This window comes from Huaxiibacter chinensis (genome assembly GCF_022171985.1).
GTDB classification, from domain to species: domain Bacteria; phylum Pseudomonadota; class Gammaproteobacteria; order Enterobacterales; family Enterobacteriaceae; genus Enterobacter; species Enterobacter chinensis_A.
In genome coordinates this window covers 461,373-519,043 of record NZ_JAJVHF010000002.1, presented here as the reverse complement: position 1 = coordinate 519,043, position 57,671 = coordinate 461,373, and the positions used below count along the sequence as shown (strand labels likewise).

General features: G+C 54.9%; 53 protein-coding genes and 1 riboswitch (2 of these 54 cut by a window edge). Of the genes, 22 read left to right on the top strand and 31 right to left on the bottom strand.

What is annotated here, in order from left to right; all coding sequences use genetic code 11:
• Both LZP96_RS08270 and LZP96_RS08265 read left to right on the top strand, forming a co-directional pair.
• Positions 1–384 carry the end of a glycoside-pentoside-hexuronide (GPH):cation symporter gene (locus tag LZP96_RS08270; protein ID WP_064324850.1) on the top strand. 1,014 nt of this gene lie to the left of the window's left edge, so the window shows 384 of its 1,398 coding nt (coding positions 1,015–1,398); the start codon falls outside the window, past its left edge; the stop codon is at positions 382–384.
• A 10-nt stretch (positions 385–394) separates the two neighbouring features.
• Entirely contained in the window at positions 395–1,345 is a 951-nt protein-coding gene (locus tag LZP96_RS08265; protein ID WP_064324849.1) for a glycoside hydrolase family 43 protein, read from the top strand.
• Between the two features lie 18 nt (positions 1,346–1,363).
• Here the strand turns inward: LZP96_RS08265 and ampE are convergent, their stop codons facing one another.
• Positions 1,364–2,218 (bottom strand): beta-lactamase regulator AmpE, encoded by an 855-nt coding sequence (gene ampE, locus LZP96_RS08260; RefSeq protein ID WP_064324848.1) that lies wholly within the window; start codon positions 2,216–2,218, stop codon positions 1,364–1,366.
• Positions 2,215–2,778: a 1,6-anhydro-N-acetylmuramyl-L-alanine amidase AmpD gene (ampD, locus tag LZP96_RS08255; RefSeq protein ID WP_064324847.1), complete on the bottom strand. Its 564-nt coding sequence runs from the start codon at positions 2,776–2,778 to the stop codon at positions 2,215–2,217. The genes ampE and ampD overlap by 4 nt, the downstream gene beginning before the upstream one ends.
• A gap of 87 nt (positions 2,779–2,865) precedes the next feature.
• Between ampD and nadC the strand changes: the two genes are divergently transcribed.
• The 4 genes from nadC to hofC all read left to right on the top strand — a co-directional run bounded on the left by nadC (position 2,866) and on the right by hofC (position 6,942).
• Positions 2,866–3,759, top strand: coding sequence for a carboxylating nicotinate-nucleotide diphosphorylase (gene nadC, locus LZP96_RS08250; RefSeq protein WP_064324846.1), 894 nt, complete (start codon positions 2,866–2,868; stop codon positions 3,757–3,759).
• A 162-nt stretch (positions 3,760–3,921) separates the two neighbouring features.
• Positions 3,922–4,374: a prepilin peptidase-dependent pilin gene (gene ppdD, locus LZP96_RS08245; protein ID WP_064324845.1), complete on the top strand. Its 453-nt coding sequence runs from the start codon at positions 3,922–3,924 to the stop codon at positions 4,372–4,374.
• Positions 4,371–5,756 carry a type II secretion system protein GspE gene (gene gspE / locus LZP96_RS08240; RefSeq protein WP_064324844.1) on the top strand — a complete coding sequence of 462 codons (1,386 nt, stop codon included), beginning with the start codon at positions 4,371–4,373 and terminating at the stop codon, positions 5,754–5,756. The genes ppdD and gspE overlap by 4 nt, the downstream gene beginning before the upstream one ends.
• The gene (gene hofC, locus LZP96_RS08235; protein WP_064324843.1) at positions 5,746–6,942 is read left to right on the top strand and encodes a protein transport protein HofC; all 1,197 of its coding nucleotides are present in this window, start codon (positions 5,746–5,748) and stop codon (positions 6,940–6,942) included. The genes gspE and hofC overlap by 11 nt, the downstream gene beginning before the upstream one ends.
• A gap of 34 nt (positions 6,943–6,976) precedes the next feature.
• On the opposite strand, the gene LZP96_RS08230 is transcribed toward hofC, so the two are convergent.
• Positions 6,977–8,020, bottom strand: coding sequence for a GMP reductase (locus tag LZP96_RS08230; protein ID WP_064324842.1), 1,044 nt, complete (start codon positions 8,018–8,020; stop codon positions 6,977–6,979).
• 228 nt (positions 8,021–8,248) lie between these two features.
• Here LZP96_RS08230 and coaE point away from each other — a divergent pair, with 228 nt between their 5' ends.
• From coaE to yacG, 3 genes are read left to right on the top strand one after another with little or no spacing between them, the layout of a single operon-like run.
• A complete protein-coding gene (gene coaE / locus LZP96_RS08225; RefSeq protein WP_064324841.1) occupies positions 8,249–8,869 on the top strand; it encodes a dephospho-CoA kinase in 621 nt (206 codons plus the stop codon).
• Complete coding sequence (zapD, locus tag LZP96_RS08220) at positions 8,869–9,612, top strand: cell division protein ZapD (protein ID WP_064324840.1); 744 nt, start codon at positions 8,869–8,871, stop codon at positions 9,610–9,612. Before coaE ends, zapD begins: the two co-directional genes overlap by 1 nt.
• A gap of 9 nt (positions 9,613–9,621) precedes the next feature.
• On the top strand, positions 9,622–9,816 hold the full coding sequence (yacG, locus tag LZP96_RS08215; protein ID WP_064324839.1) for a DNA gyrase inhibitor YacG: 195 nt from the start codon (positions 9,622–9,624) through the stop codon (positions 9,814–9,816).
• 27 nt (positions 9,817–9,843) lie between these two features.
• On the opposite strand, the gene mutT is transcribed toward yacG, so the two are convergent.
• The 23 genes from mutT to leuO form a co-directional block, all read right to left on the bottom strand.
• Positions 9,844–10,239: an 8-oxo-dGTP diphosphatase MutT gene (gene mutT, locus LZP96_RS08210; RefSeq protein WP_064328065.1), complete on the bottom strand. Its 396-nt coding sequence runs from the start codon at positions 10,237–10,239 to the stop codon at positions 9,844–9,846.
• Positions 10,240–10,299: 60 nt separating this feature from the next.
• On the bottom strand, positions 10,300–13,005 hold the full coding sequence (gene secA / locus LZP96_RS08205; protein ID WP_064324838.1) for a preprotein translocase subunit SecA: 2,706 nt from the start codon (positions 13,003–13,005) through the stop codon (positions 10,300–10,302).
• A gap of 61 nt (positions 13,006–13,066) precedes the next feature.
• Positions 13,067–13,570, bottom strand: a complete 504-nt coding sequence (gene secM, locus LZP96_RS08200) for a secA translation cis-regulator SecM (protein ID WP_064324837.1) — start codon at positions 13,568–13,570, stop codon at positions 13,067–13,069.
• A 278-nt stretch (positions 13,571–13,848) separates the two neighbouring features.
• Entirely contained in the window at positions 13,849–14,766 is a 918-nt protein-coding gene (gene lpxC / locus LZP96_RS08195) for a UDP-3-O-acyl-N-acetylglucosamine deacetylase (protein ID WP_064324836.1), read from the bottom strand.
• A 101-nt stretch (positions 14,767–14,867) separates the two neighbouring features.
• The gene (gene ftsZ, locus LZP96_RS08190; protein WP_064324835.1) at positions 14,868–16,019 is read right to left on the bottom strand and encodes a cell division protein FtsZ; all 1,152 of its coding nucleotides are present in this window, start codon (positions 16,017–16,019) and stop codon (positions 14,868–14,870) included.
• A gap of 60 nt (positions 16,020–16,079) precedes the next feature.
• Entirely contained in the window at positions 16,080–17,336 is a 1,257-nt protein-coding gene (ftsA, locus tag LZP96_RS08185; protein ID WP_064324834.1) for a cell division protein FtsA, read from the bottom strand.
• 2 nt (positions 17,337–17,338) lie between these two features.
• A complete protein-coding gene (gene ftsQ / locus LZP96_RS08180) occupies positions 17,339–18,175 on the bottom strand; it encodes a cell division protein FtsQ (RefSeq protein WP_064324833.1) in 837 nt (278 codons plus the stop codon).
• 1 nt (position 18,176) lies between these two features.
• Positions 18,177–19,097, bottom strand: a complete 921-nt coding sequence (locus LZP96_RS08175; protein WP_064324832.1) for a D-alanine--D-alanine ligase — start codon at positions 19,095–19,097, stop codon at positions 18,177–18,179.
• Entirely contained in the window at positions 19,090–20,565 is a 1,476-nt protein-coding gene (gene murC, locus LZP96_RS08170; RefSeq protein ID WP_064324831.1) for a UDP-N-acetylmuramate--L-alanine ligase, read from the bottom strand. The genes LZP96_RS08175 and murC overlap by 8 nt, the downstream gene beginning before the upstream one ends.
• A 58-nt stretch (positions 20,566–20,623) precedes the next feature.
• Complete coding sequence (murG, locus tag LZP96_RS08165) at positions 20,624–21,688, bottom strand: undecaprenyldiphospho-muramoylpentapeptide beta-N-acetylglucosaminyltransferase (RefSeq protein WP_064324830.1); 1,065 nt, start codon at positions 21,686–21,688, stop codon at positions 20,624–20,626.
• Entirely contained in the window at positions 21,685–22,929 is a 1,245-nt protein-coding gene (gene ftsW, locus LZP96_RS08160; RefSeq protein ID WP_064324829.1) for a cell division protein FtsW, read from the bottom strand. The genes murG and ftsW overlap by 4 nt, the downstream gene beginning before the upstream one ends.
• Entirely contained in the window at positions 22,929–24,245 is a 1,317-nt protein-coding gene (murD, locus tag LZP96_RS08155) for a UDP-N-acetylmuramoyl-L-alanine--D-glutamate ligase (protein ID WP_064324828.1), read from the bottom strand. Before murD ends, ftsW begins: the two co-directional genes overlap by 1 nt.
• 2 nt (positions 24,246–24,247) lie before the next feature.
• Positions 24,248–25,330, bottom strand: coding sequence for a phospho-N-acetylmuramoyl-pentapeptide-transferase (mraY, locus tag LZP96_RS08150; RefSeq protein ID WP_003856353.1), 1,083 nt, complete (start codon positions 25,328–25,330; stop codon positions 24,248–24,250).
• A complete protein-coding gene (murF, locus tag LZP96_RS08145; protein ID WP_064324827.1) occupies positions 25,324–26,682 on the bottom strand; it encodes a UDP-N-acetylmuramoyl-tripeptide--D-alanyl-D-alanine ligase in 1,359 nt (452 codons plus the stop codon). Before murF ends, mraY begins: the two co-directional genes overlap by 7 nt.
• A complete protein-coding gene (gene murE, locus LZP96_RS08140; protein ID WP_064324826.1) occupies positions 26,679–28,166 on the bottom strand; it encodes a UDP-N-acetylmuramoyl-L-alanyl-D-glutamate--2,6-diaminopimelate ligase in 1,488 nt (495 codons plus the stop codon). Before murE ends, murF begins: the two co-directional genes overlap by 4 nt.
• A complete protein-coding gene (gene ftsI, locus LZP96_RS08135; RefSeq protein ID WP_064324825.1) occupies positions 28,153–29,919 on the bottom strand; it encodes a peptidoglycan DD-transpeptidase PBP3 in 1,767 nt (588 codons plus the stop codon). Before ftsI ends, murE begins: the two co-directional genes overlap by 14 nt.
• A gap of 16 nt (positions 29,920–29,935) precedes the next feature.
• Positions 29,936–30,301, bottom strand: coding sequence for a cell division protein FtsL (gene ftsL, locus LZP96_RS08130; RefSeq protein ID WP_064324824.1), 366 nt, complete (start codon positions 30,299–30,301; stop codon positions 29,936–29,938).
• Complete coding sequence (rsmH, locus tag LZP96_RS08125; RefSeq protein WP_064324823.1) at positions 30,298–31,239, bottom strand: 16S rRNA (cytosine(1402)-N(4))-methyltransferase RsmH; 942 nt, start codon at positions 31,237–31,239, stop codon at positions 30,298–30,300. The genes ftsL and rsmH overlap by 4 nt, the downstream gene beginning before the upstream one ends.
• A gap of 2 nt (positions 31,240–31,241) precedes the next feature.
• Entirely contained in the window at positions 31,242–31,700 is a 459-nt protein-coding gene (mraZ, locus tag LZP96_RS08120; RefSeq protein ID WP_064324822.1) for a division/cell wall cluster transcriptional repressor MraZ, read from the bottom strand.
• Positions 31,701–32,300: 600 nt separating this feature from the next.
• Positions 32,301–33,305 (bottom strand): catabolite repressor/activator, encoded by a 1,005-nt coding sequence (cra, locus tag LZP96_RS08115; RefSeq protein ID WP_064324821.1) that lies wholly within the window; start codon positions 33,303–33,305, stop codon positions 32,301–32,303.
• Positions 33,306–33,482: 177 nt separating this feature from the next.
• On the bottom strand, positions 33,483–33,974 hold the full coding sequence (gene ilvN, locus LZP96_RS08110; RefSeq protein WP_064324820.1) for an acetolactate synthase small subunit: 492 nt from the start codon (positions 33,972–33,974) through the stop codon (positions 33,483–33,485).
• Between the two features lies 1 nt (position 33,975).
• Complete coding sequence (gene ilvI / locus LZP96_RS08105; protein ID WP_064324819.1) at positions 33,976–35,700, bottom strand: acetolactate synthase 3 large subunit; 1,725 nt, start codon at positions 35,698–35,700, stop codon at positions 33,976–33,978.
• A gap of 312 nt (positions 35,701–36,012) precedes the next feature.
• Positions 36,013–36,957 (bottom strand): transcriptional regulator LeuO, encoded by a 945-nt coding sequence (gene leuO, locus LZP96_RS08100; RefSeq protein ID WP_064324818.1) that lies wholly within the window; start codon positions 36,955–36,957, stop codon positions 36,013–36,015.
• Between the two features lie 618 nt (positions 36,958–37,575).
• Between leuO and leuL the strand changes: the two genes are divergently transcribed.
• The 5 genes from leuL (at position 37,576) to leuD (ending at position 42,435) form a co-directional block, all read left to right on the top strand.
• Positions 37,576–37,662, top strand: coding sequence for a leu operon leader peptide (leuL, locus tag LZP96_RS24200; protein ID WP_157685370.1), 87 nt, complete (start codon positions 37,576–37,578; stop codon positions 37,660–37,662).
• Between the two features lie 91 nt (positions 37,663–37,753).
• A complete protein-coding gene (gene leuA / locus LZP96_RS08095; RefSeq protein WP_064324817.1) occupies positions 37,754–39,325 on the top strand; it encodes a 2-isopropylmalate synthase in 1,572 nt (523 codons plus the stop codon).
• The gene (gene leuB, locus LZP96_RS08090) at positions 39,325–40,416 is read left to right on the top strand and encodes a 3-isopropylmalate dehydrogenase (protein ID WP_064324816.1); all 1,092 of its coding nucleotides are present in this window, start codon (positions 39,325–39,327) and stop codon (positions 40,414–40,416) included. Before leuA ends, leuB begins: the two co-directional genes overlap by 1 nt.
• 2 nt (positions 40,417–40,418) lie before the next feature.
• Positions 40,419–41,819 carry a 3-isopropylmalate dehydratase large subunit gene (gene leuC / locus LZP96_RS08085; protein WP_064324815.1) on the top strand — a complete coding sequence of 467 codons (1,401 nt, stop codon included), beginning with the start codon at positions 40,419–40,421 and terminating at the stop codon, positions 41,817–41,819.
• 10 nt (positions 41,820–41,829) lie between these two features.
• Positions 41,830–42,435, top strand: a complete 606-nt coding sequence (leuD, locus tag LZP96_RS08080; protein ID WP_064324814.1) for a 3-isopropylmalate dehydratase small subunit — start codon at positions 41,830–41,832, stop codon at positions 42,433–42,435.
• An 88-nt stretch (positions 42,436–42,523) separates the two neighbouring features.
• Here the strand turns inward: leuD and LZP96_RS08075 are convergent, their stop codons facing one another.
• From LZP96_RS08075 to sgrT, 3 genes are all read right to left on the bottom strand, one after another.
• A complete protein-coding gene (locus LZP96_RS08075; protein ID WP_064324813.1) occupies positions 42,524–42,676 on the bottom strand; it encodes a Hok/Gef family protein in 153 nt (50 codons plus the stop codon).
• A gap of 221 nt (positions 42,677–42,897) precedes the next feature.
• Positions 42,898–44,076: a sugar efflux transporter gene (locus tag LZP96_RS08070; protein ID WP_064324812.1), complete on the bottom strand. Its 1,179-nt coding sequence runs from the start codon at positions 44,074–44,076 to the stop codon at positions 42,898–42,900.
• Positions 44,077–44,194: 118 nt separating this feature from the next.
• A complete protein-coding gene (gene sgrT, locus LZP96_RS08065; RefSeq protein WP_064324811.1) occupies positions 44,195–44,347 on the bottom strand; it encodes a glucose uptake inhibitor SgrT in 153 nt (50 codons plus the stop codon).
• A gap of 88 nt (positions 44,348–44,435) precedes the next feature.
• On the opposite strand from sgrT, the gene sgrR reads away from it, so the two are divergent.
• The 4 genes from sgrR to thiQ all read left to right on the top strand — a co-directional run bounded on the left by sgrR (position 44,436) and on the right by thiQ (position 49,506).
• Positions 44,436–46,091 (top strand): HTH-type transcriptional regulator SgrR, encoded by a 1,656-nt coding sequence (sgrR, locus tag LZP96_RS08060; RefSeq protein WP_064324810.1) that lies wholly within the window; start codon positions 44,436–44,438, stop codon positions 46,089–46,091.
• Between the two features lie 35 nt (positions 46,092–46,126).
• Positions 46,127–46,226: riboswitch (TPP riboswitch) on the top strand.
• 31 nt (positions 46,227–46,257) lie between these two features.
• Positions 46,258–47,241 (top strand): thiamine ABC transporter substrate binding subunit, encoded by a 984-nt coding sequence (gene thiB / locus LZP96_RS08055; RefSeq protein WP_064328064.1) that lies wholly within the window; start codon positions 46,258–46,260, stop codon positions 47,239–47,241.
• Entirely contained in the window at positions 47,217–48,827 is a 1,611-nt protein-coding gene (gene thiP / locus LZP96_RS08050) for a thiamine/thiamine pyrophosphate ABC transporter permease ThiP (protein ID WP_064324809.1), read from the top strand. The genes thiB and thiP overlap by 25 nt, the downstream gene beginning before the upstream one ends.
• Entirely contained in the window at positions 48,811–49,506 is a 696-nt protein-coding gene (gene thiQ / locus LZP96_RS08045; RefSeq protein WP_064324808.1) for a thiamine ABC transporter ATP-binding protein ThiQ, read from the top strand. The genes thiP and thiQ overlap by 17 nt, the downstream gene beginning before the upstream one ends.
• On the opposite strand, the gene LZP96_RS08040 is transcribed toward thiQ, so the two are convergent.
• Both LZP96_RS08040 and araC read right to left on the bottom strand, forming a co-directional pair.
• Complete coding sequence (locus LZP96_RS08040; RefSeq protein ID WP_064324807.1) at positions 49,503–50,270, bottom strand: DedA family protein; 768 nt, start codon at positions 50,268–50,270, stop codon at positions 49,503–49,505. The genes thiQ and LZP96_RS08040 overlap by 4 nt on opposite strands.
• A 128-nt stretch (positions 50,271–50,398) precedes the next feature.
• Positions 50,399–51,241 carry an arabinose operon transcriptional regulator AraC gene (gene araC, locus LZP96_RS08035; RefSeq protein WP_064324806.1) on the bottom strand — a complete coding sequence of 281 codons (843 nt, stop codon included), beginning with the start codon at positions 51,239–51,241 and terminating at the stop codon, positions 50,399–50,401.
• 336 nt (positions 51,242–51,577) lie between these two features.
• Here araC and araB point away from each other — a divergent pair, with 336 nt between their 5' ends.
• The 4 genes from araB to polB all read left to right on the top strand — a co-directional run.
• Entirely contained in the window at positions 51,578–53,287 is a 1,710-nt protein-coding gene (gene araB, locus LZP96_RS08030) for a ribulokinase (protein ID WP_064324805.1), read from the top strand.
• Positions 53,288–53,297: 10 nt separating this feature from the next.
• Complete coding sequence (gene araA / locus LZP96_RS08025; protein WP_064324804.1) at positions 53,298–54,800, top strand: L-arabinose isomerase; 1,503 nt, start codon at positions 53,298–53,300, stop codon at positions 54,798–54,800.
• Between the two features lie 50 nt (positions 54,801–54,850).
• Positions 54,851–55,546, top strand: coding sequence for an L-ribulose-5-phosphate 4-epimerase (gene araD / locus LZP96_RS08020; RefSeq protein WP_064324803.1), 696 nt, complete (start codon positions 54,851–54,853; stop codon positions 55,544–55,546).
• Positions 55,547–55,667: 121 nt separating this feature from the next.
• Positions 55,668–57,671, top strand: partial view of a DNA polymerase II gene (gene polB / locus LZP96_RS08015; protein ID WP_064324802.1) — the 5' portion only. Its footprint extends 354 nt past the window's final position; the window shows 2,004 of its 2,358 coding nt (coding positions 1–2,004); its start codon is at positions 55,668–55,670; its stop codon lies beyond the right edge, outside the window.

The window sequence follows — 57,671 nt, the reverse complement described above, 5'->3', positions numbered from 1 at the left end:
CCGCTGCACTGGTCCCTGATGGCGGATGTGGATGACTATGGCGAATGGAAAACGGGCAAACGCATTACCGGGATCAGCTTCTCAGGCAATATCTTCTTCCTGAAGCTGGGGCTGGCGATTGCGGGCGCGATGGTGGGTTTCCTGCTCTCCTGGTATGGCTACGATGCCAGCGCAAAAGCGCAAAGCGCGGATGCCATAAACGGTATTGTGTTGCTCTTCACCGTCATTCCTGGCGTGGGCTATTTGATTACCGCCGGCGTGGTCCGTTTACTGAAAGTAGATCGTGAGACGATGAAACAGATTCAGGAAGATCTGGAAAAACGTCGCACCAATTACCGCGAACTGAGTGACTATCAGGAACTCAAAGCAGCAGAGACAAAATAAGGAGATCCGAATGTGTCACTGGCCTAACCCGTTTATCGAACAACGTGCCGATCCGTATATCCTGCACCACGAAGGGCAATACTATTTTATTGCCTCTGTGCCGGAGTACGACAGGCTGGCGCTTCGCCGCGCAGATTCTCTTGAGGGTTTACGTCACGCCGAAGAGACCGTTGTCTGGCGCAAACCTGAAAGCGGCCCGATGAGCCAGCTCATCTGGGCGCCGGAACTGCATCACATTGAGGGTCGCTGGTATATCTATTTCGCTGCCACGCACACGCAGGCGCTGGATGCGCTCGGTATGTTCCAGCACCGTATGTTTGCGATTGAATGTGCAGACAGCGATCCGCTTAGCGGTCAGTGGGTAGAAAAAGGACAAATTAAAACGCCTTACGATACCTTTGCCCTGGACGCGACCACGTTCGTTCATCAGGGAAAACGCTGGTATCTGTGGGCGCAAAAAGCGCCGGATATTTCAGGAAACTCGAATCTCTATCTCTGTGAAATGGAAAACCCGTGGACGCTCAAAGGCGATCCGGTGATGCTCAGCAAACCGGAGTATGACTGGGAATGTCGGGGATTTTGGGTGAACGAAGGCCCGGCGGTGTTAATGCATGAAGATAAACTCTTTATCAGCTATTCCGCCAGCGCCACGGATGAAAATTACTGCATGGGGCTGCTGTGGATAGATAAAAACGCCGACCTGCGCAACCCGGACAACTGGCATAAATCACCGCGCCCGGTCTTTACCACCAGCTATGAAAACCGCCAGTATGGTCCCGGACATAACAGTTTCACGCAAACGCCGAACGGAGAGGATGTGCTGGTTTATCACGCGCGGAATTATACCGAAATAGAAGGCGATCCGCTGTATGACCCAAACCGCCATACGCGCCTGAAAACCGTGCGCTGGGACGCTAACGGGATGCCTGATTTTGGCATCCCGCCCGCCGATACGCTTTAAGGGATATGGTGCGCTGGCTTACACCAGCGTGCCGTAAATTGTCAGAATCGCCACAATCACCACCACGACAAACGACGTTTTCTTCGCCATCGACACGGCGGCTTTAGGGGTTTCAACTTTGTCCGTATGCGGCTCGCGTGCCAGTGAGAACTGCGCCAGACGGGTCAGTACCTGATACTGCGAAGTATGGCGGTCGGCCAGTGAGGCAAACCATGCAGGAAGCGCTTTTTCTCCGTGTCCGATCAGGGCATAAACCACCCCCACCAGACGCACGGGCAGCCAGTCCAGAACATGCAGAATGGCATCTATTCCCGACAGCAAGCGCTCATGCGGGGTCAGGTAGCGCGCAAGCCAGGTCTGCCAGGCGCGCAGAAACGCATACCCCATCAGCAATACCGGTCCCCATGGCCCACCGACGACAAACCAGAACAGCGGCGCCAGGTAGTAACGGAAGTTAATCCACAGCAGGCCATTTTGCAGCTCGCGTAAAAATTCACGCTCGTTGCAATCCGGCGGTACGCCATGAATCAGGGTCAGCTCGCTGGCCATCGCGCCACGGGCATGGCTGTCATCCCGGGCCGCCGCCTTCAGATAGGCGTGATAGTGTAATCGCACTTTTCCTGCGCCAATACACAGCACCCCCAGCAGGATCCACACCACCAGCAGCGGTACGTTGAAAAAAAGTCCGTAAAGCGCACGCAGAAGCAGGAAGACCACGACCATCACACCCGCCGTCATCAGTAACGTCCGCCACATCGAAAAATGTTTTATGCGACGGAAGAAGAGTTCCGCACGGTGATCCAGTTGCCAGTGTTCGCCTAACTTAAACAAGCGTTCAGCGATCATAACCAGCAGGATGGTAAACAACGTCATGTTATCTCCTTATCTGACGAAGCGGTAAGCATGGCGCGAAACCGGGACCAGTCAAAAGCAGGGCCCGGGTCGGTTTTACGAACCGGCGCAATATCGCAGTGGCCGGTAATGTTGTCAGCGAGTGCAGGATAAAGCGCAATTAAAACCTGCGTCACGGTCACCAGGGCCTGATATTGCGCATCGGTATAGGGCGTGGTGTCCGTACCTTCAAGCTCAATGCCAATCGAGAAATCATTGCAGCGTTCACGTCCACGATAAGAAGAAACGCCCGCATGCCAGGCTCGCTTATCAAAAGGCACATACTGAACGATTTCGCCGTCGCGGCGAATAAGACAATGGGCGGATACGCGCAGATGCGCGATCTCTTTGAAGAAAGGATGGGCGTCAGGATCAATCGTCCCCGTGAATAAGGCATCAATCCACGGACCGCCAAATTCACCGGGCGGCAGGCTAATATTGTGTACCACAAGCAGTGAAGGAGTTTCATCTTCCGGGCGGCTATCATGGTGCGGCGAAGGCACATGCCGCGCATCCACCAGCCATCCGTCGTGTAACTGCATGCCGGTTCTCCTTATCTATGGTGCAGATTCTCGGTTCAGAGTAGCATGTTTCAATCTTATGATTCGTTACCAATTTGGAGTTTTATCATGCCGCCTCGCCGCTTTAACCCCGACCATCGACGTGACGCGCTTCTGGAACGTATTAACCTGGATATCCCGGCAAGCGTTGCCCACGCCCTTCGCGAAGATCTGGGTGGAGACGTGAATGCCGATAATGATATCACTGCCCAGCTGTTGCCCCACGAGACCCGTTCCCACGCGGTGATCATCACTCGTGAAGACGGTGTATTTTGTGGTAAGCGGTGGGTCGAGGAGGTCTTTACCCAGCTCGCAGGCGATGACGTGCAAATTGTTTGGCATATTGATGACGGTGATACCATCAAAGCCGATCAGCCGCTGTTTGAACTGGACGGCCCGGCCCGCGTTCTGCTGACGGGAGAACGCACGGCACTGAACTTTGTGCAAACGCTTTCCGGCGTGGCCAGTGAAGTGCGCCGCTACGTCACCCTGCTCGAGGGGACCCAGACTCAGCTACTCGATACGCGTAAAACGGTACCGGGGCTGCGTACCGCGTTGAAATACGCGGTGCTGTGCGGTGGCGGTACAAACCATCGTCTCGGCCTGTCAGACGCGTTCCTGATCAAAGAGAACCATATTATCGCCTCAGGCTCTGTCCGTCAGGCGGTTGAGAAAGCGTTCTGGCTGCATCCGGACGTGCCGGTAGAAGTCGAAGTGGAAAGCCTGGAAGAGCTGGACGATGCGCTCAAAGCCGGTGCCGACATTATCATGCTCGATAACTTCGAAACTGACCAGATGCGTGAAGCAGTGAAGCGGACCCGCGGACAGGCTCAGCTTGAAGTCTCTGGCAACGTCACCTTCGATACCCTGCGCGAATTTGCCGAAACGGGCGTGGATTATATTTCGGTCGGGGCGTTGACCAAGCATATCCGCGCACTCGACCTCTCTATGCGTTTCAGGTAACGCTGCCTGATAAAGGGGATTTGCAGCCGCACTCGCAAATCCCCTGCGCATTTCTGAAACTGCGTTTAAAACCTCTGAACCCCGCTTCACACTCTTTTTTTTGTCACTCGTTTCTCCTTTTGTTGGCTGCCACAGTGGCGCCACTTATTCAAAGGAGCAGACATGAACAGACAAAAAGGATTTACCCTGATTGAGCTGATGGTCGTGATTGGCATCATTGCCATACTGAGCGCCATCGGCGTGCCCGCTTACCAGAGCTATCTACAAAAAGCCGCGTTAACCGACATGCTGCAAACATTTATGCCTTACCGCACCGCGATCGAACTGTGCGCGCTGGATCATGGCGGGCTCGCCAGCTGCGACGGGGGAACTAACGGCATCCCCTCCCCCACGACCACACGCTACGTCTCAGCCATGAGCGTGGCGAAAGGCAGCGTCGCCCTTACCGGCCAGGAAAGCCTGAACGGGCTCAGTGTGGCAATGACTCCGCAATGGCTGGACGGCACCGGTATTACCGGCTGGACGCGAGAGTGCACGACAGAGAGTGACAGTGCCCTGAAACAGGCCTGCGAAGAGGTCTTCCGGTTTGACGGCGGCTCACGGAGTCCACAATGAACGCAGGACAACTTATCACGCTGTGCCAGCGACATGGCGCATTACTCCTGAGTAGCGACGACGTCCGGGTCTGTGTCGCCGTGGTGGAATCGCCGCCAGCAGAATTAATGGAAGCGTTACGCTTTTCAACGCAAAAACGTATCGATATTGAGTGCTGGACGCCCGAGCGAATGGAAAAGTTTCAGCAAACAGTAACGCAATCTCACCTGCCTGCTCTGGCCCCTGCCGCCACGTCTGCGGGCGATCTTCTTAATCAGACGCTTCTGCAGGCCATGAGCCAGCGCGCGTCGGATATTCACATCGAACCGGCAGAAACCGACTGGCAGATTCGTCTGCGTATTGACGGTGTGCTTTATCCGCAACCCCCGATCCCAACGGCGGTTGCCACGGCGCTCACTGCCCGGCTTAAGGTATTGGGTCATCTGGATATTGCAGAACGCCGCCTCCCCCAGGACGGGCAGTTCAGCGTCACGCTTGCAGACACTACGGTCTCGTTTCGGATAGCAACGCTGCCCTGCCGCGGAGGCGAAAAAATCGTTCTACGACTCCTGCATCAGGTTCAGCAGCCGCTGGCGTTGAATGCGTTAGGGATGAATGCCGTCCAGCTCGCGCATTTTGAGGATGCCCTTCGGCAGCCACAAGGCCTGATCCTGGTCACGGGCCCCACCGGAAGCGGGAAGACCGTCACGCTTTACAGTGCGCTACAGGCCCGGAATGCGAAAGAGGTCAATATCTGTAGCGTGGAAGATCCGGTGGAGATTCCCCTCAACGGCCTGAATCAAACGCAAATAAATCCGCGTGCAGGGCTGACATTTCAAAGCATCCTGCGAGCCTTACTCCGCCAGGATCCCGATATTATTATGGTTGGCGAGATCCGTGATGGCGAGACGGCTGAAATAGCCATTAATGCCGCGCAGACCGGGCATCTGGTGCTCTCAACGCTACACACCAACTCCACGTCTGAAACGTTAATTCGTCTTCAGCAGATGGGGGTGGCGCGATGGATGCTCTCATCCGCGCTCTCTCTGGTCATCGCACAGCGTCTGGTGCGCCGGTTATGCCCCCATTGCCGCAAAGAGACGCCTGAAAAATCCGTGCTTCCACTCACCCTTTGGCCACATCCTTTACCCCACTGGCAGCCGCAAGGTTGCGAGCGCTGCTATCGCGGATTTTATGGCCGTATCGCGCTCTTTGAAGTGCTCACCGTCAATCACGCTATCAGGCAGGCCATCGCCCTGGGCGCTGGCATCGACGAGATCGAGACAAAAGCAAAACAAGCGGGCATGGGCACGCTCTTTGAGCAGGGTTGTCAGGCTGTAGAAGAGGGGCTGACGACGCTCGAAGAGGTTGTGCGCGTGCTCGGAGTGCCCAATGGCGAATAATCACCTCTGGCGCTGGCGGGCGGTAACGGTGCAGGGGGAGCGTGAGGAAGGCACCCTCTGGGCTCCCGATCGGGCGACGGCGATGACGCGTCTGATGGATAAAGAGATTTATCCTCTCGCGCTGTCGCGAAGCCTGTTGACCCCCTCCTGGCAGCGCGAGCAGTGCTATGAAATTTTCCGGCAGCTTGCCACATTGCTTCAGGCCGGGCTGACCCTGGCACACGCTTTGCAGATGCTGGCAGAGCAGCACCCTTCCAGGCAGTGGCAGGCCTTGCTCAGAAGTGTGGCAGACGATCTGAGCGAAGGTATCGCCTTCTCTGAAGCATTAGCCAAATGGCCGGAGGTCTTTACCCCGCTTTATGTGTCGATGATGAAGACCGGCGAACTGACCGGTAAGCTGGACGAATGCTGCCGTAAGCTGGCAGAGCAGCAAAAAAATCAGCAGGTGCTCAGCGCAAAAGTGAAAAAAGCGCTGCGCTATCCCGTCATAATCCTGACGCTGGCAGCCGTGGTCGTGCTGGCAATGGTGTTTTTAGTCTTGCCGGAATTCGCCGCAATTTATAACACCTTTCACACCCCGCTTCCCTGGCTGACGCAACAGGTCATGCGTTTTGCGGCTGAGGTACAGGCTCACATTATCGCGCTGCTTGTCACGATATTGCTGACGGTTTTCATCCTGTCTCGCGTGCAACAACGCCCAGGCTGGCAGCGTATTTATCAGAGCACGCTGCTACATCTGCCGGTAGCAGGGCCTCTGCTGCGTGGGCAAAAACTCGGGCATATCTTCACCGTGCTGTCGCTCACTCAACAGGCCGGTATTGCGTTTCTCCAGGGTCTGGAAAGCGCGCAAGAGACCGTGGACAGTCTGCTCTGGCAAGAACATCTGCAAGCGATACACGACCGGGTTGCTCAGGGAACGCCCATCTGGTTATCGCTTAAAGCGTCCGGGGTGTTTACGTCACTCTGTATACAACTGGTGAAGACGGGAGAAGCGTCGGGGGCGCTGGATACGATGCTGGCTAATCTGGCGCAGCACCATAACGAACAAACCTTTCAGCACGCGGATAATCTGGCGTCGCTGCTGGAACCCTTGCTGCTCATTGTGACGGGCGTCATTATCGGTACGCTGGTTGTTGCCATGTACCTGCCTATTTTTCATTTAGGCGATGCGATGAGTGCAGGATAGGGCTGGCGCGCGGAACGGCGCCAGCATGATTCGATTACAGGCTATTGAAGACGCGGTTTTCTTGTTCCTGCACACGAATAAAGGTGGTGCGCTTAGTCAGCTCTTTTAGACGGGATGCACCCACGTAGGTACAGGCTGAACGCAGGCCGCCCAGAATATCGCGCGCCGTGTTCTCAACAGGACCACGCAGCGGCAATTTAACCGTTTTGCCCTCTGCGGCACGATACTGCGCTACGCCACCGACGTGACGGTTCATGGCTGATTCAGAGCTCATGCCGTAGAACAGCATGAATTTCTCGCCATTTTCTTCTACGACGGTTCCGCCACTCTCTTCGTGACCTGCCAGCATACCGCCGAGCATCACGAAGTCTGCGCCGCCACCGAAGGCTTTCGCGACATCGCCTGGGGTCGTGCAACCGCCATCACTGATAATCTGACCGCCCAGGCCGTGCGCAGCATCCGCACATTCGATGACCGCAGAAAGCTGCGGATAACCCACACCGGTTTTCACGCGAGTGGTGCACACGGAACCCGGGCCAATGCCCACCTTCACGATATCGGCGCCAGAGAGAATCAGTTCTTCACACATTTCGCCGGTGACCACGTTGCCCGCGATAATGGTTTTTGTCGGCCAGGCCTGACGCGCCTTGCTTACGAACTGGACGAAGTGTTCGGAATAACCATTAGCGACGTCAATGCACACGAAATTGAGCATTGGATTTGCATTAAGAATTTGTTTGGTTTTCTCGAAATCTGCGTCGGAGGTCCCGGTAGACACCACCACATGCTTGAGCACATTTTCAGAAGAGGAGGCCACAAACGCATTCCACTCTTCAACGCTGTAGTGCTTATGCACGGCGGTGAGAATATCAAACCCTGCCAGCGCGGTCGCCATGGTAAAGGTACCCACGGTATCCATATTCGCGGCGATAACAGGCACACCAGACCAGGTCTGACCGGAATGTTTGAAGGTGAATTGACGTTCGAGTTCAACGTCTGAGCGACTTTTCAGTGTAGAGCGTTTAGGGCGGATAAGAACGTCTTTGAAACCTAACTTCAGATCTTCTTCGATACGCATGTGCGGATTCCTGGGGTTAGAGGCAAATTTGTTAAAAGCACAACTCCAGTGACGCTATCATACGCACTAATACCTGCTCCGCAAGACTGCGAATTTCTCTTTTTTTACGCTACAATCCTATAAATTTACCTGGTAAAAAGCCGGTAATCAGCGTTAAACATTCACTGAAACAAGTTTAAATTTCAAGCAATTGATTTCAATAATGAATATTTCCCAGGATTTTGTTTAATGGGGTACATCGTTGCGTTAACAGGCGGCATCGGCAGTGGAAAAAGTACCGTTGCTGACGCTTTTTTACGTCTGGGCATCGCGGTAATTGACGCCGATGTCATTGCGCGCCAGGTGGTTGAACCTGGCATGCCTGCGTTAAATGCCATACGCGCCCATTTCGGTGAAGAGGTGATGAACCCAGACGGGACGCTTAACCGTCGCCGTCTGCGGGAGTGCATATTTTCTGATTCTTCAGAAAAAGTGTGGCTTAACGCCCTGCTCCACCCCATTATCCATCAGGAAACCCAGCGCCAGATCCGTTCAGCGACCTCTGCCTATATTCTTTGGGTTGTGCCGCTGCTCGTTGAGAATCAACTACACAAAAAGGCGAATCGGGTGCTGGTGGTGGACGTTTCGCCTGAAACGCAAATTCAGCGCACCATGGCGCGCGATAATGTCTCACGCCAACACGCTGAACACATTCTTGCCGCTCAGGCCACGCGCGAAGCGCGCCTCGCCGTAGCGGATGATGTTATTGATAATGACGGCGCTCCCGATGCCATTGCATCGGATGTTGCCCGCCTGCATGCGCAGTATCTGAAGTACGCCGCGCAGGCCGTTGCACAGGAAAAACCGTAATGAACACACATGTCCTCTTTGAGCATCCGCTCAATGAAAAAATGCGCACCTGGTTGCGCATTGAATTTCTTAACCAACAGCTTTCCTGTCACCTCCCTGTTAATTCTTACGCCACCGCCCTGCATTTTTTTCGCAACATTGGCGACCTGCTGGACGTGGTTGAGCGTGGGGATGTCCGCACCGAGCTGCTGAAAGAGCTTGAGCGACAGCAGCGTAAATTGCAGGGATGGGCAGAAGTGCCGGGTGTTGATCGCAGCCGCATTGACTCGCTGGGACAGCAGTTAAAGCAGAGCAGCGCGATTTTATTGAGCGCCCCACGCGTCGGGCAGTTCTTGCGTGAAGACAGGCTCATTGCCCTGGTCCGCCAGCGTTTGAGTATACCCGGCGGGTGTTGCGGCTTCGATCTGCCGACCCTGCACATCTGGCTACACATGCCGCAAGAACAGCGTGATGCACAGGTAAAAAGCTGGATGGACAGTCTGGAACCGGTTAATCAGGCTCTTTCCCTGATTCTCGACCTGGTCCGTCAGTCTGCACCTTTCCGCAAGCAAACCAGCCTCAACGGTTTTTACCAGGATAACGGCGACGATGCCGACCTGCTGCGGCTCAATCTGGCGCTTGCTGACCAGCTGTATCCACAAATTTCCGGACATAAGAGCCGTTTTGCCATTCGTTTTATGCCGCTGGATAGTGAAAACGGGACGGTGCCAGAACGTCTCGATTTCGATCTGGCGTGCTGCTAAGGAGTTCTGATGACTGATATCATCACTGTGAATTGTCCCACCTGCGGTAAATCCGTTGTGTGGGGGGAAATAAGCCCGTTTCGCCCGTTTTGCTGTAAGCGCTGCCAGCTCATTGATTTAGGCGAGTGGGCAGCGGAGGAGAAACGTATTCCGAGCGCGAATGATTTATCCGACAGCGATGACTGGAGTGAAGAACAAAAGTAGCTGCCGCCCTTAAGCCTGCTGACGTTGTTATCGGCAGGCTGCTTTTAAACGCGTAATCACAGGTTCGTTGGCAGGGGGAAACTTATCAGCCTCCAGCGTATCCAGCGCAACCCAATTCCCCGGCTGTCCTTCCTTGCCCCAGGGCTCACCGTCCCAGTTCTCCACCAGCCAGAACCAGAGCGTGATGTGTCGATCCGGGAACTGATATTCGAGCTTATCAAATAGCGTTGCGCCCTGCGGCGTAATCCCGACTTCCTCCTGCAACTCCCGGATCAGCGCCTGTTCAGGCGTTTCGCCCGACTCAATTTTCCCGCCCGGAAACTCCCACTTGTTGGCCATGTGGGCGTCGGCATCGCGTTGCGTAATAAAGATGTGGTTTTCGGCATTACGAATAATCCCGACGGCGATTTGCAGCGTTTTCATAGCGATCACTTCCATAAAAAAGGCGCAGATATCTGCGCCTTTTCGATTAATAAGATGCTGTTAGCTCAGGCGGCCATGGCATGACTTATATTTTTTACCGGAACCGCAAGGGCACGGATCGTTACGTCCGACTTTGCGTTCGCCCGTTTGTGCAGCAATAGCGGCAGCCGCTTCACTCTCATCGGTCTGATGGCTCAGCTGCTGCATCTGTGCCAGACGCTCCGCTTCTTCACGACGCTGCTGCTCCATTGCTTCAACTTCTTCCGGCATACGGACCTGAACTTTGCTCAGCGTGCTGATCACTTCATATTTCAGTGATTCCAGCATCGATGCAAACATGGCGAAGGACTCACGCTTGTATTCCTGCTTAGGATCCTTCTGCGCATAGCCACGCAGGTGGATACCCTGACGCAGATAGTCCATAGCCGCCAGGTGCTCTTTCCACAGGGAGTCGAGCGTTTGCAACATCACGCCTTTTTCGAAGTGGCGCATCATTTCGGTGCCAACCACTTCTTCTTTACGCTGATAGACTTCGACAGCATTTTCGAGGATACGCTCACGCAGCGTCTCTTCATGCAGCTCTGGTTCTTTATCCAGCCACTCTTTAATTGGCAACTCCAGATCGAAGTCATTTTTCAGGCGCTCCTGAAGACCTTCAATATCCCACATCTCTTCCAGAGACTGCGGTGGAATATGGGCATCAATGGTGACTTTAAAGACATCTTCACGGATGCTGTTGATGGTTTCACTGACGTCGGACACATCCAGCAGTTCATTACGCTGGGTGTAGATTGCACGACGCTGGTCGTTTGCCACGTCATCGTATTCCAGCAGCTGCTTACGGATATCAAAGTTGCGGCTTTCCACTTTACGCTGCGCATTGGCGATGGCTTTTGTCACCCATGGGTGTTCAATCGCTTCGCCTGGTTTCATACCCAGTTTACGCATCATGCCAGAGACACGATCCGAGGCGAAGATACGCATCAGCGCATCTTCCATAGAGAGATAGAAGCGCGAGGAGCCTGCATCACCCTGACGACCCGCACGGCCACGCAGCTGGTTATCAATACGGCGAGATTCGTGACGCTCGGTGCCGATGATATGCAGACCGCCTGACGCCAGTACGGCATCATGACGCACCTGCCAGTCAGCTTTGATCTGGGCAATCTGCTCAGGCGTTGGGTCTTCAAGCTCGGCCACTTCAGCCTGCCAGCTACCACCCAGCACGATATCGGTACCACGACCCGCCATGTTGGTCGCAATTGTTACCGCGGACGGATAACCCGCCTGGGCAACAATATCAGCTTCTTTAGCGTGGAATTTGGCGTTCAGAACGTTGTGTTCAATGCCCGCTTTGGTCAGCTCGTGAGAAACCACTTCGGATTTCTCGATGGAGATGGTCCCCACCAGAATCGGCTGCCCAGCCGCGCTGCGCTCGCGAATATCTTCAATGATCGCCTGAATTTTTTCCGCTTCGGTCATATAGACCAGATCCGGCATGTCTTTACGAATCATTGGGCGGTTCGTCGGCACAACAACGGTATCCAGCTTGTAAATTGAGCTGAATTCAAAGGCTTCCGTATCGGCAGTACCGGTCATCCCCGCGAGTTTTTCGTAGAGACGGAAATAGTTCTGGAAGGTAATGGAAGCCAGGGTCTGGTTCTCATTCTGAATATCCACACCTTCTTTGGCTTCGACAGCCTGGTGCAGACCGTCAGACCAGCGGCGACCCTGCATGGTACGACCGGTGTGTTCATCAACGATGATGACTTCGCCGTCTTTCACAATGTAATCAACGTCGCGGGTAAACAGGGCGTGAGCACGCAATGCAGCGGTGACGTGGTGCATCAGCATGATGTTCGTTGGCGAGTACAGCGACTCACCCTCTTCCATAATGCCTTCCTGAACCAGCAGCTCTTCGATTTGGATCAGGCCGCGTTCGGTCAGGTTAACCTGACGCGCTTTTTCGTCAACGGAGAAGTGGCCTTCGCCCTGGAAGGTGTCGGAGTCTTCTTTTTCCTGACGCAGCAGGTGAGGAATGATTTTATCGACTTTACGATACATCTCGGAGCTGTCTTCAGCCGGACCGGAGATGATCAGCGGGGTACGTGCTTCATCGATTAAGATTGAGTCAACTTCATCCACCAGCGCATAGTGCAGTTTGCGCTGTACGCGCTCTTCCGGGCTGAAAGCCATGTTATCGCGCAGGTAGTCAAAACCGTATTCGTTGTTGGTACCGTAGGTGATGTCGGCAGCGTACGCTTCGCGTTTTGCGGGAGCAGGCAGGCCGGACATGTTGATGCCCACGCTCATACCGAGGAATTCGAACAGAGGGCGGTTGTTTTCAGCATCACGCTGCGCCAGATAGTCGTTGACGGTGACCACGTGAACGCCTTTACCCGACAGAGCATTAAGGTAAGCAGGCAGCGTTGCGGTCAGCGTTTTACCTTCACCTGTACGCATTTCCGCGATGCAGCGTTCATTCAGCACCATCCCGCCGAGCAGCTGAACGTCGAAGTGACGCATACCAAAAACACGCTTACTGGCTTCGCGCACGACAGCAAAGGCTTCAGGGATCAGGCTCTCTACCGTTGCCCCTTTCGCCAGACGTTCACGGAACTCGCCGGTTTTGGCTTTCAGTTCATCATCGGAGAGTTTTTCCATCTCCGGTTCCATGGCGTTGATCACGGAAACGGCTTTGCGCATGCGGCGCAGGGTACGATCGTTACGACTACCGAAAACTTTGGTTAATAATTTGATTAGCATAGTAAATTCTCAAGCGCCCCAGTCTGGGTTTCATAAATTAAGGTATTGAAAAACAATTAATTTAGCTAAGGCGTTGAGGTCCGGCGCGGATACCCTGCACCTGGCTGACCCAGGCCAGCACGGAGAAGCTCTCAGGGTGAACGAAAGGCGTTTTCGCCATCTGACGAACGATGACTGGCGGCTTACTTTCCTGGGTCAGCAGTCCGGTTAAGGTATCCAGCAGCGCCAGATGATGAGCCTGAACCGGTAAAGACTCTTCCACGGCAGGCAGCGCCTGAGGTGCCATGGCAAAGGAAAGATGACGAATAACGGTACGGATAGCATGCTGATGCCAGTAATCGACGGTAAAGTTTGGACGGCGATTGGCGTCAAGCAGCGCGAGATTAGAGAAGTTAACCCGCGTTGAGAGATCGTGTTTGGTGGTAGCGGTTTTAGCAGGGGCAGCCGCTTCGGCGGTATTGCTGAGCGCAGGCAAGCCGAAGCTCGCCGCAACCATCCCTAATAAGAGATGCGGCCAGAGGTAACGTCTGCCAAGTTGTCGCCAGCGCGTTAAAATTCCGCTCACTTAATCCACCATCACAAGGTAAGCCTGAAGTGGCTTACATCAAAATATTCTTTTTAGCGTTGAGATATTACCACTAAAGCTAAAGCACAGCAGCAGGAATGACGTTATGCGAAAGGTAAAAACGGTCAAGAATGCAGCGAACGCGCAAGCGGGCTCCATCAGGGCAGGAAACGTCAGAATGAAATAACAGGCTGAAATGCAGAAACAAAAACGACTGGTCTCCCTGGCCGGAGAGAGTACCAGGTAAACCAGTCGAATTTACAGAACGGATCTAACCGTTACGCCAGGACCGTGCTCGGTGCTTTGAAAGCCAATGGCAGTTCTGCCTCGTCTTCGAAGGTCACATATTCCCAGGCTTCCTGTTTCGCCAGGACGGCCTGCAACAATTTGTTGTTCAGTGCATGACCGGATTTAAACGCGGTAAATGCACCAATGATATTGTGACCACACATGAACAGGTCGCCAATCGCATCCAGCATTTTGTGACGAACGAATTCATCTTCAAAACGCAGGCCGTCTTCGTTCAGAACGCGATAATCGTCAACAACGATGGCACAATCGAAGCTGCCGCCCAGGCACAGGCCGCGGGACTGCAGATATTCGATATCACGCATAAAACCGAACGTACGGGCACGACTGATCTGACGCATAAACGCATCAGCAGAGAAGTTCATTGCATAGCGCTGCGTGCTGGCATCGATCGCTGGATGGTTAAAGTCGATGGTAAAGTCCAACGAGAAACCATTAAACGGTCTGAATTCAGCCCACTTGTCGCCATCTTCAACGCGAACCGTCTCTTTGATGCGAACAAATTTCTTCGCACAGTTCAGTTCTTCGATGCCGGCATCCAGCAACAGATAAACGAACGGTGCAGCACTACCATCCATAATCGGAATTTCTGGCGCATCGACTTCAATCACAATGTTGTCGATACCCAGACCCGCCAGGGCAGCATTAAGGTGCTCTACGGTAGAAATCCGCACGTCATGCTCATTGACCAGGCAAGTACAGAGCATAGTATCACGCACAGATTTAGCATCAGCCGGAAAATCTACCGGTGGATTCAAGTCGGTGCGACGATAGATGACCCCGGTATTGGCCGACGCAGGGCGTAACGTCAGTGTGACTTTCTTGCCGGTATGTAAACCGACACCAGTCGCCTGAACGATACGTTTTAATGTCCTTTGTTTGATCATCGTATAATCTCGCCAAATTACTTATCCAACCGAGAGTGTATATCACTAACGGGTGGCCAGTTTAGCACAAAGAGCGCAAATCCCCTAATTCCAGCTAATTCTTAATCAGCTTGCTTACGCAGGAACGCTGGGATATCCAGATAATCCGGCTCTTTCGCGGTTTGTGGCGTGTTGTCGTTAACCACTTTTGCAGCGGGTTTTTGCTCCTGAGACAGCGGAGCCATGCCGTGCTGCTGGTAACGATCCATCACCGGTTGCTGAGTCTGTTTGTTGGTGACCAGGGTGATCTCTGGACGCTTGTCCATACCGATACCGGTGGCAACAACGGTAACACGCAGCTCGTCGTTCATTTCTGGGTCGAGCGACGTACCGATAACGACAGTGGCGTTATCAGACGCGAAGGCACGAATGGTATTACCCACCGTTTCAAATTCGTCCAGACGCAGGTCGAAGCCCGCCGTGATGTTAACCAGCACGCCACGAGCGCCAGACAGGTCGATATCTTCCAGCAGAGGAGAAGAGATAGCCATTTCAGCCGCTTCTTCTGCACGGTCTTCACCGCTCGCCACACCAGACCCCATCATCGCGTAGCCCATTTCGGACATTACGGTGCGCACGTCGGCGAAGTCGACGTTCATCAGGCCCGGACGGGTAATCAGTTCGGCGATACCCTGGACTGCGCCTTTCAGCACGTCATTTGCCGCACCGAAGGCGTCAAGCAGGGAAATACCGCGACCCAGCACTTTCAGCAACTTGTCGTTCGGAATGGTAATCAGCGAGTCCACATGCTTGGACAGCTCGGTGATACCCTGCTCCGCAAACGCCATACGCTTCTTGCCTTCAAAGTTGAAAGGCTTGGTCACGACAGCAACGGTCAGGATACCTAAATCTTTTGCGACTTCCGCTACAACAGGCGCAGCACCGGTACCGGTACCGCCACCCATACCTGCGGCGATAAACACCATGTCTGCACCATCAAGCGCAGCACGCAGTGCTTCACGGTCTTCTTCAGCGGCATTGCGGCCCACTTCCGGGTTAGCGCCTGCGCCCAGACCTTTGGTGATGCCACCGCCGATCTGAATGGTCTGGCCTACCGCTGTTTTACGCAGTGCCTGAGCATCGGTGTTGACGGCAAAGAATTCAACGCCTTCAATGCGTTCACGCACCATATGCTCTACAGCGTTACCGCCGCCGCCACCGACGCCGATGACTTTAATCACCGCGTCGTTGGTTAATTCCATTGGTTCAAACATAGTTTCTCTCCGTTGTGCCTGTCGCCTGAGACCGCTAATTTTCTCCGGTCTCTTTAAAAATTAAAACTCTTTTCGCAGCCAGGAATTGAGTCGTTTGACCCATGAACCGACCGACGCCCGTTTTTCCACTTCTGCTTCACCACTTAAGTGGGACTCTTTCCCATAATGAAGCAGGCCCACAGCCGTTGAATAGTACGGCTCCTGAGCGTAATCCGTTAAACCGGTAATATTCAGCGGCGCACCAATACGAACCTGCGTATGGAACACGCGCTGTGCACAGGCCGCAAGTCCTTCAATTTGCGCCGCGCCGCCGGTTAATACAATCCCCGCCGCAAGATGATGCTTCACACCCTGCTGACGAAGCTGTTCCTGTAACTGTAAAATCTCTTCGTTGACCAGGTTGAGCAGCTCGGTGTAGCGCGGCTCAATAACCTCTGCCAGCGTCTGGCGCTGCAGGCTGCGCGGCGGTCGTCCACCCACGCTTGGCACTTCAACGCTCTCATCTTTACCGACAATCGACCCCAGTGCGCAACCGTGGCGAACTTTTATCGCCTCTGCATCGCTCGGCGGCGTACCAAAGGCGTACGCAATATCGCTGGTCACCACGTTCCCGGCATACGGGATCACTTTCGTGTGGCGCAAGGCCCCGCCAGTGTAGACGGCGATATCCATTGTACCACCGCCGATATCGACTACACAGACGCCCAGTTCACGTTCGTCTTCAGTCAGTACGGAATAGCTTGCCGCCAGTCCCGCAAAAATAAGTTGGTCAACTTTCAGCCCACAACGTTCAACGGCTTTAACAATGTTCTTCGCCATATCGTTGTGACATGTGATCAAGTGCACTTTTGCCTGCATTCGCACGCCAGAAAGACCGACCGGGTTTTTAATTCCCTCTTGATAGTCGATCGCATATTCCTGCGGGATAACATGCAGAACACGATGCTCATCGCGCACGCGCACGGATTTCGCCGTGTGCACAACGTTTTCCACATCTTCCTGTGTCACTTCCTCTTCAGAAATCGGGACCATACCGATTTCGTTCTGGCAGCTAATGTGCTTGCCAGAGAGTGCCAGATAAACGGAAGAAATCTGGCAATCAGCCATCAATTCAGCCTGATCGATGGCGCGCTGTACGCATTTCACCACCGACTCAAGATCGTTCACCCCACCTTTATCCATACCACGAGACGGGCAGCTGCCTACGCCAATGATATTGACCATACCGTCGGGCAGAACTTCCCCTACTAAAGCGGCGACCTTAGCGGTGCCAATCTCCAGTCCAACTACCAGTTTTCTGTCCGTCGCCTTGATCATTGTTATTCTGCCTGTACCTGTGCCTGATTCTGTTGCTGATTAGGTTCCTCAACCGGAGCCGGTACCCAGCCGACTGCGGCGCCTGAGTCATAGCGCAAATCAACGTAGCTTATCTGTTTGCCTTCGGCCTGCGCCTGCTGTAGTAGAACAGGGTAAAGTTCCACAAAACGCGCCAGACGCTTCATCGTGTCACCGCGGCCCAGATTCAGCTTAATTCCATTCGTTAACGTCAGTTGCCATGAACGGCGAGCCGTCATTGCAGCGTCTTTTAATGTAAACCTGTCTTTCGCCAGCACCTGTCCCATTTCGCGGAACGCCTGCAGAACTTCGTTTTCACTGCCTTCCGGACCGGATAACAGAGGTAAATTCTGCTTGCTGACACGATCGGCCGGGACGCTAAAGGCATTTCCGTTAGCATCGACCATGTGCTGATCATTCCAACGCGCAATGGGCACATATTCAACCAGATGAATCTTCAATTCATCAGGCCATTGCTTTCTGACGCTGGCCTGTTTAATCCAGGGCAGGCGTTCAATCTGGCTCTGGATGATGTTGACATCCTGGGTCATAAAGGTGCCTGGCGACCCTAAAGCGAGTATTGACTGGCGAATATCATCGTTACGGGTGAAATGGCGCTCACCGGTTACCACCAGCTTAGACAGGGGTAAACGTTGCGCATCTTCCATCCAGCCCAGCACCATCCAGCCACTGATAAACACGGTGCACAGCACGCCCAACAGGAAAAGTATCCCTGCAAGACGCGTTCCATTACTCCGACCCGAAGAACGGTATTCTTCCTCGTCATCGCGGTTGCGCGTGTTCAATGCAGCCTGAGACATATCAGCCCGCCTGGTCCAGAATGCGCACGACCAGTTGCGAGAAGCTCATGCCGGCCTGACGCCCCGCCATCGGCACAAGGCTATGGCTGGTCATCCCCGGCGATGTATTGGCTTCCAGCAAATAAAATTGCTTATCGCTATCCTGCATAACGTCAATGCGACCCCAGCCGCGACACCCTAAAACGGCCCAGGCTTTTAAGACCAAAGACTGCAATTGGGCTTCCTGGTCATCTTCCAGACCGCTTGGGCAGAAATATTGCGTCTCATCAGAGAGATACTTCGCCTCATAATCATAGAAGGTTCCGGCAGGTTGGATGCGAATAGAGGGTAATATTTCTTCTCCAAGCATCGCCACGGTGAATTCTGGCCCGCTGAGCCATTTTTCTATTAAAACTTCTTCATCATGTTGAAATGCCAATGCTAACGCCTGCGTTAAATCCGCAGCTTCTGTCACTTTAGACATACCCACGCTGGAGCCTTCACGGCTGGGCTTAACAATAACCGGTAAACCCAGCCCGACAATGCGCGAATTAACGTCGTCATTGAGGCCCATTTCGAATTCACGACGGGTTAATGCAACCCAGGGGGCGACGGGCAATCCCGCGCCTTGCCACAGCAATTTGCTGCGCAGTTTATCCATGGAAATAGCTGATGCCATCACGCCGCTACCGGTGTAAGGCATACCGATCAATTCAAGTAATCCCTGAAGCGTGCCGTCTTCTCCGCCACGCCCATGAAGCGCAATAAAGACCTTATCGAAGCCCATCTCTTTCAGGCGCGTAACGTCTACGTCTTTCGGATCGACCAGATGCGCATCCACGCCACCTTCGCGCAAGCCTGCCAGTACGGCAGCCCCGGAGTTCAGTGAAACGTCACGCTCTGCAGAAGTTCCGCCTGACAGGACGGCGATTTTATCAGCCATGACGTTCATCCCCAGCAGTTTGCGGCTTCAGTTTGATTTCAGATAAGTTACGCGCGATTTTGCCGATATTTCCTGCGCCCTGAATCAGGATTAAATCGTTACCGGTTAATACAGGCGCCAGCATGTCGGCGACTTGCGCAGGATCTGGAACCAAAATAGGGTCGATCTTACCGCGTCCACGAATAGTACGACACAGGGAACGGCTGTCAGCGCCCGGAATCGGATTTTCACCCGCAGAATAAACGTCCAGCATCAGCAGCGTATCCACCTGCGAGAGCACGTTCGCGAAATCATCGTACAGATCGCGTGTGCGGGTGTAACGGTGCGGCTGGAATATCATCACCAGATTCTTATCCGGCCAGCCAGCGCGCGCGGCTTTGATGGTCGCGTCAACTTCCGTCGGATGGTGACCGTAGTCATCCACCAGCATTGCGCTACCGGGCTTGCCGTTCACGGGCTCCAGCGGATACTCGCCAAGGAAATCAAAACGACGCCCGGTGCCCTGGAAGCTTTCCAGCGCGCGCAGAATAGCGTCGTCATCAATGCCCTCTTCCGTCGCCACCGCAACAGCTGCCGCCGCGTTTAAGGCGTTGTGCCGACCCGGCGCGTTCAGCGTAACGTGCAGTAACGGTTTATCCTGACGCGCGAGGGTAAAGTGCCCCTGTGCGCCGAACTGTTTGTACTCTTCCACACGCACATCGGCGTCTTCGCTAAAACCGTAGGTGGTGATTTGACGTCCCACGCGCGGTAAAAGCTCGCGAATGACCGGATCGTCAACACACATCACCGCACGGCCATAGAACGGCAGGTTGTGCAGAAAGTTAATAAATGTCTGCTTTAAGTTTTCGAAGTCGCCCTGGTAAGTATCCATATGGTCAGCTTCGATGTTGGTCACAATGGCGACCATCGGTTGCAGGTGCAGGAACGATGCGTCGCTCTCATCCGCTTCGGCAATCAGATAGCGGCTGTGCCCCAGGCGCGCATGCACGCCCGCGGCCTTGACCAGGCCACCGTTAACGAACGTCGGATCGAGACCCGCTTCCGCATAAATGCTGGAAACCATCGCGGTGGTGGTCGTTTTACCGTGCGTACCGGCTACGGCGATACCGTGACGAAAACGCATCAGTTCTGCCAGCATTTCAGCACGGCGGATGACCGGGATACGCGCTTCATGCGCAGCGACGATTTCAGGGTTATCGGCAGAGATGGCGCTGGAGACCACAACAACACTCGCATCGCGCACGTTTTCCGGGCGATGGTTAAAATAGAGGGTCGCCCCAAGCGACGCTAACTGCTGCGTAACAGGGTTAGGCGCCAGATCGGACCCGCTGATCTGATAGCCCTCGTTCGCTAAAACTTCGGCAATACCGCCCATGCCAGCACCACCGATGCCAACAAAGTGGATGTGCCGGACGCGACGCATCTCGGGCACGATTGAACGCAGTTTTGCCAGTTGTTGTGTATTCATTCTCTAACCGCCATCGATACTTCTTAAAATTCGTGCAACGCAAAAGGCGTTACAAGGGTTAAGCCTTTGCAGCCAGGCTTACTTCATTTGCTACCCGTTCGGTCGCATCCGGAATGGCGGCGGCACGTGCGCGCTCGGCCATCTCCAGCAATGTTTCACGATTCCAGCCCGCCAGGGTGTTGGCGACCGCCTCGGCGGTAAAGTGCGGCTGTTCAAATATTTTCGCGGCGCCCGCTTTTTCGAGGGGTAACGCGTTCCAGTACTGCTGTCTGTCTTTATGCTGGAAAGGCACAAAGATAGCCGGCAGACCGGCTGCTGCAATCTCGCTGACCGTCAGCGCACCGGAGCGACACACGACCACATCGGCCCAGGCGTAGGCGGCAGCCATATCGTCAATAAACTCGGTGACCTTATGCTGCGGCTCTCCCGCATCGGCATAGGCCTGCTCAACGGTTTGCTGCGCACCCTTTCCACTCTGATGCCAGATAGTGACCGTCTCGCCCAGTTTCGCCGCCACCTGAGGCAGCGTCATATTCAGAATGCGCGCCCCCTGAGAACCGCCCACCACCAGAACACGTACCGGCCCGTCACGCCCTTCAAGACGTTGCTGCGGCAGCGGCAGCGCCAGTACGTCAACGCGCACCGGGTTACCCACAACATCCGCGGTCGGGAAAGCGCCAGGAAAGGCCTGCATCACTTTGGTCGCAATCTTCGCCAGCCATTTGTTCGTCAAACCGGCAATGCCGTTTTGCTCGTGCAGTATTACCGGGATCCCCAGCGACCATGCCGCCAGACCGCCCGGCCCTGACACATAGCCTCCCATTCCTAAAACAGCATCAGGATTGAAGCGTTTCATGATGGCACGGGCCTGACGCCAGGCGTTAAAGATGCGTACAGGCGCCAGCAACAGCGCTTTAAGCCCCTTGCCGCGCAGGCCGGAAATACGGATAAAGTCGATCTCAATGCCGTGTTTTGGCACCAGGTCGGCTTCCATGCGATCGGCGGTTCCGAGCCAGCGTACCTGCCAGCCCTGGCCCATTAAATGGTGCGCAACCGCAAGCCCGGGGAACACATGCCCGCCGGTCCCCCCTGCCATCACCATTAACCGCTTCGGTTGATTCATCGAGAACCTCGTGTAAACGCCTGGGCTTTTTCCAGACGCGTTTCATAATCTATGCGTAACAAAAACATGATGGCCGTCGACATAATCAGCAGACTCGAGCCACCATAACTGATCAAGGGCAACGTCAGACCTTTGGTCGGCAGCATCCCCGCTGCGGCCCCGACGTTGACTAATGCCTGAAAACTAAACCAGATACCAATTGAACAGGCGAGAAAACCTGAGAAGCGGTGATCGATTTCAAGCGCTTTTCGACCAATAGACATGGCACGGAAAGCGACGAAGAATACCATTAAAAGCGCTAATACCACACCGATATAACCCAGCTCTTCCCCAATGATGGAGAAGATAAAGTCGGTATGCGCTTCGGGCAGGTACTCCAGTTTCTGAACGGAATTCCCCAGCCCCTGACCCCATACTTCACCGCGCCCAAAAGCCATTAACGACTGCGTCAGCTGATAACCGCTGCCAAAGGGATCTTCCCAGGGGTTCCAGAAAGAGGTGACGCGTCGGATACGGTAAGGTTCCGCAAGGATCAGCAGGACAACCGCGGATATCCCCATCCCAATGATCGCGATGAACTGCCAGAGTTTCGCCCCCGCAAGGAACAGCATGGCAAGGGTCGTCACGAACAACACCACCACCGTCCCGAGGTCAGGCTGGGCAAGCAGTAAGATCGCCAGCACCAGAATCACGCCCATCGGTTTTAAGAAGCCGCGCAGGTTATTGCGGACTTCATCGACCTTACGTACCAGGTAGTTGGCGAGATAACAAAACAGCGATAGCTTGGTAAATTCGGCAGGCTGAATTCGCAGCGGACCAAAGGCAATCCAGCGTGATGCACCGTTGACCGAGCTGCCCACCACCAGCACGATTAACAGCATGATGATCGAGGCGATAAGCATCGCGGTACTGTGCCGCTGCCAGAACGTCATTGGCAGGCGCAGCGTAATTAACGCCAGGCAGAACGCCAGAATAATGTAAATACCGTCACGCTTGGCAAACAAGAAAGGATCGTTCGCCAGGCGCTGCCCGACAGGCATTGACGCGGAGGTCACCATAATAAAACCGACCGCCGCCAGCCCCAGCGTGAGCCAGAACAGCATGCGGTCGTACATGACCAGGCTATCGGAATCTTTATCCCGGGACGCCATGACCCAGCCTTTCAGTGCCGCAAACAGCCACACCAGGATGCCAAACCCCGGCAGACGCGGCATTCTCAGGCGAGGGAGGGATAAACGCATCACCCTAGCTCCTTCGCCAGGCGGGTAAAGAGATCGCCCCGCTGTTCAAAGTTTTTAAACTGATCGAGGCTGGCACAGGCCGGCGAAAGCAGCACCATATCGCCGGGTTGAATCCGCGTGGCGATGAGTCGCATGGCCTCTTCCATCGTGTCAGTTTGCGTCGCAACGTCGGGGCGTAATGCCGCCAGCGCCGCACCGTCGCGCCCAAAACAGTACAGACGAATTGTGTCGCCCGACAAATAAGGTTTTAGCGGTGAAAAGTCAGCAGACTTTCCGTCGCCACCAAGCAGCAGATGAAGCGTTCCCTCAACGTGCAAACCGTTAAGCGCTGCTTCGGTGCTGCCGACGTTGGTCGCTTTTGAGTCATTGATCCAGCGTACGCCGTTATGTTCCAGCGCCAGCTGGAAACGATGCGCAAGTCCGGTAAAGGTGGTCAGCGCCTTCAGGCTGGTGGCGCGCGGTAAACCTGCCGCATCTGCCAGCGCCAGCGCGGCTAATGCGTTGGTATAGTTATGCTGGCCGGAAAGCTTCATCTCTTTGACATTAAGGACTTTTTCGCCTTTTACACGCAGCCAGGTTTCGCCTTGCTGACGGTTAAGGTGGTAGTCACCCATGTTGATGCCAAAGCTCACGCAGCGGTCATCCGCGCCGCGCACCGGCATGGTCAGCGCATCATCGGCGTTCACCACACAAATTTTGGCATTCTCATAGACGCGCAGTTTCGCTGCCCGATACTGCTGCAAACCAAACGGATAGCGATCCATATGATCTTCCGTCACGTTCAGGATCGTGGCGGCCGTGGCATGCAGGCTGGAAGTGGTCTCCAGCTGGAAGCTGGAAAGCTCAAGCACGTAGAGATCGCGGGTGGGATCGAGAAGCATCAGCGCAGGCAGGCCAATATTCCCGCCTACCCCTACGTTCATGCCCGCGGCACTCGCCATCTCACCCACCAGCGTTGTCACGGTGCTTTTACCGTTCGATCCGGTAATGGCGATGACAGGCGCCTGTGCTTCACGGCAGAACAACTCAATATCACCGACGATTTCAACGCCGGCGTCTGCTGCCGCGCTCAGGGACGGATGCGCCAGCGCCATGCCTGGGCTTGCGACGATCAGATCGGCTGCCAGCAGCCAGTCATCATTCAGACCACCAAGGTGGCGTTCAACCTGCTCTGGCACTTTATCCAGACCCGGCGGAGAAACACGCGTATCCATCACACGAGGCGTTACGCCACGCCCGAGGAAAAAGTCCACGCAGGACAGGCCCGTCAGGCCCAACCCGATGATAACGACTTTTTTACCCTGGTAATCTGCCATGATTAACGTACCTTCAGCGTTGCCAGGCCAATCAGGACCAGCATCAGCGAAATAATCCAGAAGCGCACAATGACGCGCGGTTCCGGCCAGCCTTTCAGTTCATAATGGTGATGAATAGGTGCCATGCGGAAAATGCGCTGACCGCGCAGCTTGAAGGACCCCACCTGCAGAATTACCGATAAGGTTTCCACAACGAACACACCGCCCATGATGACCAGCAGGAATTCCTGACGCAGCAGCACGGCAATAATGCCCAGCGCGCCGCCCAGCGCCAGCGAACCGACGTCGCCCATAAAGACCTGCGCCGGATAAGTGTTAAACCACAGGAAGCCTAATCCCGCCCCGACAATCGCCGTACAGACAATCACCAGTTCCCCCGCATGGCGCAGATAAGGAATGTGCAGATAGTTCGCAAAGTTCATGTTACCGGTCGCCCACGCTACCAGCGCGAAGCCCCCTGCAACAAAGACGGTTGGCATAATCGCCAGGCCGTCCAGACCATCGGTCAGGTTAACGGCGTTACCGGTCCCCACAATCACAAAGTAGGCCAGCAGGATGTAGAACAGACCAAGCTGCGGCATCACGTCTTTAAAGAAGGGCACCACCAGCTCGGTGGCCGGGGTGTCTTTCCCTGCCAGATAGAGCGCGAAGGCGACACCCAGCGCGATAACCGACATCCAGAAGTATTTCCAGCGGGCAATCAGCCCTTTGGTATCCTTGCGCACCACTTTGCGGTAGTCGTCGACGAAACCGATAATGCCGTACCCCACCAGCACCGTGAGCACGCACCAGACGTACGGGTTCGAAGGGTAGGCCCACAGCAGAACAGACACCACAATGGCGGTCAGGATCATAATCCCGCCCATGGTAGGCGTGCCGCGCTTGCTGAAGTGCGATTCCGGACCGTCGTTACGCACGACCTGGCCGAAAGAGAGTTTTTGCAGACGGGCAATCATGCGCGGGCCCATCCACAAGGAGATGAACAGCGCAGTCAGCAGGCTGACGATGGCGCGAAACGTCAGATAGGAAAAGACGTTAAAGCCTGAATAATATTTGACCAAGTGTTCGGCCAGCCAAACTAACATGTTCCGTTCTCCTGTAAAGCGTGCACAACCTCTTCCATGGCGGCACTACGTGAACCTTTCACTAAAACAGTCACAATTTGGTGTTCTGCTACTATTGTTTTCAGACGGGTAATCAATCCGGCTTTATCGCTGTAATGCTCGCCTGCCCCGCTTGCCTCACTGATGCGTTGACTGAGGTTGCCCGCACTCAATACGCAGTCAATGCCGGACGCTTTTGCCGCTTCGCCCACCTGTATATGGCACGCTTCGCTCTCATCGCCCAGTTCAGCCATATCACCCACCACAAACACGCGGTAGCCTGGCATCTCTGACAACACCTGGACCGCCGCCGTCATCGAACCGACGTTGGCATTGTAGGAGTCATCCAGCAGCAGTTTGTTTTCTGCAAGCGGAACAGGGAACAGTCGTCCAGGTACCGCTTTCAGGTTTTTAAGCCCGGCTTTAATGGCGTCATGGCTGGCGCCCACCGCCGTGGCCAGCGCGGCGGCAGCCAGCGCGTTCGCGATATTGTGGCGCCCGGGCAATGGCAGCAGTACGTCCACGCCACCGGTAGGCGTTTGCAGCGTAAATTCCGTGCCGTGAGAGGTCACATGGATATTGGTCGCGGTAAAATCACTGTTGGCCGAATTAGGCGAAAAACGCCAGGTTTTGCGATCGCCAATGATGCTTTGCCAGTTCAGCCAGTCATTATTGTCGGCATTCATAATGGCAATGCCGTTGTCCGGCAGGCCGGTATAGATTTCACCTTTGGCTTTTGCCACGCCTTCCAGCGATCCAAAACCTTCAAGGTGCGCTGCCGCCAGGTTGTTTACCAGCGCGGCTTCCGGACGCGTCAGGCTGACGGTCCAGGCAATTTCGCCCTGATGATTAGCACCCAGCTCAATCACCGCATATTCGTGTTCGGTGGTCAGACGCAGCAACGTCATCGGAACGCCGATGTCGTTATTAAGATTGCCTGCGGTATAAAGCGTGTTGCCACACTGCGCGAGGATGGCCGCCGTCATCTCTTTGACCGACGTTTTACCGGACGAGCCGGTTAATGCCACGACGCGGGCAGGAACCTGTTGGCGAACCCAGGCCGCCAGTTCGCCAAACGCCAGACGCGTGTCCTGCACGCAGACCTGCGGCAGGTCGACATCCAGCTTACGGCTTACCAGCAGCGCGCCCGCCCCGGCCTCTTTCGCCTGTTCAGCGAAATCATGCGCATCGAACCGCTCGCCTTTCAGGGCTACGAACAGGCATCCCGGCGTAATTTTACGGGTATCCGTCGTCACGGCATCGATGGTCAGCGCCTGTCCCGACAGCTCGCCGTTCAAGACAGTGGCTAATTTATCCAGCGTAACGCTAATCATGCCACGACTCCCAGCAGACGCGCCGCGGTCACGCGGTCTGAATAGTCCAGACGACGCGCGCCGACAATCTGATAATCTTCGTGGCCTTTGCCAGCCAGCAGCACCACGTCATTCTCGCTGGCCTGCATAATGGCATTGGTCACCGCTTCGGCGCGTCCTTCGACAACGCGCGCGCGACCCGCATCCAGCATACCTGCGAGGATGTCGTTAATAATGGCGCGCGGTTCTTCTGTACGGGGGTTATCATCGGTCACGACCGGAATATCGGCGAACTGCTCAGCAATCGCCCCCATTAATGGGCGCTTGCCTTTGTCACGATCGCCGCCGCAGCCAAAGACACACCACAGCTTACCGGTGCAGTGCAGACGGGCCGCCTGCAGCGCTTTTTCCAGCGCATCCGGGGTATGGGCGTAATCGACCACCACCGTCGGCTTGCCCGGCGCGCTGAACACCTCCATACGCCCGCAAACGGGTTGCAGCTGCGCGGCGGTTTTCAGCAGGTCTGTCAGCGGATAGCCCAGCGCCAGCAGCGTCGCCAGCGCCAGCAAAAGATTGCTGACGTTGAATGCCCCCATCAGGCGGCTCTCAATAACGCCCTCGCCCCAGGAAGAAGCAAAACGGATAGTCGCACCACTGTCGTGATAATGCACTTCCGTTGCCTTCAGCCAGCGGCCATGACAGTTCGGATTGATATGGTCGTCCATCGAGACGGCTACCGCATCGGGCAGCTTAGCCAGCCAGCGGCGTCCTACTTCATCATCAGCATTGATAATGGCCTGACCACAATGGTGCGTGGAATAGAGCAGCCATTTTGCGGCTTCGTAATGCTCCATATCCCCATGATAATCGAGATGATCGCGGCTCAGGTTCGTAAACACCGAGGCGGCAAATTTCAGTGCGGCGACGCGGTGTTGCACCAGACCATGCGAAGAGACTTCCATGGCGGCAAAGGTCGCCCCTTGCTGCGCAAGGCCTGACAGCACGTGCTGTACGTCAACGGCGGAACCCGTCGTGTTTTCCGTCGGGTTCACTTTACCCAGCAATCCATTACCCACGGTGCCCATCACGGCACCGGTTTCACCCAGCAGCTGCGCCCATTGCGCCATCAGCTGCGTGGTGGTGGTTTTACCGTTGGTTCCCGTCACGCCAACCAGACGCAGCTGGTCAGACGGCTCGTGATAAAAACGCCCCGCCAGCGCGGAGAGGCGTTCATTTAACTGGCTGAGGTAGATGACCGGTACACCGTGCAATTCACGGACTTCACCATCGGTCGCAACATCTTTTGCCTCAGCAATAATGGCAGCTACACCTTGCGCAATCGCCTGCGGGATATATTGACGCCCGTCCGCCTGATGACCGACCACTGCTACAAAAAGATCGCCCGACGCAGCCGCACGGCTGTCGAGTACCATCTCTCGTAGCGCTCGTGCGGGTAGCGATTGCACCCACGGAGCAAGAAGGTCGCGCAAATTACGATCTGCCACCTGATCCCTCACCTTGATTAATTACAAATTCACTTTTATCGCCCGTCGCCAGCGCATCCGGTTCAATGTTCATGGTGCGCAGAACGCCGCCCATGATGGCACCAAACACCGGCGCAGAGACGGCGCCACCGTAGTATTTACCCGCCTGTGGATCGTTAATGACGACCACCAGCGCAAAACGCGGATTACTTGCAGGCGCAACGCCCGCGGTATAGGCAATGTATTTGTTGATGTAGCGACCATCCGGACCGACTTTTTTCGCGGTACCGGTTTTAATCGCAATACGATAGCCTTTGATTGCTGCTTTCACGCCACCGCCGCCCGGCAGGGCAACGCTTTCCATCATGTGAACCACGGTACGCACGGTAGATTCCGGGAAGATACGCTCGCCGGGAACCGGGGGATCCACTTTGGTGATGGAGAGCGGGCGATAAACACCATAGCTACCAATCGTTGCATAGACTCGCGCTAACTGTAACGGCGTTACCATTAGCCCATAGCCGAAAGAGAAGGTGGCCCTCTCTATGTCAGACCACCGTTGTTTTTGAGGATATAAGCCACTGCGTTCTCCGACCAACCCCAAATTGGTCGCCTTTCCAAGCCCAAAACGTGAGTAAGTTTCTACTAACGCTGAGGACGGCATCGCTAACGCCAGCTTAGACACACCGACGTTACTCGACTTCTGCAATACCCCGGTCAGGGTTAATTCGCTATAACGCGCCACGTCTTTGATTTCGTGGCCATTAATTCGGTAAGGAACAGTATTCAGCACGGTATTTTCATTCACGATACCGCGCTGCAACGCCGTCATGACGACCATCGGCTTCACGGTGGAACCCGGTTCGAAGACGTCGGTGATGGTACGGTTACGCATCACATCTTTCTGCGTACCGGTCAGGTTGTTGGGGTTATACGAGGGGCTGTTTGCCATTGCCAGCACTTCGCCGGTACTGACGTCCACCAGCACGGCGCTGCCTGATTCGGCTTTGTTAAAGGCCACCGCATTATTGAGTTCACGGTACACCAGCGCCTGCAGGCGCTCATCAATGCTCAGCGCCAGGTTATGTGCCGCCTGGCTATCCGTAGAAGAAATATCTTCAATCACGCGACCATAGCGATCTTTACGCACGATGCGCTCGCCCGGCTGGCCGGTGAGCCACTTGTCGAAGCTTTTTTCGACGCCTTCAATGCCCTGGCTATCGACGTTGGTAAAACCAATAAGGTGGGCGGTCACTTCGCCTGACGGATAGTATCGACGCGACTCTTCCCGCAAATGGATGCCAGGCAGTTTCAGTTTTTTGATGTAATCGGCCATGTCAGGGTTAACCTGACGCGCCAGATAAATGAAGCGCCCTTTAGGGTTCGCATTCACGCGGGCCGCCATCTGGTCGAGCGGCATTTTCAGCGCATCGGCCAGGGCTTTCCAGCGGTTATCGAGCGTCACGCCGCCGGCATCGTGTAACTCTTTCGGATCGGCCCAGATCGCTTTAACCGGGACACTGACCGCTAAAGGACGACCAGACCGGTCGGTGATCATGCCGCGTGAGGTTGAGACCTCCTGCACGCGCAGGGAACGCATGTCCCCCTGGCGCACCAGCATGTCAGGGGCAATAATCTGCAACCAGGCCACGCGGCCCAGCAGGAAAGTCAGCGCCAGTAAAATACAGCCACAAAGCAACGCAAAACGCCAACTGATAAAGTTGGCCTGTTCTTCCTGACGTTTCGGTTTTTGCGTTTTTGCCGCCGGTCTCATGCGTCGCGTATTCCCTTTATTTTTGTACTACGATATTTTCCTGTGAAGGATCAACATGCTGCAATTGCAGCTTTTCCGTTGCGATCCGTTCAACCCGGCTATGATCGCCGAGCGCGTTTTCTTCAAGAATCAGGTTGCGCCATTCAATGTCCAGCGCATCACGTTCCAGCACCAGCTGCTCGCGTTGTGCGGTTAACAGACGGGTATGGTGGGCCGTCGTGACCACGGTCACCGCGGTGACAATAATGCAAATGAACAGGCAGAGTGGCAGTTTCCCAAACCGCAAGAGATCGTCACCGATCACGCCAGGCAAAGCATGGCGCTCGTTGCTTCCTAACGATCCTTTCACTTTGCTGAGGGTTTCCGTCACTCTGCTGATCACGCGTTCGTCCTTTCTGCAATACGCAGTACTGAACTACGGGCACGTGGATTCTCTGCCACCTCTTCTTCGCCCGGCATTAACTTGCCTAATGCTCGCAAATAACGGCCGCCCAGTTTCCTGAGTTGTTCTTCCGTCATCGGCAGCCCCGCCGGGACCTGCGGACCGCGACTTTGCTCACGCATAAAGCGTTTCACAATGCGGTCTTCCAGCGAATGGAAGCTGATGATCGATAACCGCCCACCCGGGGCCAGCACGCTGAGCGAGTTTTTTAGCGCCTGCTCTATCTCCTCCAGTTCACTGTTTACCCAAATACGCACCGCCTGGAAGGTACGGGTCGCAGGATGTTTGTGCTTATCCTTCACCGGCATGGCCGCCGCAATCACCTCTGCCAGTTCTTTCGTTCGGGTCATCGGTTCAATGCGGTTGCGCTCGACAATGGCGCGGGCAATACGTTTCCCAAAGCGCTCCTCGCCAAAGGTTTTGATAACCCAGGCAATATCGGCTTCCTCAGCGGTTTGCAGCCATTCTGCTGCCGACTGCCCACGCGTTGGATCCATACGCATATCGAGGGGGCCATCGCGCATAAAGGAGAAGCCGCGTTCTGCATCATCAAGCTGGGGTGAAGAGACGCCAAGATCGAGAAGAATCCCGTCGATCTTGCCCGTCAGTTCGCGCTCACTAACATAGTCAGCCAGCGCAGAGAAAGGGCCATGTACGATGGAAAAGCGCGGATCATCGATGGTCTTCGCCACGGCAATAGCCTGCGGATCGCGATCGATTGCCAGTAAGCGACCTTCCGCTCCCAGTTGGGAGAGGATCAGACGCGAGTGACCACCGCGACCAAATGTCCCATCAATGTAGATGCCGTCTGGGCGAATATTCAGGCCGTTCACAGCCTCGTCCAGCAACACCGTTCTATGTTTAAAATTTTCCATCATATTTATAGAGACAAGTCCTGCAATCGATCCGATAACGTATCGGGATCAGATTGTTCAGCGTCGATATCTTCCTTGACCTGTTGATACCAGGTCGTTTCATCCCACAGCTCAAACTTATTGAACTGCCCGACCAGCATCACTTCTTTCGTCAGACCGGCATGCTGCCTTAACACAGGGGCAATCAGTAATCGCCCTGCACTGTCCATCTGACATTCACTGGCATGACCCAATAACAACCGTTGTACGCGGCGTTCCTGCGGGTTCATGCTCGACAGTCGCGACAGCTTTTGCTCAATAATTTCCCATTCGGGCAAGGGGTAAAGCAGCAGGCAGGAGTGGTTGATGTCAATGGTGCACACCATTTGACCTGAAGCGTCCTCAAGCAGCCGATCGCGATATCGGGTTGGCACCGATAAACGCCCCTTGCTGTCAAGATTGACTAACGTTGCTCCACGGAACATGCCAGCCTCACCCCTTCTCGCCACTTTAACCCACAAATTCCCACATAAAGGAGTGTACGGAGCGAAGGAAAAGCTTGTCAAGCCAGGACTACCGCGACAGGGAGATGAATGCCCCCCACTCACGGACGTAACCGGACCTGATTAATAACTGCGCAACAGGCGAGGCAAAATTAACGTCATGAATATTTGTAAGAAAAATACCGAATATGCACACGAGCGTTAAGCATCACTCATATCATCGCAGGAAAATATAAAGTGTCAGTTTGCGACGCGGGCGGCATTTTAAGGCATAACGTCGGGGGATAACAGCGCCAGTTTGACTTCACATCCCGTCAGGCTTCAGTCATAGCGCGGTGCGTTAGCGAAAGGAGGAAAAAATGGCTGATAATTCAGCACACCCGGATTCTCTGTAACAAAATAATACAATTTTGCCGCAGTAAAAAAGAGGAAATAACCTTAAAAAGACGTCGTTAAATGACGGTATGAATTAAGACGAGTAGCAGGCTATCTTTCTTATAGAATTATCCTAAATTCTCTCTGGCTATTTTTAGTCATTTAAAAGAGAACAATAAGGGCAGCTTTCACTACCCTTATCAAAAATCAGTAACGACTCAGCACGCCGCGACGATAGAGGTTGCGCTTAATCCGCGTCAGACCAGGCTTCGGTTTACGCGGCTCATCCAGACTGGCCAGCACAATCTCCAGCACGCGTTCAGCAACATCACGATGACGTTGCGCCACGGCCAGCACCGGACACTGCAGGAAATCGAGCAGTTCATTATCGCCAAAGGTGGCTATCGCCAGTTCAGAAGGAAGTTTACCCTCACGGCGCAACGTCACATCCATCACGCCCTGCAGAAGAGCAAAGGAGGTGGTGAATAACGCCTGCGGCATGGGGTGCGTCTCAAGCCACTTTTCAAACAGCTGGGCTGACGCTTCACGCTCATAGCTGTTGGCGTAGAGATAATGGACCTCGCGCGGATCGTCTTTCCACGCCGTACGGAATCCCTGCTCACGCAGGTAACTTACGGACAGTTCCGGCAGCGCCCCCAGATAGAGCACGGTCTCCGCCGGGAAAGTGCGCAGCTCAGCCGCCAGCATCTCTGCGTCGTCCTGATCGGCACCGACGACGCTGGTGAAGTGCTCACGATCGAGCGCGCGATCGAGCGCCACGATAGGAAAAGGATCGTTTGCCCAGCGCTGATAGAAAGGATGTTCAGGCGGTAATGAGGTTGAGACGATAATGGCGTCAACCTGACGCTGCAGCAAATGCTCAACGCAGCGCATTTCGTTATCAGGCTGATCTTCAGAGCAGGCGATCAGTAATTGATAGCCGCGCTGACGCGCCTGACGCTCAAGATAGTTAGCAATACGGGTATAGCTGGTGTTCTCAAGATCGGGGATCACCAGACCAATCGAACGTGTACGTCCCGCGCGCAGGCCCGCCGCCACGGCATTCGGATGGTAGTTATGCTCACGAACTACTGCCATGACTTTTTCAACGGTCTTATCACTTACACGGTACTGCTTAGCCTTACCGTTAATCACATAGCTTGCCGTAGTTCGTGACACGCCGGCGAGCCGGGCGATTTCATCCAGTTTCACAATTGCCCCTTAAGGAAAAAAAAGAGTCCATGGCCTTGTCAGGTTTATGGTTATATCTTTTAACATCTAATCGCAGAATAGTCCCTGCGGCAACCGCTTTTATCATCATGAATGTGCGTTCAGGCAAAAAAAAGCCTGGCTTCATAAGCCAGGCAAAAGAGGCGAACTATTTCGCGATTACCGCATGATCTTATCGCCGCGCGATAAACCTACTATTCCTGAACGCGCCACTTCAACGATTTTGGCGACATCGCGGATGGACGCCAGGAATGCATCCAGCTTGTCGCTGGTGCCTGCCAGCTGGACCGTATAAATAGAGGGCGTGACGTCTATAATCTGGCCACGGAAGATTTCCGTATTACGTTTGACCTCTTCGCGTCCGTATCCGCTGGCCTGTATTTTGACCAACATCACTTCACGTTCAACGTAAGCGCCCTGACCCAGCTCGCTTACGCGCAGCACGTCGACCAGTTTGTGCAGTTGCTTCTCAATTTGCTCAAGCACCTTGGCATCGCCCACCGTCTGGATGGTCATCCGTGACAGCGTCGGATCGTCTGTAGGCGCGACCGTCAGGCTTTCAATGTTATAGCCCCGCTGCGCAAAGAGCCCAATGACGCGAGACAGCGCACCCGATTCGTTTTCCAGAAGTACAGATAATATCCGGCGCATGTCAGGTTCTCTCCGTTTTGCTTAACCACATTTCATCCATACCACCCCCGCGAATATGCATTGGATACACATGCTCGGTGCCATCGACGATGATATCGGCAAACACCAGGCGATTGTTTTTAACGTGCTCCAGCGCTTCGCCCAGTTTGGTTTCTAACTCTGCCGGATCGCTGATGCGTATCCCAACATGACCGTAGGACTCCGCCAGACGAACAAAGTCCGGCAGTGACTGCATGTACGACTGAGAGTGACGTCCGGAATAGATCATGTCCTGCCACTGCTTCACCATGCCGAGATAACCGTTGTTGAGGTTGAGCACCAGCACCGGCAGGTTGTATTGCAGTGCGGTGGACAGCTCCTGAATGTTCATCTGGATACTGCCATCGCCGGTTACGCACACCACGATTTCGTCCGGCAAGGCGAGCTTCACGCCCAGCGCAGCAGGCAGACCAAAGCCCATGGTGCCGAGCCCACCGGAGTTGATCCAGTGACGAGGTTTATCGAACGGATAGTAGAGCGCCGCGAACATCTGATGCTGGCCGACGTCCGAGGTAACGTAAGCCTCACCCTGGGTTAAGCGCCAGATCGTTTCAATAACCGCCTGCGGCTTTATATGCTCGCTCTCGGTGTCATATTTCAAACATTGACGGGCACGCCACTGTTCAATTTGCTGCCACCAGTCGCGGATCTCATCCAGCGGCTGTGCAGGCTCTTCTTGCGCCAGCAGATCCAGCATCTGTTCCAGAACCTGCAGCGCATCGCCAACAATGGGGACATCGGCGGGCACCGTCTTGGAGATGGAGGTGGGATCGATATCAATGTGCAATACCGTCGCGTCAGGACAGTATTTTGCCAGGTTGTTGGTGGTGCGATCGTCAAAGCGCACGCCCACGGCGAAGATTACATCAGAATGATGCATCGTCATGTTGGCTTCATAAGTGCCATGCATGCCTAACATGCCCAGCGCCTGGCGGTGCGTGGCCGGGAAGGCCCCCAGCCCCATTAAGGAGGACGCCACAGGCAAGTTTAATTTCTCAACAAGCGTGCGCAGCGCCGCGTCGCAATGGGCATTTACCGCGCCGCCACCCACATAGACCACCGGTTTTTTTGCCGCGAGCAGCGTTTGCAGGGCGCGTTTGATTTGACCTTTGTGCCCTTGCGTTGTCGGGTTATAGGAGCGCATGCTCACCGCATCCGGCCAGATATAAGGCAATTTATTCGCCGGGTTGAGAATGTCTTTTGGAAGATCAACCACCACGGGTCCCGGCCGTCCGCTGGCTGCCAGCCAGAAGGCTTTTTTCAGCACGCCAGGAATATCTTCCGTCTGCTTGACCAGGAAACTGTGTTTTACCACCGGGCGGGAGATCCCCACCATGTCGCATTCCTGGAAGGCATCATAGCCAATTAATGACGTGGCGACCTGCCCGGACAAAATCACGAGGGGAATCGAATCCATATAGGCTGTGGCAATGCCGGTGATCGCGTTAGTGGCGCCAGGCCCTGAGGTGACCAGCACAACCCCCACCTCCCCGGTCGCACGCGCCAGGCCATCGGCCATATGGACTGCGGCCTGTTCATGACGCACCAGCACGTGATCGATCCCGCCGACGGTGTGCAGCGCATCGTAAATATCGAGGACCGCTCCCCCGGGATAACCGAATACTTGCTTTACGCCCTGATCGATAAGCGATCGGACGACCATTTCGGCGCCAGACAACATCTCCATGGTTTGCCCTTTTCTTTTTTTGCAGAGTGAGCTTCACCATAACCGCTCGCTATGACGCAGGCAATTGGCAAACTTACGCCAGCATAAGCCGTAAAAAGCAGAATCCACAGACGAGCGGGAAGGAGACGGTGAATTCTTCTGAGATTAATCGTCAGGCTGATAATTCATCGTTTAAAACGCAACAGAATCAGTTATTCATCTATTTTTGCGTGCCTGGCGGAAGGGAGAAAAAAGTGAATCAGCATAAAAAATTACTTATGCATTAAAAAGCGGGATAAAACATCAGGCTTTACTGTTTTATCCCGCGACAAATTAATGGTGACAAATATTGATTAACAGCTCTTCCATCCATTGATGCCCTTTATCTCTGCCGGCAGCTTCGTGCCAGGAGAGATAACAGGTACGGCTATTAAGCTTGAGAGGCAGCGGCAGAATCTGCAGCTGTAATTGCCCGGTTAAGGTTTCCGCCAGCCAGCGCGGAGCAATAGCTACCAGCTGCGTTTGCGAAACGATATTCAGCACGCTCACCATCGCCATGCCCTGGTAAGCGATACTGGTTTGTTTATCCGCCGTGTCATACCATGGCTGGCTGAAAGAGGCATACCGGTCGAGGGACACGACGGCATGCTGTTCGTTATAGACGTCGCTTTCCCGTAACAAGCCGTTCATTCGGGGATGTTTTTTGCTGGCGACAAGTACCATTTCATCATTAAATAAAGGAACACAGGCAAATTCCGGGCGACGGAATTCTTCGTAACCGATGACAAATTCGGTTTCCTGATAGCGCAACTGATGCTCGGCATTTTTATTCAGTGAGGATTTAAAGACCAAATGAATATTGGGCGCTATTTCTTCCACTTTATTATAGATTTTCGAGGTCAAATAATTATCGAGGGGGCTACAGACGCAGAGATTAAATACGCGTTCACTGCTGAGCGGTTCGAAACCGGAGCCGGGCAACTCGTTTTGAACCAGTTGTAACGCCTGGCGAACCGCGCCAAAAAGCTGAAATGCACGCGCTGTTGGCTGAATACCGCGACCATAGCGAACAAACAGTTCGTCATTAAACATCACCTTTAGACGCGCCACGGCATTACTGACCGCCGGTTGCGACATGCCGAGCGCCTGCGCCGCCCGGGTAATATTCTGTTCTTGCATAACCGCATCAAAGACGGTTAATAAATTCAGATCCACCGTGCGTAACTGTGGCTTAACCCCAAAGTCAGCTTGAGGTTGTTCAATTTTATTTTCCAACATTTCTGACTCCACTATCACGCTAAACTCCCTTTACCTTAGTGCAGCAATAATTGCTGGTAATATCATTTACCATGCATATAAAAACCGCTAAAGGGGAAAGTTTAATTTTCGGAATATATTAAGGCTCCAGCGTCAACGTACACACAATGACTGACGCCAGGAACGAATGTGCTAAAAGATATCCAAAACTTTATGATTCAAATGAAACCATAAATTAGGTAAATAAACAATACGGCCTTCAGTGAATGATAATTTAAGTTTTATTAAAGTATTCATCACGGAGACTGATTTTTACTTAACAAGTCATTAGCATTAATCAGGCATGAAACGCTGGATTCGTTTATAATATCATTAAAATACAAATCGTTATGAAAGAAGGCGCGATTATTACAAGAAATGTTTAAATGAAAATGATCTTTATTAAATAATACGCCTGATTATTTGTCAGTCCAAAATTAGACTATTAAGATCCCTTCCGAACCAAAAACCAGCACAATAAGCTAATGTCTAAAAAGGGCGTCGGCCATGAAAATCCCGCCTTTTGCCCTCCGGGGGTTGACTTGGCCCATCATATCCAGTACCACTAAATACATATTACGTTTCTCTGGAGCATGATTCATGAATCGCAACGTTCGTTCCCTCAGCCTACTACTACTAAACGCATTCACTTTGCGCGGTAGACTGGCGAACGAAATTCAGCATTGAATCGTCACCAGTAAGACTAAGAACCCGCGCCACTGCGCGGGTTTTTTTATGCTCGTAGCAAGGCGCCCAAAGACAGATAAGGACCTATTTCATGAGCCAGCAAGTCGTCATTTTCGATACAACCTTACGTGATGGTGAACAGGCGTTACAGGCAAGCCTGAGCGTTAAAGAGAAACTGCAGATCGCGCTGGCCCTCGAACGTATGGGCGTTGACGTAATGGAAGTCGGCTTCCCGGTCTCTTCCCCCGGTGATTTTGAATCTGTCCAGACCATTGCCCGCAACGTTAAGAACAGCCGCGTGTGCGCCCTGGCGCGCTGCGTAGAAAAAGACATCGACGTGGCAGCCGAATCACTGAAAGTCGCGGAAGCATTCCGTATTCATACTTTTATCGCCACCTCTCCTATGCATATCGCCACAAAGCTGCGCAGCACGCTGGATGAAGTGATTGAACGCGCGGTGTATATGGTCAAACGTGCCCGCAACTATACCGACGACGTGGAGTTCTCCTGTGAAGATGCGGGCCGTACGCCGATTGCAGACCTGGCGCGCGTGGTTGAAGCCGCGATTAATGCAGGTGCAACGACCATCAATATCCCGGATACCGTCGGTTACACCATGCCGTTTGAGTTCTCCAATATCATTACCGGCCTGTATGAACACGTTCCTAATATTGATAAAGCGATTATCTCCGTCCACACCCACGATGATTTAGGCCTGGCCGTCGGGAATGCGATTGCCGCCGTCCACGCGGGCGCTCGTCAGGTTGAAGGGGCAATGAACGGTATCGGTGAACGTGCAGGTAACTGTTCACTGGAAGAAGTCATCATGGCGATCAAGGTGCGTAAAGACATCATGAACGTCCATACCCGGATTAATCATCATGAAATCTGGCGTACCAGCCAGACCGTCAGCCAGATTTGCAACATGCCAGTTCCGGCCAACAAAGCGATTGTCGGCACGGGTGCCTTTGCCCACTCCTCCGGTATTCACCAGGACGGCGTGCTGAAAAATCGTGAAAACTACGAAATCATGACTCCGGAATCCATCGGTCTGAATCAGGTTCAGTTAAACCTGACCTCCCGTTCGGGTCGCGCAGCGGTGAAGCACCGGATGACGGAGATGGGTTATCAGGAAAGCGACTACAACATGGATCACCTGTATGACGCCTTCCTGAAGCTGGCCGATAAAAAAGGCCAGGTGTTTGATTACGATCTGGAAGCGCTGGCGTTTATCAATAAACAGCAGGAAGAGCCCGAGCATTTCCGTCTGGATTACTTCAGCGTGCAGTCTGGCTCAAGCGATATCGCCACCGCCTCAATCAAACTGGTATGCGGCGAAGAGGTGAAAACCGAAGCGGCAAACGGCAACGGTCCGGTCGATGCCATTTATCAGGCCATCAACCGCGTGACTGACTACGACATCGATTTGGTTAAATACGATCTGTCGGCAAAAGGTCACGGCAAAGATGCACTGGGCCAGGTGGATATCGTCGCAACCTATAAAGGTCGCCGCTTCCATGGCGTCGGGCTGGCTACGGACATCGTCGAGTCCTCAGCGAAGGCCATGGTCCACGTCCTGAACAACATCTGGCGTGCCGCTGAAGTCGAAAAAGAGTTGCAACGCAAAGCTCAGAATAAAGAGAACAAAAAGGAAACCGTGTGATGTCGAAGAATTACCATATTGCTGTGTTGCCGGGCGACGGTATTGGCCCGGAAGTGATGACACAAGCCCTGAAAGTCCTGGACGCCGTTCGCGCACGTTTTGCGATGAATATCACGACCAGCCACTATGATGTGGGGGGTATCGCGATCGATAATCACGGCACCCCGCTGCCAAAAGCCACCGTTGAGGGATGCGAAAACGCGGATGCGGTGCTCTTTGGCTCGGTGGGCGGCCCAAAATGGGAACATCTGCCCCCGGCAGAGCAGCCGGAGCGCGGCGCGCTGTTACCCCTGCGTAAACATTTCAAATTGTTCAGCAACCTGCGCCCGGCAAAATTATACCAGGGGCTGGAAGAGTTTTGTCCGTTACGTGCCGACATCGCCGCCAACGGCTTCGACATTTTATGCGTTCGTGAATTAACCGGCGGCATTTACTTTGGCCAGCCAAAGGGCCGCGAAGGCAGCGGTCAGTACGAAAAAGCGTTCGACACCGAGGTCTATCACCGTTTTGAGATCGAACGCATTGCCCGGATCGCCTTTGAGTCTGCCCGTAAACGCCGCCACAAAGTCACCTCTATTGATAAGGCGAACGTTCTGCAGTCCTCCATTTTATGGCGCGAAATTGTCAATGAAATCGCCCATGCGTATCCGGACGTTGAACTGACCCATATGTATATCGACAACGCCACCATGCAGCTGATTAAAGATCCGTCCCAGTTTGACGTCTTGCTCTGCTCCAACCTGTTCGGCGATATCCTGTCGGATGAGTGCGCGATGATTACCGGCTCCATGGGGATGCTGCCTTCCGCCAGCCTGAACGAAGAAGGCTTTGGTCTGTACGAACCTGCGGGCGGTTCCGCGCCGGATATCGCAGGCAAAAATATCGCCAACCCAATTGCGCAGATCCTCTCCCTGGCGCTGCTGCTGCGGTACAGCCTGGACGCGAACGAGGCAGCAGACGCCATCGAAATCGCCATTAACCGGGCATTAGAAGAAGGCATCCGCACCGGCGATTTAGCGCGGGGCACTGCGGCGGTCAGTACCGATGAAATGGGCGATATCATTGCCCGCTATGTCGCAGAAGGAGCGTAATCATGGCTAAGACGTTATACGAAAAATTGTTTGACGCTCACGTGGTTTACGAAGCGCAAAATGAAACGCCGCTGCTCTACATAGACCGTCATCTGGTGCATGAAGTCACCTCGCCACAGGCGTTCGACGGCCTGCGGGCGCACAACCGTCCCGTGCGTCAGCCCGGGAAAACGTTCGCAACCATGGACCATAACGTTTCCACGCAGACGAAAGATATCAATGCGTCAGGCGAAATGGCACGTATCCAGATGCAGGAGCTGATTAAAAACTGTAACGAGTTTGGCGTCGAACTCTACGATTTGAATCACCCGTATCAGGGTATCGTCCACGTCATGGGCCCTGAGCAGGGGATCACCCTGCCGGGCATGACTATCGTTTGCGGCGATTCCCACACCGCCACGCACGGTGCCTTTGGCGCACTGGCCTTTGGTATTGGCACCTCTGAGGTTGAACATGTGCTGGCAACGCAAACCCTGAAACAGGGGCGCGCCAAAACCATGAAGATTGAAGTTAACGGCACCGCCGCGCCAGGCATTACCGCGAAAGATATCGTGCTGGCGATTATCGGCAAAACCGGTAGCGCGGGTGGTACCGGGCATGTGGTGGAATTCTGCGGTGAGGCTATCCGGGCGTTAAGCATGGAAGGCCGCATGACCCTGTGTAACATGGCTATCGAAATGGGCGCCAAGGCGGGCCTGGTCGCGCCTGACGAAATCACGTTTAACTACGTGAAAGGTCGATTACACGCCCCGAAAGGTCAGCGTTTTGATGAAGCGGTAGAGTACTGGAAGACGCTGAAAACGGACGACGGCGCGCAGTTTGATACTGTCGTGACGCTGAAGGCCGAAGAGATCGCCCCGCAGGTAACCTGGGGTACCAATCCGGGCCAGGTGATTTCCGTTAACGACGCGATTCCCGATCCGGCCTCGTTTGCCGATCCGGTTGAACGCGCCAGTGCTGAGAAAGCGCTGGCCTATATGGGCCTGAAACCCGGCGTGCCGTTGACCGACGTCACGATCGATAAAGTGTTTATTGGCTCCTGCACCAACTCCCGTATTGAAGATTTACGCGCGGCGGCTGACATTGCCAAAGGGCGTAAAGTAGCGCCGGGCGTGCAGGCACTGGTTGTACCGGGTTCCGGCCCGGTAAAAGCCCAGGCCGAAGCGGAAGGGTTAGATAAGATCTTCATTGAAGCAGGCTTCGAATGGCGCCTGCCGGGTTGTTCTATGTGCCTGGCGATGAACAACGATCGTCTCAATCCTGGCGAACGCTGTGCCTCCACCAGCAACCGTAATTTTGAAGGCCGACAGGGGCGCGGTGGACGAACCCATCTGGTCAGCCCGGCAATGGCCGCTGCGGCTGCCGTCACAGGGCATTTTGCCGATATTCGCGGGATGAAATAAGGGGACCATCATGGCAGAGAAATTGATTCAACATACTGGCCGGGTTGTCCCGCTGGACGCAGCAAACGTGGATACGGACGCCATCATTCCTAAACAGTTTCTGCAAAAAGTCACCCGTACGGGCTTCGGCGCACATCTGTTTAACGACTGGCGATTCCTGGACGATGACGGCCAGGTGCCTAATCCCGAGTTTGTCCTGAACTTCCCGGAATACGAAGGGGCATCGATTTTGCTGGCGCGGGAAAACTTTGGCTGCGGGTCGTCCCGTGAGCATGCGCCGTGGGCCCTGACGGATTACGGTTTCAAAGTGGTCATTGCGCCGAGCTTTGCCGATATTTTTTACGGCAACAGCTTTAACAATCAGTTGCTGCCGGTAACGCTCAGCGACGAAGAGGTCGAAGAACTGTTCACGCTGGTGCAAAACCAGCCGGGGATGTCATTCGAAGTCGACCTGGATGCGCAGGTGGTCAAGGCAGGCGGTAAGTCTTATCGCTTTAACATCGATGCCTTCCGCCGTCACTGCATGATGAATGGCCTGGACAGCATTGGTCTGACGCTGCAGCATGACGACGCCATCGCCGCTTACGAGCAGCAACAGCCCGCCTTTATGCAATAAAGTAATGGCCCGCAGCTGCGGGCCATTATTCAGGGGTGCTAAGGCACACAGGCCCTGGAGTGGCGGGGGAACTCCCCCGCCGATACCGCTAACGTTTTACTTCGTAAGCTAACACTGCTGCCAGTTCTGTTTTCTCCTGTCGGAAATGCAGCTCGCACAGCGAGTCGCGTACCATCCAGGTGAAGATCAGTAACGTCGTACAGATCACCAGCAAACTTACCAGCAGAGTACGTTGTGGCATTCCAGCCTCCTTATTGCTTTCCAGCGATGAAGAGGCTAACCTCGCAATTGGTGTGTTGTGAAGTTAGCCCATATCAGATGTAACATGATGTGGGTCTCTCCACTGTTTGCCTTTTGCGACAGCTTAAGGCAAACAGCCTTAAGCACCCGTCGGTCACTCTATGCGCCTTCCTTTACCCTGTCAGAAATCACGTTGATAACGTGAAGCCGCCTTCCAGAATTTCAGACATCCTTTACCCGCCAGGTTATTGCAAGCGTGACAAGCGAAATCGCCGCGATGACCCAGTACACGGAAAAATGGCCATAGCTTTGCGCCAGCGCCCCCTGAATCACGCCCGCCAGAATGACGCCCGTTGAGATGCTATTGGTAAAGAGGGTCGTAGCCGATCCCGCCCTGCCCGGCATTAAATCCTGGAACCACAGCATGCCAATCCCGGCCACAATGCCGATAAAAATGGCATTGAACAGCTGCAGCGCCAGCAACGCTTCACGACTGTGAAACAGAATTAACCCTACATAAAACAGCACGCCCGCCGACACGGCCATCACCATCATCCGACGCTTGCCAACGCGCTTTACGTAATACCCCGCCAGGATCATCGCCGGGATTTCAAGCCCTGCGGCGGTTCCCATCAGGATCCCCGCCAGCTTGTCCGGCAACCCCAGGTCGGCACTGATCCAGAGCGGCATATCGATGATATACATCGTGTTGCAGGTCCACATCAGGGTGGAGGCGATAAACAGCATGCGAACATTGTTGTTCTGCCAGCCGCTGATGTGCGTCACGGGCTTATCCGTTGGCTGTTCGACACGGGCGACCGAAGGCAACACAAACGCCACCAGGGCCAGGCTAATGATGAAAATTCCCGCCGCAATGGAAAACATCACCGTAAAGCCATAGTTGAGCGCCAGCATAAACGCCAGCGGTGGCCCGATGACCCAGGCCAGCGACAGCTGCGCACGCATCACCGAGCTGAACATCACCACTTCCCGGGCGGAGCTGTCGGCGTATTCACGTGCGAGGGCAAAAAGCTGCGGCATGGCGGTATTGGCCAGAGAGGCCAGCAACACGCCGCAGGTAATCAGAGTAAGATAATGACGGTTAAAGGCAAAAAGCAACGCGTTACCCACCGCCATCGCACAGCAAAAGAGGATCAGCTTGCGGCGATCCCCTTGACTGTCGGAACGTTTGGCCAGCGCCAGGCTCACCAGGATCCCGGCTATGGCATTCACCGTATAAAAGATCCCTACCCAGAACGGCTGCGCCCCCACCTCCCGGCTCAGGAACAGGCTCAGCGTCGGGGCCTGTAATGCTCCCGCTACGCCCATCATAAAGGCCACCAGCATAAATGCGGCATAGACGCCATTCAGGCGACGCCCCATCGTCATTAACCAGAGCATGCGTAAATCCTTTTGCAGGGAGTGAAATCAGGCTGAATAGTAAACGAAAAAAGCCAGCAAAAACATTTTGCTGGCGGGTGAAAAGCACCAATACTCAGTCACACATGATCGAGGCAAGTCAGTTATCAGAGGTCGGTTTCGTAACATCCCACTGCATCAGATCCGCAAGCATTTTCAGCCGCTGCTCCGGGCTAAGGCGGGCCAGCCATGACGCTCCCTGTGTCGCTGAAAAGTACTGCTGGTAAAACTGACGTGCGGTTGACCTCTTCATCATTGACCTCCTTGCTTCATCGAAAAGGATTATTGGCTTAATATAGGGATTAATAAATTGCTGATTTTTTGTCAGGAGTTCCCCTTTTATGCCTTCCGGTCGTCTGCAACAACAATTCATCCGCCTGTGGCAGTGCTGCGAGGGCCAGTCTCAGGAAACCACGCTTAACGAGCTGGCAGAGTTGCTTAGCTGCTCGCGTCGCCATATGCGTACTCTGCTAAGCACGATGCAAAAACAGGGCTGGCTCAACTGGGAGGCGGAGGCCGGACGCGGCAAACGCTCTCGTCTGACCTTTCTCTACACAGGTCTGGCATTACAGCAACAGCGTGCGGAAGATCTTCTGGAACAGGACAGAATCGATCAGCTGGTGCAACTGGTGGGCGACAAAGCCGCCGTCCGCCAGATGCTGGTCTCCCATCTGGGCCGCAGCTTTCGTCAGGGACGCCATATCCTGCGCGTCGTCTATTATCGCCCGATGAAAAATCTTTTACCCGGCAGCGCGTTACGCCGGTCTGAAACCCATATGGCGCGCCAGATTTTTAGCGGCCTGACGCGTATAAATGAGGAAAACGGGGAACTGGAAGCGGACATTGCGCACCACTGGCAACAACTCTCACCGCTGCACTGGCGCTTTTTTTTACGCCCCGGCATTCATTTTCACCATGGTCGCGAGCTGGAGATGATTGATGTTATCGCCTCGCTTCAGCGCGCCCGCACCCTGCCCTTGTACAGCCATATTTCGCAGGTCCATTCGCCCACGGCCTGGACGCTGGATATCGAATTATCCGAACCCGACCAGTGGCTGCCCTGGCTCATGGGGTATGTTCCCTCAATGATCCTGCCGCACGAATGGGCCTCTCTGCCCAATTTTGCCAGCCACCCCGTCGGCACAGGTCCCTATGCCGTGACGCGCAACAATAATAATCAGCTGAAAATCCACGCCTTCGATGACTATTTTGGCTATCGCGCGTTGATCGATGAGGTCAATGTCTGGGTCCTGCCCGACATCTCCGAAGAGCTGAGTCCAGGCCTGACGCTGGAAGGGCCCACCGACGGGGAAAAAGCGGTTGAAAGCCGTCTGGAAGAAGGTTGTTACTATCTGCTGTTTGATGGCCGCACGCATCGCGGCGCCAGCCACGACGTTCGGCAATGGGTGAGCCGGGTGCTTTCGCCGGCCAACCTGATTTATCAGGCGGAGGATCAGTATCAATCCTACTGGTTCCCGGCCTATGGGCTTATCCCGCGCTGGCACCATGCGCGTCCGGGCCGGGGTGACAGGCCCGCCGGTCTCGAGTCGCTCACGTTAACCTATTACCGTGAGCACATCGAACACCGTGTGATCGCCAGGATTATGGGTAAATTGCTGGCAGAGGAAGGCGTGACGCTGAACATTCAGGAAGTTGAATACGAAGAATGGCACCGTGGCGACGCGGTGAGTGATATCTGGCTTAACAGCGCTAACTTTACCCTTCCGCTCGACTTTTCGCTGTTTTCACACCTTTTTGAGATCCCCTTAATTCAGCAGTGTATCGCCCGCGACTGGCAGGCGGATGCCGCACAGTGGCGTGCCGGAGAGATGAATCTGGCCGTCTGGTGTCAACAGTTACTCTCGCAACAGGCAATGGTCCCGCTTATTCACCACTGGTTGATCATTCAGGGCCAGCGAAGTATGCGGGGGCTGCGCATGAATACGTTAGGCTGGTTTGACTTTAAATCCGCCTGGTTTGCCCCACCGGAGCCATAACCCTTTCGTAATTTCACCAAATCATTACAATACAAACGTTCTCAACGGGGTGCGGCATAAAAATGTTCGCTGAGATAATACCCGTCGAACCTGATCCGGATAATGCCGGCGAAGGGATTTGAGGCTGTCGCTCAAAATCCTTTGCCACTCAATGCTGAGGTGCAAAGTGTTAAAAAACGTTCTTCCTCTCCTGGCGCTGATTGCGCTGCCTGCTTTTGCTAAACCGGTCCTGACGGTTTACACCTATGATTCGTTCGCCGCAGACTGGGGCCCTGGCCCGGTGGTCAAAAAAGCCTTTGAGGCCGACTGCAACTGCACGCTGAAGTTTGTCGCGCTGGAAGATGGCGTCTCCCTGCTCAACCGTCTGCGGATGGAAGGCAAAAACAGTCAAGCCGACGTTGTGCTCGGCCTGGATAATAATCTGCTGGAAGCCGCCACCCAGACTCACTTGTTTGCGAAAAGCGGCGTGGCGTCCGATGCCGTCACCGTGCCGGGCGGCTGGAACAATGACACCTTCGTCCCCTTCGATTATGGCTATTTTGCCTTTGTCTATGACAAGAATAAGCTGAAGAACCCGCCGAAAAGCCTGAAAGAGCTGGTCGAGAGCGATCAGAAATGGCGCGTGATCTATCAGGACCCCCGCACCAGCACGCCTGGGCTTGGTTTGCTGCTCTGGATGCAAAAAATCTATGGCGATAAAACGCCTGACGCCTGGCACAAGCTGGCGGCAAAAACCGTCACGGTGACCAAGGGCTGGAGCGAAGCCTATGGCTTGTTCCTGAAAGGTGAAAGCGATCTGGTGTTGAGTTACACCACCTCCCCGGCCTATCACATTATCGAAGAGAAAAAAGACCAGTACGCCGCCGCGAACTTCAGCGAAGGTCACTATTTGCAGGTTGAAGTCGCCGCCCGTACCGCCGCCAGCAAGCAGCCTGAACTGGCGGAAAAATTCCTGAAATTTATGGTTTCGCCGGCATTCCAGAATGCCATTCCAACCGGCAACTGGATGTATCCCGCCACTGATGTCGCCCTGCCCGCAGGGTTTGACTCAATAACGAAGCCTCAGACCACGCTCGAGTTTACCCCTCAGCAGGTCTCTACCCAACGCGCAGCATGGATCGGTGAATGGCAACGCGCCGTCAGCCGCTAATCCCTGGCTGGTTAATCCCTGGACTGACGGCTGCCATCCTGATGGTGGCCGTCAGCATGGGGGCCTTCCTGGCGCTATGGTTTAACGCGCCAGAGAGCGATCTTTTTGCGCTCTGGCACGACAGCTATCTCTGGCATGTGGTCCGTTTCTCGTTCTGGCAGGCGTTTCTCTCTGCGGTGCTTTCCGTCGTACCCGCGCTATTCCTGGCACGCGCGCTTTATCGTCGCCGCTTTCCCGGCAGGCAGACGTTATTACGCCTGTGCGCCATGACCCTGATCCTGCCCGTACTGGTCGCCGTATTCGGCATCCTGAGCGTGTATGGCCGACAGGGCTGGATCGCCACCCTGCTCGGCGCGTTTGGCATAGAGTGGCATTTCTCACCCTATGGCCTGCAGGGTATTCTGCTGGCCCACGTCTTTTTCAATATGCCCATGGCCACGCGGCTCTTTTTGCAGGCCCTGGAAAACATTCCCGGCGAGCAACGTCAGCTGGCGGCGCAGCTGGGCATGCGCGGCCGTCATTTCTTCCGTTATGTCGAATGGCCCTGGCTTCGCCGCCAGCTCCCTCCGGTTGCCGCCCTGATCTTTATGCTCTGCTTCGCCAGCTTTGCCACCGTGCTTTCGCTTGGCGGCGGGCCGCAGGCCACCACCATTGAGCTCGCCATTTATCAGGCGCTGAGCTATGACTACGATCCCGGTCGCGCGGCACTGTTAGCCATGATTCAAATGACCTGCTGCCTCGGGCTGGTGCTGTTGAGCCAACGCCTGAGCAAAGCGATTGCCGTGGGAAGCCCGCAGGTCAGCGGGTGGCGCGATCCGCAAGACTGCCTGCGCAGCCGGCTCACCGATACTGCACTTATTACCCTCGCCCTGCTGCTGCTGTTACCGCCCCTGCTGGCCGTGGTCATTGACGGCCTAAACAGAAATATTGCGGAGGTTTTGCAGCAGCCGGTGCTGTGGCAGGCACTCTGGACCTCACTACGTATTGCCGTAGGCGCCGGGATTTTATGCGTTCTGCTGACCACCATGCTGTTATGGAGCAGCCGAGAACTCTATGCCCGCCAACGTTTCATCGCCGGTCAGGCGCTGGAGCTCAGCGGAATGCTGATTCTGGCGATGCCCGGTATCGTCCTGGCGACGGGTTTTTTCCTGCTGTTTAACAGCACCACGGGCCTGCCCAACAATGCCGATGGCATTGTCATTTTCACCAATGCGCTGATGGCGATACCTTACGCGTTAAAAGTGCTGGAAAACCCCATGCGCGATATCAGCGCGCGCTACACGCCCCTCTGCCAGTCGTTGGGGATGCGCGGGTGGCAACGGCTGAAGGTGGTTGAGCTGCGGGCACTGAAACGTCCGCTGGCGCAGGCGCTGGCCTTTGCCAGCGTCCTATCGATTGGGGATTTCGGCGTGGTCGCGCTCTTTGGCAATGACGAATTCCGCACGCTGCCCTACTGGCTCTATCAGCAAATTGGCTCTTATCGCAGTCAGGACGGCGCCGTCACGGCGTTATTGCTTCTGCTGCTGTGCTTTACCTTATTTACCGTAATCGAAAAACTTCCGGGGCGTGATGTTAAAACTGATTGATATAACCTGGCTTTATCAGCACCTGCCGATGCGGTTCACCCTCTCTGTCGAACAGGGGGAGACCATCGCGATACTGGGGCCTAGCGGGGCGGGTAAAAGTACCTTGCTGAGCCTGATCGCCGGTTTCTTACCCCCGGCGAGCGGCAGTATTCTTATCAACGGGGACGATCACACGCGCACGCCGCCTGCTAAACGTCCGGTCTCCATGCTGTTTCAGGAAAACAATCTGTTTACTCACCTGACGGTGCGTCAGAACATTGGCCTGGGTCTGGATCCCGGCCTGAAGCTGACAGCCATGCAGCATGAAAAACGCGACGCGATTGCACAGCAAATGGGGCTTTCAGCGTATCTGGACCGTTTACCGGGCGAGCTTTCGGGAGGGCAGCGACAGCGCGTGGCGCTGGCACGGTGTCTGGTACGGGAACAGCCTGTTCTGCTGCTGGATGAGCCTTTCTCGGCCCTCGATCCCGCCCTGCGGCAGGAGATGCTCCAGCTGGTCAGCCAGGTTTGTCAGGACAAAGCGTTAACGCTTTTGATGGTGTCGCACAGCGTGGAAGATGCCGCCAGAATCGCGGCACGCTCGATTGTCGTGGCTGACGGACGCATCGCCTGGGATGGCGAAACGCCTACGCTTCTCAGCGGAAAAGCGAGCGCGTCGGCCCTGCTGGGGATCCCTTAATGGCTCACCACTTTTAACAGAATCTCACCATATACCGGCATCAACGGATGGCGGATGAGTGCCACCAGGGCCATAACGGCCACGCCGAGCGTCAGCGGTGCCAGCCAGAAGAGACGCTGACGCGGCAGATACCGGGTCAGGCGAGTCGTTGACGCGTTGCTGCTGCGCCATAAACGCCAGCACAGCCAGACGGCCAACCACAGCATTATCCCCGTGGCGAGCAACAGCCATTTGAAGTGGCCGCTTTGCACGTCGGCAGGAATATCAATCGCCGCACCGGCAAGGATCCCCGGCAGAAAGTAAAAGGGCGGCCAGAACACGCAGCCGATAATATTTGGCAGGATAAATTTCGCGACCGGCAGATCCAGCATTCCGGCGACCATAGGCACAAGCGGGCGCGTGGGGCCGACGAATCGCCCCACCAGAATGGTAAACATGCTGTGCTGGTGAAGGGCGTGTTCGGTTTTATCGAGCAGCGCTTTGTTTTTCTTCAAAAATGACCAGCGGTGGAGCGGCTTTTTAAAGCGCCAGCCCAGCCAGAATGAGATCCAGTCTCCGAGCAAACAGCCGACAATACCGGCCATCCAGGCCTGCCAGAAATTCACCTCGCCGCTGCCAATGAGCGCCCCTAACCCGGCCATCATGACCGTGCCGGGAAGAATCAGCCCGACCAGCGCCAGCGATTCCAGAAAAGCCACCAGCGCCACCGCGATAAGGGAATAGGTAACGGACTGGGTGATAAAATGTTCCAGCAATGCCTGCATAACGCTTCCGGTCAGTTAACGAAGCAGCGATTCTGCGAACAGACCCTGTCGACGTCAAGACAACAATTGTTGGAACAGTTTACAGGCTACCTCCCAAATTCACCTGCTCGTTTATATTTTTTTACCCTTTATTCACATCCAGCGCGGAATTCGCTGGGGCTGGCGCCGGTGCATTTCTTAAAGACGCGAGAGAAATAGAGCTGATCTTCAAAGCCCACGTTGCGCCCGACGGAGGCAATCGGCATCCGCGTAGTGCTCAGTAAAAGCTTGGCCTGGCTGATACGTTGATCCTCACGCCAGCTCAGTACGCTCACCCCGAGCTGCTGACGGAACAGATGCGACAGACGCGACGGTGATAAGCAAACATGCTGCGCCACGCCCGCGATATCAAACTGGCTATCGGCAAGGTGATCGCTGATGTACTGGCAGGCATCGCGCACGCGATTATCCAGCGGCGGATTAAGCGACGCGTTTATCGCCTCCATGCGCCGCAGAAGAAGCTGTTCCAGCAGGTTAATCGCGAGCAGTTCGGCGTAACGTCCCCCGGCCTGCGCCTCAATGATCTGCGCGAACAGCTCGCGAAATTGCGCCTGATGCGCTTCGTCGGGGCGATAAAAGCCGGTGTGGGCAAAAATTGACGGCCAGGCGAGCCACTCGTGCCAGTAAGCGCGAGGGCGAAAGTAGACCCACTGGTGATACCACTCTTTCGCCTCCGGATGACGCCCGTAGTGGTGAATCTCGCCGGGCGGAAAGAGCAAAATATCCCCTGGCCGACAGATAAACTCTTTGTCGTTATTTTTGATCACCCCCTCGCCCCGAACGGTGATATTGAGAATATAGCCTTTCATTCCCAGCGGTCGATCGACAAAAAAATCGAGGTATCCCTGGGCTTCAATCGGGGTTAAACCCGCAACAAGATGCGCATTGAACGAGTACCCCGGAAGCAGGGGATCGTTTTGTGTTTCGGCCATAAATTCAGTACCCCACGTGGTCAGGAAGGAAACAAATTGTCCATATCAACGAAAGCAGGATAAAAACGCGCGATTGCACCGTTTAAATCCAATCCCTGCGCTTTTAAGCCCGCCTTATTTCAGCATTCACCCCTTATTTCATCGCCACTTCAGGAGAATGGGCAGTAACAAAAGTGTCTATAACTACGGCAGAAATGTCCACATTGAATATTTGCACGGCGTCACACTTTCAGATGTAACAGCACGTTAGTCCATAAGATTAGCGAATCCTGCCTGACGATTTTTTCCCTCTGTCTCTAATGTTCATGCATACCCGTTTTTTGATGGAGCAACACAATGGCAATTGCGATTGGCCTCGATTTTGGCAGTGACTCGGTACGCGCCCTGGCAGTGGAGTGCCGTACGGGTCAGGAAATAGCGACCAGCGTTGAGTGGTATCCACGCTGGCAAGAGGGGCGTTACTGCGATGCGCCAAATAATCAGTTCCGCCATCACCCTCTCGATTACATCGAATCGATGGAGGCGGCCATTAAAACCGTGCTGGCGGAACTGAGTGACGACCAGCGCGCACAGATTGTCGGTATTGGCGTGGACAGCACCGGTTCAACGCCTGCGCCCGTTGACGCCGAAGGCAACGTACTGGCACTGCGACCTGAATTTGCCAACAACCCGAACGCCATGTTCGTGTTGTGGAAGGACCATACGGCGGTTGAAGAAGCCGAAGCCATTACCCGCCTGTGCCACCAGCCGGGCAAGGCAGATTACTCCCGCTACATCGGCGGCATTTACTCCAGCGAGTGGTTCTGGGCCAAGATTTTACACGTCACCCGCGCCGATCGTGCCGTGGCGCAGGCAGCCGTTTCCTGGATTGAACTGTGCGACTGGGTACCTGCCCTGCTTTCCGGGACGACGCGCCCGGAAGAGATTCGCCGTGGCCGCTGCAGCGCCGGACATAAATCACTCTGGCATGAAAGCTGGGGCGGGTTACCCCCGGCAGCCTTCTTTGATGAACTTGACCCTGTCATTAACCAAAACCTGAACTACCCGATGTTTACCGACACCTGGACGGCAGACATTCCGGTTGGCACGCTCAACGCGGAGTGGGCGCAACGCCTGGGCCTGCCGCAAAGCGTGACTATTTCCGGTGGCGCATTCGACTGCCATATGGGCGCCGTGGGCGCCGGTGCGCAGCCAAACACGCTGGTAAAAGTGATTGGGACCTCCACCTGCGACATTCTGACGGCGGATAAAGCCAGCGTTGGCGATCGCGCCGTGAAAGGCATTTGCGGTCAGGTTGACGGCAGCGTGGTACCGGAATTCATTGGTCTGGAAGCCGGACAATCGGCCTTTGGCGATATCTACGCCTGGTTCGGTCGCGTGCTGGGCTGGCCGCTGGATCAACTGGCCGCCGCACATCCTGAGCTGAAAACCCAAATTGCTGAGAGTAAAAAACAGCTGCTGCCGCAGCTTACCGCCGCCTGGGCGAAAAACCCGTCTCTCGACCACCTGCCGGTGGTGCTCGACTGGTTTAACGGACGTCGTACGCCGTTTGCTAACCAGCGTCTGAAAGGGGTAATCGCGGATCTCAATCTGGCTACCGACGCGCCTGCCCTGTTTGGCGGCCTGATCGCCGCCACCGCCTTTGGTGCCCGCGCCATTATGGAGTGCTTCACCGAACAGGGCATCGACGTTAATAACGTCATGGCGCTGGGCGGCATCGCCCGTAAAAACCCGGTGATTATGCAAGCCTGCTGCGACGTGCTGAATCGCCCGCTGCAAATTGTGGCCTCCGATCAGTGCTGTGCGCTGGGTGCGGCTATTTTTGCCGCCGTGGCGGCAGGGGTCCATGAGGATATTCCTGCCGCGCAGCGCCATATGGCCAGCGCCGTCGAAAGCACGCTCCAGCCTCGCGCCGAACAGGCGCAACGCTTTGAACAACTGTATCAGCGCTACCTGCAATGGTCGAAAAGCGCTGAACTTCACTATCTCCCTGTCGCCACTCCGGCCAAACATACCCTGGACACGCCGGCAACTCTGACCCATTAAGGACACGATAATGAGCATTTTTAACAATTATGAAGTGTGGTTTGTTATTGGCAGCCAGCATCTGTACGGACCAGAAGCTCTGCAACAGGTGACGAAGCATGCTGAACATGTCGTGAACGCATTGAATGCGGAAGCCAAACTGCCGTGCAAACTGGTGCTCAAGCCGCTCGGCACGACGCCGGATGAGATCACGCACATCTGCCGTGACGCCAATTATGATGACAAATGCGCCGGTATGGTGGTGTGGCTGCACACCTTCTCTCCGGCCAAAATGTGGATCAACGGCCTGACTATCCTCAACAAACCGCTGATGCAGTTCCATACCCAGTTCAACGCCTCCCTGCCGTGGGACAGCATTGATATGGACTTTATGAACCTGAACCAGACCGCGCACGGCGGCCGCGAGTTCGGCTTTATCGGCGCGCGTATGCGTCAGCAGCACGCGGTCGTGACCGGTCACTGGCAGGATCAACATGCCCAGCAGCGCATCGGCGCCTGGATGCGTCAGGCGGTCTCTAAACAGGATACGCGCCATCTTAAAGTCGTGCGCTTTGGCGACAACATGCGCGAAGTGGCGGTGACCGACGGCGATAAAGTTGCCGCACAGATTAAATTTGGTTTCTCGGTGAACACCTGGGCCGTAGGCGATCTGGTGCAGGTGGTTAACGACATCAGCGAAGGGGACATCAGCGCGCTGGTAGATGAATACGAAAGCAGCTACCGCCTGACTGCCGCAGCGCAAATCAACGGCGACAAACGCCAGAACGTGCTGGATGCAGCGCGCATTGAGCTGGGCATGAAGCGCTTCCTTGAACAGGGCGGCTTCCACGCCTTTACCACCACATTTGAAGACCTCCACGGCCTGAAACAACTGCCGGGCCTGGCGGTACAACGTCTTATGCAGCAGGGCTACGGCTTTGCGGGCGAAGGCGACTGGAAAACCGCCGCCCTGCTTCGCATCATGAAGGTGATGTCGACCGGTCTACAGGGCGGCACCTCCTTTATGGAGGATTACACCTACCACTTTGAGAACGGCAACGATCTGGTGCTGGGCTCGCACATGCTGGAAGTGTGTCCTTCGATCGCGGTTGAAGAAAAACCGATCCTCGACGTGCAGTACCTTGGCATCGGCGGCAAGGCGGATCCTGCCCGCTTGATCTTCAATACCCGCACCGGTCCGGCAATTAACGCCAGCCTGATCGACCTGGGCGATCGCTTCCGTCTGCTGGTGAACTGCGTTGACGCGGTAGAAACCCCGCATTCACTGCCGAAACTGCCGGTGGCCAACGCGCTGTGGAAAGCCCAGCCCGACCTGCCGACCGCCTCTGAAGCCTGGATCGTGGCGGGCGGCGCACACCATACCGTCTTCAGCCACTCGCTGGATCTGAACGATATGCGCCAGTTCGCCGAGCTGCATGATATCGAACTGACGGTCATTGATAACGATACCCGCCTGCCTGCCTTTAAGGATGCGTTGCGCTGGAACGAAGTCTATTACGGTTCAAAACGTTAAGGAAAACCTTTGGCCTGCCGCAGGGCGGGCCTCTTTTCCTGGAGGATTGCATGTTAGAAGATCTCAAACGTCAGGTGCTTGAAGCCAACCTGGCGCTGCCAAAACACAACCTGGTGACACTGACCTGGGGCAACGTGAGCGCTGTCGATCGCGAGCACGGCGTGTTTGTTATCAAACCCTCAGGCGTCGATTATACGGTAATGACCGCAGAAGATATGGTGGTGGTCAGCCTCGCAACGGGCGACGTGGTGGAGGGAAACAAAAAACCCTCTTCTGATACGCCAACCCATCGCCTGCTGTATCAGTCATTCCCCTCTATCGGCGGCATTGTACACACCCATTCGCGTCATGCCACAATCTGGGCGCAGGCCGGGCAATCTATTCCGGCGACCGGCACCACGCATGCCGATTATTTCTACGGCAACATTCCCTGCACGCGCCTGATGACCGACGCGGAAATTAACGGCGAATATGAATGGGAAACGGGCAATGTGATCGTCGAAACCTTTGAAAAGAAAGGGATCGACGCGGCGCAAATGCCAGGCGTACTGGTTCACTCCCATGGCCCGTTTGCCTGGGGTAAAAATGCCGAAGATGCGGTGCATAACGCGATAGTCCTTGAGGAGATCGCCTATATGGGGATTTTCGCCCGCCAGTTGGCGCCTCAGCTACCGGATATGCAGCAGACTCTTCTGGATAAACATTACCTGCGTAAACACGGCGCGAAAGCCTATTACGGGCAGTAAACGCCCCCTCTCCCTTTGGGAGAGGTCGTGCTATCTTCATGCCAATACCTGTATAAATTCCCAGCAAACCCCCTCTGACCAGGCTATAATCACGCCTGGTTTTGTTTGATGGGATAACGGCGTGACGCAGGCGCAAGAAGGCTTTTTACTGACCCGACACTGGCGGGACACTCCTCAGGGGACAGAAGTGGAATTCTGGCTGGCAACAGACAACGGTCCGCTGAACGTCACGCTGCCGCCTCAGGAGTCCGTGGCCTTTCTTCCGGCGTCGCACGTCGAAAAAGTGAAGCAGCTGCTGCACGGCGAAAACGGCTGGCGTCTCACCCCGCTTGCGTTAACAGATTTCCATCGGCAGCCTGTCTACGGCTTCTACTGTCGTGCCCATCGCCAGCTGATGCGCTATGAAAAGCTCCTGCGCGAAGCGGGCGTGACGCTCTATGAGGCCGACATACGCCCGCCGGAGCGTTTTTTGATGGAGCGATTTATCACGGCGCCCGTCTGGGTCGATGGCACTCCGCACGGACACCGGCTGATCGATGCGCGCCTGAAGCCGCATCCTCACTACCGCCCGCCGCTGAAATGGGTGTCATTAGATATCGAAACCACGCGTCACGGCGAGCTGTACTGCATCGGCCTGGAAGGATGCGGGCAGCGGGTTGTCTATATGCTCGGCCCGCCGAATGGTGATGCTTCGGCGCTTGATTTCCATCTGGAATACGTTAACAGCCGTCCTCAACTCATTGAAAAGCTTAACCAGTGGTTTGCCGATCACGATCCGGATGTGCTGATCGGCTGGAACGTGGTGCAGTTCGACCTGCGCGTGTTGCAAAAACATGCCGAGCGGTATCGCATTCCACTGATGCTGGGCCGGGGCAATACGGCGCTGGAGTGGCGCGAACATGGCTTCAAAAACGGCGTCTTTTTCGCTCAGGCCAACGGGCGGCTGATCGTTGATGGGATCGAAGCCTTAAAATCCGCGTTCTGGAATTTCTCCTCGTTTTCGCTCGAGTCCGTCTCGCGGGAGCTGCTGGGAGAAGGGAAATCTATCGATAATCCCTGGGATCGCATGGATGAGATCGATCGTCGTTTCAGTGAAGATAAACCGGCGCTTGCGACCTATAACCTCAAAGATTGCGAACTTGTCACGCGGATCTTTCATAAAACCGAGATCATGCCTTTCCTTCTTGAGCGCGCCACGGTAAACGGTCTGGCGGCGGATCGTCATGGCGGATCGGTGGCCGCTTTCGGTCACCTTTATATTCCGCGCATGCACCGTGCGGGCTATGTTGCACCGAATCTCGGCGACGTTCCCCCGCAGGCAAGCCCGGGTGGTTATGTTATGGATTCGCGACCAGGGCTGTACGACTCCGTGCTGGTGCTGGATTACAAAAGCCTCTATCCGTCGATCATTCGCACCTTTTTAATCGATCCGGTCGGGCTGGTGGAGGGGATGGCGCAGCCCGACGAGGAACACAGCACAGAGGGATTTTTGGGCGCACGCTTTTCACGGAATAAACACTGCCTGCCGGAAATCGTCAGCCAGATCTGGCTCGGGCGCGAGGAGGCGAAACGTCACGGAAATAAACCCCTCTCTCAGGCGCTAAAAATCATCATGAACGCCTTCTATGGCGTGCTGGGCACCAGCGCCTGCCGCTTTTTCGATCCCCGGCTGGCCTCTTCTATTACCATGCGCGGGCACGAAATCATGCGCCAGACAAAAGCGCTGGTGGAGTCTCAGGGCTATGACGTGATTTACGGCGACACCGATTCTACCTTCGTCTGGCTGAAGGGCGCGCACGGGGAGGCTGAGGCCTCACGCATTGGGAAAGCGCTGGTCGCGTACGTCAATACCTGGTGGCAACAGCATTTGCAAAAAGAGCGCTTAACCAGCGCGTTAGAGCTGGAGTTTGAAACCCACTTTTGTCGATTTTTAATGCCGACGATTCGGGGCACCGATCAGGGAAGCAAAAAGCGCTACGCCGGGTTGATTCAGGAAGGTGACGCGCAACGCATGGTCTTTAAAGGGCTGGAAACGGTCCGTACCGACTGGACACCACTCGCTCAGCACTTCCAGCAGACGCTGTACCTGAAGATCTTTCGTCGTGAGCCGTACCAGGATTTCGTG

What these genes read in the sequence shown, in the direction of transcription:
- leuO (WP_064324818.1), bottom strand. Translation starts at nt 36,957, where the DNA reads ATGTTGGAAAATAAAATTGAACAACCTCAAGCTGACTTTGGGGTTAAG.
- thiP (WP_064324809.1), top strand. Translation starts at nt 47,217, where the DNA reads ATGGCAACGCGCCGTCAGCCGCTAATCCCTGGCTGGTTAATCCCTGGA.
- leuC (WP_064324815.1), top strand. Translation starts at nt 40,419, where the DNA reads ATGGCTAAGACGTTATACGAAAAATTGTTTGACGCTCACGTGGTTTAC.
- ftsA (WP_064324834.1), bottom strand. Translation starts at nt 17,336, where the DNA reads ATGATCAAGGCGACGGACAGAAAACTGGTAGTTGGACTGGAGATTGGC.
- leuA (WP_064324817.1), top strand. Translation starts at nt 37,754, where the DNA reads ATGAGCCAGCAAGTCGTCATTTTCGATACAACCTTACGTGATGGTGAA.
- araA (WP_064324804.1), top strand. Translation starts at nt 53,298, where the DNA reads ATGAGCATTTTTAACAATTATGAAGTGTGGTTTGTTATTGGCAGCCAG.
- leuL (WP_157685370.1), top strand. Translation starts at nt 37,576, where the DNA reads ATGAATCGCAACGTTCGTTCCCTCAGCCTACTACTACTAAACGCATTC.
- ftsQ (WP_064324833.1), bottom strand. Translation starts at nt 18,175, where the DNA reads ATGTCTCAGGCTGCATTGAACACGCGCAACCGCGATGACGAGGAAGAA.
- ftsW (WP_064324829.1), bottom strand. Translation starts at nt 22,929, where the DNA reads ATGCGTTTATCCCTCCCTCGCCTGAGAATGCCGCGTCTGCCGGGGTTT.
- LZP96_RS08175 (WP_064324832.1), bottom strand. Translation starts at nt 19,097, where the DNA reads ATGGCTGATAAAATCGCCGTCCTGTCAGGCGGAACTTCTGCAGAGCGT.
- LZP96_RS08040 (WP_064324807.1), bottom strand. Translation starts at nt 50,270, where the DNA reads ATGCAGGCATTGCTGGAACATTTTATCACCCAGTCCGTTACCTATTCC.
- rsmH (WP_064324823.1), bottom strand. Translation starts at nt 31,239, where the DNA reads ATGATGGAAAATTTTAAACATAGAACGGTGTTGCTGGACGAGGCTGTG.
- murC (WP_064324831.1), bottom strand. Translation starts at nt 20,565, where the DNA reads ATGAATACACAACAACTGGCAAAACTGCGTTCAATCGTGCCCGAGATG.
- sgrT (WP_064324811.1), bottom strand. Translation starts at nt 44,347, where the DNA reads ATGAAGAGGTCAACCGCACGTCAGTTTTACCAGCAGTACTTTTCAGCG.
- ilvN (WP_064324820.1), bottom strand. Translation starts at nt 33,974, where the DNA reads ATGCGCCGGATATTATCTGTACTTCTGGAAAACGAATCGGGTGCGCTG.
- murG (WP_064324830.1), bottom strand. Translation starts at nt 21,688, where the DNA reads ATGAATCAACCGAAGCGGTTAATGGTGATGGCAGGGGGGACCGGCGGG.
- ampE (WP_064324848.1), bottom strand. Translation starts at nt 2,218, where the DNA reads ATGACGTTGTTTACCATCCTGCTGGTTATGATCGCTGAACGCTTGTTT.
- mraY (WP_003856353.1), bottom strand. Translation starts at nt 25,330, where the DNA reads ATGTTAGTTTGGCTGGCCGAACACTTGGTCAAATATTATTCAGGCTTT.
- lpxC (WP_064324836.1), bottom strand. Translation starts at nt 14,766, where the DNA reads ATGATCAAACAAAGGACATTAAAACGTATCGTTCAGGCGACTGGTGTC.
- yacG (WP_064324839.1), top strand. Translation starts at nt 9,622, where the DNA reads ATGACTGATATCATCACTGTGAATTGTCCCACCTGCGGTAAATCCGTT.
- coaE (WP_064324841.1), top strand. Translation starts at nt 8,249, where the DNA reads ATGGGGTACATCGTTGCGTTAACAGGCGGCATCGGCAGTGGAAAAAGT.
- ftsI (WP_064324825.1), bottom strand. Translation starts at nt 29,919, where the DNA reads ATGAGACCGGCGGCAAAAACGCAAAAACCGAAACGTCAGGAAGAACAG.
- mutT (WP_064328065.1), bottom strand. Translation starts at nt 10,239, where the DNA reads ATGAAAACGCTGCAAATCGCCGTCGGGATTATTCGTAATGCCGAAAAC.
- araD (WP_064324803.1), top strand. Translation starts at nt 54,851, where the DNA reads ATGTTAGAAGATCTCAAACGTCAGGTGCTTGAAGCCAACCTGGCGCTG.
- araC (WP_064324806.1), bottom strand. Translation starts at nt 51,241, where the DNA reads ATGGCCGAAACACAAAACGATCCCCTGCTTCCGGGGTACTCGTTCAAT.
- hofC (WP_064324843.1), top strand. Translation starts at nt 5,746, where the DNA reads ATGGCGAATAATCACCTCTGGCGCTGGCGGGCGGTAACGGTGCAGGGG.
- LZP96_RS08230 (WP_064324842.1), bottom strand. Translation starts at nt 8,020, where the DNA reads ATGCGTATCGAAGAAGATCTGAAGTTAGGTTTCAAAGACGTTCTTATC.
- nadC (WP_064324846.1), top strand. Translation starts at nt 2,866, where the DNA reads ATGCCGCCTCGCCGCTTTAACCCCGACCATCGACGTGACGCGCTTCTG.
- ppdD (WP_064324845.1), top strand. Translation starts at nt 3,922, where the DNA reads ATGAACAGACAAAAAGGATTTACCCTGATTGAGCTGATGGTCGTGATT.
- murF (WP_064324827.1), bottom strand. Translation starts at nt 26,682, where the DNA reads ATGATTAGCGTTACGCTGGATAAATTAGCCACTGTCTTGAACGGCGAG.
- thiQ (WP_064324808.1), top strand. Translation starts at nt 48,811, where the DNA reads ATGTTAAAACTGATTGATATAACCTGGCTTTATCAGCACCTGCCGATG.
- sgrR (WP_064324810.1), top strand. Translation starts at nt 44,436, where the DNA reads ATGCCTTCCGGTCGTCTGCAACAACAATTCATCCGCCTGTGGCAGTGC.
- secA (WP_064324838.1), bottom strand. Translation starts at nt 13,005, where the DNA reads ATGCTAATCAAATTATTAACCAAAGTTTTCGGTAGTCGTAACGATCGT.
- LZP96_RS08265 (WP_064324849.1), top strand. Translation starts at nt 395, where the DNA reads ATGTGTCACTGGCCTAACCCGTTTATCGAACAACGTGCCGATCCGTAT.
- leuD (WP_064324814.1), top strand. Translation starts at nt 41,830, where the DNA reads ATGGCAGAGAAATTGATTCAACATACTGGCCGGGTTGTCCCGCTGGAC.
- gspE (WP_064324844.1), top strand. Translation starts at nt 4,371, where the DNA reads ATGAACGCAGGACAACTTATCACGCTGTGCCAGCGACATGGCGCATTA.
- leuB (WP_064324816.1), top strand. Translation starts at nt 39,325, where the DNA reads ATGTCGAAGAATTACCATATTGCTGTGTTGCCGGGCGACGGTATTGGC.
- zapD (WP_064324840.1), top strand. Translation starts at nt 8,869, where the DNA reads ATGAACACACATGTCCTCTTTGAGCATCCGCTCAATGAAAAAATGCGC.
- LZP96_RS08075 (WP_064324813.1), bottom strand. Translation starts at nt 42,676, where the DNA reads ATGCCACAACGTACTCTGCTGGTAAGTTTGCTGGTGATCTGTACGACG.
- araB (WP_064324805.1), top strand. Translation starts at nt 51,578, where the DNA reads ATGGCAATTGCGATTGGCCTCGATTTTGGCAGTGACTCGGTACGCGCC.
- murD (WP_064324828.1), bottom strand. Translation starts at nt 24,245, where the DNA reads ATGGCAGATTACCAGGGTAAAAAAGTCGTTATCATCGGGTTGGGCCTG.
- ilvI (WP_064324819.1), bottom strand. Translation starts at nt 35,700, where the DNA reads ATGGAGATGTTGTCTGGCGCCGAAATGGTCGTCCGATCGCTTATCGAT.
- ftsZ (WP_064324835.1), bottom strand. Translation starts at nt 16,019, where the DNA reads ATGTTTGAACCAATGGAATTAACCAACGACGCGGTGATTAAAGTCATC.
- mraZ (WP_064324822.1), bottom strand. Translation starts at nt 31,700, where the DNA reads ATGTTCCGTGGAGCAACGTTAGTCAATCTTGACAGCAAGGGGCGTTTA.
- LZP96_RS08070 (WP_064324812.1), bottom strand. Translation starts at nt 44,076, where the DNA reads ATGCTCTGGTTAATGACGATGGGGCGTCGCCTGAATGGCGTCTATGCC.
- ampD (WP_064324847.1), bottom strand. Translation starts at nt 2,778, where the DNA reads ATGCAGTTACACGACGGATGGCTGGTGGATGCGCGGCATGTGCCTTCG.